The organism is Chloroflexota bacterium (genome assembly GCA_026708035.1).
GTDB lineage: Bacteria > Chloroflexota > UBA11872 > UBA11872 > UBA11872 > JAJECS01.
In genome coordinates, this window is the sequence record JAPOVQ010000006.1 from 1 (window position 1) to 57,671 (window position 57,671).

Annotated in this window: 52 protein-coding genes, 2 tRNA genes and 1 CRISPR repeat array (1 of these 55 running past the window's edge); of the genes, 36 read left to right on the forward strand and 18 right to left on the reverse strand. The window is 64.1% G+C overall.

Annotated elements, in window-relative coordinates; all coding sequences use genetic code 11:
* From OXG33_01730 to cas1e, 9 genes are all read left to right on the forward strand, one after another.
* Nucleotides 1-236 (forward strand): hypothetical protein (locus tag OXG33_01730; GenBank protein ID MCY4112645.1); only part of this gene is annotated, 236 nt, incomplete at its 5' end.
* A gap of 976 nt (nt 237-1,212) precedes the next feature.
* On the forward strand, nt 1,213-2,571 hold the full coding sequence (locus tag OXG33_01735; GenBank protein ID MCY4112646.1) for an XRE family transcriptional regulator: 1,359 nt from the start codon (nt 1,213-1,215) through the stop codon (nt 2,569-2,571).
* 291 nt (nt 2,572-2,862) lie between these two features.
* Complete coding sequence (gene cas3 / locus OXG33_01740) at nt 2,863-5,652, forward strand: CRISPR-associated helicase Cas3' (GenBank protein ID MCY4112647.1); 2,790 nt, start codon at nt 2,863-2,865, stop codon at nt 5,650-5,652.
* Nucleotides 5,643-7,226, forward strand: coding sequence for a type I-E CRISPR-associated protein Cse1/CasA (gene casA, locus OXG33_01745; GenBank protein ID MCY4112648.1), 1,584 nt, complete (start codon nt 5,643-5,645; stop codon nt 7,224-7,226). Before cas3 ends, casA begins: the two co-directional genes overlap by 10 nt.
* Nucleotides 7,227-7,298: 72 nt before the next feature.
* On the forward strand, nt 7,299-7,760 hold the full coding sequence (gene casB / locus OXG33_01750; GenBank protein ID MCY4112649.1) for a type I-E CRISPR-associated protein Cse2/CasB: 462 nt from the start codon (nt 7,299-7,301) through the stop codon (nt 7,758-7,760).
* Between the two features lie 74 nt (nt 7,761-7,834).
* A complete protein-coding gene (gene cas7e, locus OXG33_01755; GenBank protein ID MCY4112650.1) occupies nt 7,835-9,010 on the forward strand; it encodes a type I-E CRISPR-associated protein Cas7/Cse4/CasC in 1,176 nt (391 codons plus the stop codon).
* 2 nt (nt 9,011-9,012) lie between these two features.
* Complete coding sequence (gene cas5e, locus OXG33_01760) at nt 9,013-9,774, forward strand: type I-E CRISPR-associated protein Cas5/CasD (protein MCY4112651.1); 762 nt, start codon at nt 9,013-9,015, stop codon at nt 9,772-9,774.
* Entirely contained in the window at nt 9,749-10,453 is a 705-nt protein-coding gene (gene cas6e, locus OXG33_01765; GenBank protein ID MCY4112652.1) for a type I-E CRISPR-associated protein Cas6/Cse3/CasE, read from the forward strand. Before cas5e ends, cas6e begins: the two co-directional genes overlap by 26 nt.
* Nucleotides 10,450-11,439 (forward strand): type I-E CRISPR-associated endonuclease Cas1e, encoded by a 990-nt coding sequence (gene cas1e, locus OXG33_01770; GenBank protein ID MCY4112653.1) that lies wholly within the window; start codon nt 10,450-10,452, stop codon nt 11,437-11,439. The genes cas6e and cas1e overlap by 4 nt, the downstream gene beginning before the upstream one ends.
* 194 nt (nt 11,440-11,633) lie before the next feature.
* Nucleotides 11,634-13,022: a CRISPR direct-repeat array (repeat unit 29 nt; unit sequence GTGATCCCCACGCGCGTGGGGGTGAACCG).
* Between the two features lie 436 nt (nt 13,023-13,458).
* Here the strand turns inward: cas1e and OXG33_01775 are convergent.
* The 3 genes from OXG33_01775 to OXG33_01785 all read right to left on the reverse strand — a co-directional run bounded on the left by OXG33_01775 (nt 13,459) and on the right by OXG33_01785 (nt 16,346).
* Complete coding sequence (locus OXG33_01775; GenBank protein MCY4112654.1) at nt 13,459-14,406, reverse strand: diacylglycerol kinase family lipid kinase; 948 nt, start codon at nt 14,404-14,406, stop codon at nt 13,459-13,461.
* Between the two features lie 186 nt (nt 14,407-14,592).
* Nucleotides 14,593-14,669, reverse strand: a tRNA-Arg gene (locus OXG33_01780).
* 66 nt (nt 14,670-14,735) lie between these two features.
* Nucleotides 14,736-16,346: a M23 family metallopeptidase gene (locus OXG33_01785; GenBank protein ID MCY4112655.1), complete on the reverse strand. Its 1,611-nt coding sequence runs from the start codon at nt 16,344-16,346 to the stop codon at nt 14,736-14,738.
* Nucleotides 16,347-16,477: 131 nt separating this feature from the next.
* Between OXG33_01785 and OXG33_01790 the strand changes: the two genes are divergently transcribed.
* The 7 genes from OXG33_01790 (at nt 16,478) to OXG33_01820 (ending at nt 23,117) form a co-directional block, all read left to right on the forward strand.
* Nucleotides 16,478-17,485, forward strand: a complete 1,008-nt coding sequence (locus tag OXG33_01790) for a YihY/virulence factor BrkB family protein (protein MCY4112656.1) — start codon at nt 16,478-16,480, stop codon at nt 17,483-17,485.
* Nucleotides 17,486-17,563: 78 nt separating this feature from the next.
* Entirely contained in the window at nt 17,564-18,709 is a 1,146-nt protein-coding gene (locus OXG33_01795; protein MCY4112657.1) for a glycosyltransferase family 1 protein, read from the forward strand.
* Between the two features lie 56 nt (nt 18,710-18,765).
* Nucleotides 18,766-20,178: a sugar transferase gene (locus tag OXG33_01800; protein ID MCY4112658.1), complete on the forward strand. Its 1,413-nt coding sequence runs from the start codon at nt 18,766-18,768 to the stop codon at nt 20,176-20,178.
* A 28-nt stretch (nt 20,179-20,206) separates the two neighbouring features.
* Nucleotides 20,207-21,316: a glycosyltransferase gene (locus OXG33_01805; protein MCY4112659.1), complete on the forward strand. Its 1,110-nt coding sequence runs from the start codon at nt 20,207-20,209 to the stop codon at nt 21,314-21,316.
* Nucleotides 21,317-21,988: a hypothetical protein gene (locus OXG33_01810; protein MCY4112660.1), complete on the forward strand. Its 672-nt coding sequence runs from the start codon at nt 21,317-21,319 to the stop codon at nt 21,986-21,988. It begins immediately after the preceding gene.
* An 11-nt stretch (nt 21,989-21,999) separates the two neighbouring features.
* On the forward strand, nt 22,000-22,587 hold the full coding sequence (locus tag OXG33_01815) for a hypothetical protein (protein MCY4112661.1): 588 nt from the start codon (nt 22,000-22,002) through the stop codon (nt 22,585-22,587).
* Nucleotides 22,587-23,117 (forward strand): hypothetical protein, encoded by a 531-nt coding sequence (locus OXG33_01820; GenBank protein MCY4112662.1) that lies wholly within the window; start codon nt 22,587-22,589, stop codon nt 23,115-23,117. Before OXG33_01815 ends, OXG33_01820 begins: the two co-directional genes overlap by 1 nt.
* Here OXG33_01820 and OXG33_01825 read toward each other — a convergent pair.
* Both OXG33_01825 and OXG33_01830 read right to left on the reverse strand, forming a co-directional pair.
* Nucleotides 23,114-24,130 (reverse strand): aldo/keto reductase, encoded by a 1,017-nt coding sequence (locus OXG33_01825; protein MCY4112663.1) that lies wholly within the window; start codon nt 24,128-24,130, stop codon nt 23,114-23,116. The genes OXG33_01820 and OXG33_01825 overlap by 4 nt on opposite strands.
* Before the next feature lie 8 nt (nt 24,131-24,138).
* Nucleotides 24,139-25,155 (reverse strand): aldo/keto reductase, encoded by a 1,017-nt coding sequence (locus tag OXG33_01830; GenBank protein MCY4112664.1) that lies wholly within the window; start codon nt 25,153-25,155, stop codon nt 24,139-24,141.
* A gap of 137 nt (nt 25,156-25,292) precedes the next feature.
* On the opposite strand from OXG33_01830, the gene rplU reads away from it, so the two are divergent.
* From rplU to OXG33_01875, 9 genes are all read left to right on the forward strand, one after another.
* The gene (rplU, locus tag OXG33_01835) at nt 25,293-25,622 is read left to right on the forward strand and encodes a 50S ribosomal protein L21 (protein MCY4112665.1); all 330 of its coding nucleotides are present in this window, start codon (nt 25,293-25,295) and stop codon (nt 25,620-25,622) included.
* A 20-nt stretch (nt 25,623-25,642) separates the two neighbouring features.
* Nucleotides 25,643-25,897 carry a 50S ribosomal protein L27 gene (gene rpmA / locus OXG33_01840; protein MCY4112666.1) on the forward strand — a complete coding sequence of 85 codons (255 nt, stop codon included), beginning with the start codon at nt 25,643-25,645 and terminating at the stop codon, nt 25,895-25,897.
* 12 nt (nt 25,898-25,909) lie between these two features.
* Nucleotides 25,910-25,982: transfer RNA gene (locus OXG33_01845), tRNA-Ala, on the forward strand.
* A gap of 108 nt (nt 25,983-26,090) precedes the next feature.
* Nucleotides 26,091-26,318 carry a DUF6364 family protein gene (locus OXG33_01850; GenBank protein ID MCY4112667.1) on the forward strand — a complete coding sequence of 76 codons (228 nt, stop codon included), beginning with the start codon at nt 26,091-26,093 and terminating at the stop codon, nt 26,316-26,318.
* Nucleotides 26,315-26,722, forward strand: a complete 408-nt coding sequence (locus OXG33_01855) for a PIN domain-containing protein (protein ID MCY4112668.1) — start codon at nt 26,315-26,317, stop codon at nt 26,720-26,722. The genes OXG33_01850 and OXG33_01855 overlap by 4 nt, the downstream gene beginning before the upstream one ends.
* Before the next feature lie 267 nt (nt 26,723-26,989).
* On the forward strand, nt 26,990-27,979 hold the full coding sequence (locus OXG33_01860) for a phosphoribosylaminoimidazolesuccinocarboxamide synthase (protein ID MCY4112669.1): 990 nt from the start codon (nt 26,990-26,992) through the stop codon (nt 27,977-27,979).
* Nucleotides 27,980-28,008: 29 nt separating this feature from the next.
* Complete coding sequence (locus OXG33_01865) at nt 28,009-28,653, forward strand: HAD-IA family hydrolase (protein ID MCY4112670.1); 645 nt, start codon at nt 28,009-28,011, stop codon at nt 28,651-28,653.
* A gap of 291 nt (nt 28,654-28,944) precedes the next feature.
* Nucleotides 28,945-29,661, forward strand: a complete 717-nt coding sequence (locus tag OXG33_01870; GenBank protein ID MCY4112671.1) for a hypothetical protein — start codon at nt 28,945-28,947, stop codon at nt 29,659-29,661.
* A 228-nt stretch (nt 29,662-29,889) separates the two neighbouring features.
* Nucleotides 29,890-31,257 carry an NAD(P)/FAD-dependent oxidoreductase gene (locus OXG33_01875; GenBank protein ID MCY4112672.1) on the forward strand — a complete coding sequence of 456 codons (1,368 nt, stop codon included), beginning with the start codon at nt 29,890-29,892 and terminating at the stop codon, nt 31,255-31,257.
* A gap of 13 nt (nt 31,258-31,270) precedes the next feature.
* On the opposite strand, the gene OXG33_01880 is transcribed toward OXG33_01875, so the two are convergent.
* Together OXG33_01880 and OXG33_01885 are read right to left on the reverse strand one after the other, a co-directional pair.
* Nucleotides 31,271-31,984, reverse strand: a complete 714-nt coding sequence (locus tag OXG33_01880; GenBank protein ID MCY4112673.1) for a hypothetical protein — start codon at nt 31,982-31,984, stop codon at nt 31,271-31,273.
* A 165-nt stretch (nt 31,985-32,149) separates the two neighbouring features.
* Complete coding sequence (locus OXG33_01885; GenBank protein ID MCY4112674.1) at nt 32,150-32,752, reverse strand: hypothetical protein; 603 nt, start codon at nt 32,750-32,752, stop codon at nt 32,150-32,152.
* 879 nt (nt 32,753-33,631) lie between these two features.
* Here OXG33_01885 and OXG33_01890 point away from each other — a divergent pair.
* A complete protein-coding gene (locus tag OXG33_01890) occupies nt 33,632-33,913 on the forward strand; it encodes a type II toxin-antitoxin system Phd/YefM family antitoxin (GenBank protein MCY4112675.1) in 282 nt (93 codons plus the stop codon).
* On the forward strand, nt 33,871-34,308 hold the full coding sequence (locus OXG33_01895) for a type II toxin-antitoxin system VapC family toxin (protein MCY4112676.1): 438 nt from the start codon (nt 33,871-33,873) through the stop codon (nt 34,306-34,308). Before OXG33_01890 ends, OXG33_01895 begins: the two co-directional genes overlap by 43 nt.
* Before the next feature lie 256 nt (nt 34,309-34,564).
* Here the strand turns inward: OXG33_01895 and OXG33_01900 are convergent, their stop codons facing one another.
* The 4 genes from OXG33_01900 to katG all read right to left on the reverse strand — a co-directional run bounded on the left by OXG33_01900 (nt 34,565) and on the right by katG (nt 39,241).
* Nucleotides 34,565-35,587 carry a succinylglutamate desuccinylase/aspartoacylase family protein gene (locus tag OXG33_01900; protein MCY4112677.1) on the reverse strand — a complete coding sequence of 341 codons (1,023 nt, stop codon included), beginning with the start codon at nt 35,585-35,587 and terminating at the stop codon, nt 34,565-34,567.
* A 10-nt stretch (nt 35,588-35,597) separates the two neighbouring features.
* Complete coding sequence (gene rimK / locus OXG33_01905) at nt 35,598-36,497, reverse strand: 30S ribosomal protein S6--L-glutamate ligase (protein ID MCY4112678.1); 900 nt, start codon at nt 36,495-36,497, stop codon at nt 35,598-35,600.
* The gene (locus OXG33_01910; GenBank protein ID MCY4112679.1) at nt 36,494-36,949 is read right to left on the reverse strand and encodes a RimK/LysX family protein; all 456 of its coding nucleotides are present in this window, start codon (nt 36,947-36,949) and stop codon (nt 36,494-36,496) included. The genes rimK and OXG33_01910 overlap by 4 nt, the downstream gene beginning before the upstream one ends.
* Nucleotides 36,950-37,108: 159 nt before the next feature.
* Entirely contained in the window at nt 37,109-39,241 is a 2,133-nt protein-coding gene (gene katG / locus OXG33_01915) for a catalase/peroxidase HPI (GenBank protein MCY4112680.1), read from the reverse strand.
* A 240-nt stretch (nt 39,242-39,481) separates the two neighbouring features.
* On the opposite strand from katG, the gene OXG33_01920 reads away from it, so the two are divergent.
* On the forward strand, nt 39,482-39,961 hold the full coding sequence (locus OXG33_01920; GenBank protein ID MCY4112681.1) for a DUF1801 domain-containing protein: 480 nt from the start codon (nt 39,482-39,484) through the stop codon (nt 39,959-39,961).
* A gap of 55 nt (nt 39,962-40,016) precedes the next feature.
* On the opposite strand, the gene OXG33_01925 is transcribed toward OXG33_01920, so the two are convergent.
* On the reverse strand, nt 40,017-40,718 hold the full coding sequence (locus OXG33_01925; protein MCY4112682.1) for a class I SAM-dependent methyltransferase: 702 nt from the start codon (nt 40,716-40,718) through the stop codon (nt 40,017-40,019).
* A 23-nt stretch (nt 40,719-40,741) separates the two neighbouring features.
* On the opposite strand from OXG33_01925, the gene OXG33_01930 reads away from it, so the two are divergent.
* Nucleotides 40,742-41,614 carry an amidohydrolase family protein gene (locus OXG33_01930; GenBank protein ID MCY4112683.1) on the forward strand — a complete coding sequence of 291 codons (873 nt, stop codon included), beginning with the start codon at nt 40,742-40,744 and terminating at the stop codon, nt 41,612-41,614.
* 22 nt (nt 41,615-41,636) lie between these two features.
* On the opposite strand, the gene OXG33_01935 is transcribed toward OXG33_01930, so the two are convergent.
* The 5 genes from OXG33_01935 to OXG33_01955 all read right to left on the reverse strand — a co-directional run bounded on the left by OXG33_01935 (nt 41,637) and on the right by OXG33_01955 (nt 46,543).
* On the reverse strand, nt 41,637-42,776 hold the full coding sequence (locus OXG33_01935; GenBank protein MCY4112684.1) for a DUF1295 domain-containing protein: 1,140 nt from the start codon (nt 42,774-42,776) through the stop codon (nt 41,637-41,639).
* Between the two features lie 135 nt (nt 42,777-42,911).
* The gene (locus OXG33_01940; protein MCY4112685.1) at nt 42,912-44,051 is read right to left on the reverse strand and encodes a DUF1295 domain-containing protein; all 1,140 of its coding nucleotides are present in this window, start codon (nt 44,049-44,051) and stop codon (nt 42,912-42,914) included.
* Nucleotides 44,052-44,334: 283 nt separating this feature from the next.
* The gene (locus tag OXG33_01945; GenBank protein ID MCY4112686.1) at nt 44,335-44,757 is read right to left on the reverse strand and encodes a VOC family protein; all 423 of its coding nucleotides are present in this window, start codon (nt 44,755-44,757) and stop codon (nt 44,335-44,337) included.
* A gap of 103 nt (nt 44,758-44,860) precedes the next feature.
* Complete coding sequence (locus OXG33_01950; protein MCY4112687.1) at nt 44,861-46,051, reverse strand: SpoIIE family protein phosphatase; 1,191 nt, start codon at nt 46,049-46,051, stop codon at nt 44,861-44,863.
* A gap of 9 nt (nt 46,052-46,060) precedes the next feature.
* A complete protein-coding gene (locus tag OXG33_01955; GenBank protein MCY4112688.1) occupies nt 46,061-46,543 on the reverse strand; it encodes a response regulator in 483 nt (160 codons plus the stop codon).
* Nucleotides 46,544-46,871: 328 nt separating this feature from the next.
* Here OXG33_01955 and OXG33_01960 point away from each other — a divergent pair, with 328 nt between their 5' ends.
* On the forward strand, nt 46,872-48,914 hold the full coding sequence (locus tag OXG33_01960) for an ABC transporter substrate-binding protein (protein MCY4112689.1): 2,043 nt from the start codon (nt 46,872-46,874) through the stop codon (nt 48,912-48,914).
* A gap of 480 nt (nt 48,915-49,394) precedes the next feature.
* Here OXG33_01960 and OXG33_01965 read toward each other — a convergent pair whose 3' ends face one another.
* On the reverse strand, nt 49,395-50,546 hold the full coding sequence (locus OXG33_01965) for an FIST C-terminal domain-containing protein (GenBank protein MCY4112690.1): 1,152 nt from the start codon (nt 50,544-50,546) through the stop codon (nt 49,395-49,397).
* A gap of 208 nt (nt 50,547-50,754) precedes the next feature.
* Between OXG33_01965 and OXG33_01970 the strand changes: the two genes are divergently transcribed.
* From OXG33_01970 to OXG33_01995, 6 genes are all read left to right on the forward strand, one after another.
* Nucleotides 50,755-53,697, forward strand: coding sequence for a hypothetical protein (locus OXG33_01970; protein MCY4112691.1), 2,943 nt, complete (start codon nt 50,755-50,757; stop codon nt 53,695-53,697).
* Nucleotides 53,698-53,810: 113 nt separating this feature from the next.
* The gene (locus OXG33_01975; protein ID MCY4112692.1) at nt 53,811-54,563 is read left to right on the forward strand and encodes a DUF5131 family protein; all 753 of its coding nucleotides are present in this window, start codon (nt 53,811-53,813) and stop codon (nt 54,561-54,563) included.
* A gap of 56 nt (nt 54,564-54,619) precedes the next feature.
* Nucleotides 54,620-55,516: a three-Cys-motif partner protein TcmP gene (tcmP, locus tag OXG33_01980; GenBank protein ID MCY4112693.1), complete on the forward strand. Its 897-nt coding sequence runs from the start codon at nt 54,620-54,622 to the stop codon at nt 55,514-55,516.
* Between the two features lie 446 nt (nt 55,517-55,962).
* Nucleotides 55,963-56,385 carry a DUF5069 domain-containing protein gene (locus OXG33_01985; protein MCY4112694.1) on the forward strand — a complete coding sequence of 141 codons (423 nt, stop codon included), beginning with the start codon at nt 55,963-55,965 and terminating at the stop codon, nt 56,383-56,385.
* A gap of 238 nt (nt 56,386-56,623) precedes the next feature.
* Nucleotides 56,624-57,505 carry an NAD(P)-dependent oxidoreductase gene (locus OXG33_01990; GenBank protein ID MCY4112695.1) on the forward strand — a complete coding sequence of 294 codons (882 nt, stop codon included), beginning with the start codon at nt 56,624-56,626 and terminating at the stop codon, nt 57,503-57,505.
* 130 nt (nt 57,506-57,635) lie between these two features.
* A protein-coding gene (locus OXG33_01995) for a cupin domain-containing protein (GenBank protein ID MCY4112696.1) crosses the window boundary here: on the forward strand, nt 57,636-57,671 show its beginning. 357 nt of this gene lie beyond the right edge of the window; 36 of the gene's 393 nt are visible here — the first part of the coding sequence; it begins with the start codon at nt 57,636-57,638; its stop codon lies off the right edge, out of view.

The following is a 57,671-nucleotide window of genomic DNA, read 5'->3' on the forward strand; positions in this document are numbered from 1 at the left end:
ACGCCCCGGACACCCTAGGCGAGACGACCTACGACATCCATCTGAACGACAACGCCTACTGGCGGAATGTGCCAGCGAACGTGTGGAACTACCGGCTGGGCGGCTACCAGGTGCTGAAGAAGTGGTTGTCGTATCGGGAGCGGAAGGTGTTAGGGCGCGCGCTGAAGGTGGAGGAGGTGGGGTACTTCAGTGAGGTGGTGCGGCGGGTCGAGGCGATTCTGCTGGCGAAGAAGTAGCGCTCACTGGCAGAAGGCAGCGAGGCAGATTTTCGAAACAGGGAGCACTGTGGAAAACAGGTTGATGCAACGCAACACTATCGTACACTGTATGAATACTAATGGCAGGCTCAGATCCGGCCATATGCGAAAGGCTTGCCACACTACGAAAGGGGCTTGGTCGTCACTCTCCATAGGTCAATAGGCGGTGGGAGCCTGTGGGAGACCCAGATTTGGCGTTGGGAGCAAGGGCATCCGTGGACAGTGGTCCACCGCCCACACAGGACGGGCGCATCCGGCGCATCGCGCGCTTGCGGCGCTTTGGGCGTTGGAGTATTTTCCCGCAGCATTCTTGCGTGCCCCCAATGGGGTCGCCCTGGACGGCGCTACTCGGGAGGGCCTCAGATTCACGTTCGCGGTTCACGGCTTGCGCCAACCGCATCCCGCAGATTGGCACCAGTCGTCGCGTGACGTCCGCAGACGCTGAAGAAACCCTGTGCGACTTCCTGGAACGCTACCCTCCGCGCCCGTATCGACGCAGAGGCGCAGCCAACTATCCCGCTGCCGAACTGGCGACGGTGACGAATGCTGATGGTCTCCTGTACCTGAACGAGGTGCCGGCGCAGATGCCACAGGGGAGCCCACGGCGATCCCACACGGATGATGGCCAGAATTGTCATTTGTGGGTTATCGACGAGCGCGGACGGCCGTGCATATCGCAAGAGCCTCTGAGTCGGCTAGGCCCCGGCAAGCTTCATCACACAAACCTGACGGGTGGAGGCAAGGCGTCGATTGGGGGAGAAATCTGGTTCGGGACGCTGCCCTTCGTATACCTATCCGGCTCATCCGGTCGATATCCGCCTACGGGACGAGACCACCTAGGGGGTGCCGAACGCCTCTTTCGTGCTGTAGGCTTTGATGTGCACTCGCTGGGCTGGGATCCAGAGACCGACAGACCCCAGCGTGTCTGGCTCGAACGGTGATTGGCGGTAGGGGAGTGAACGAAGCCACCACGACGCTGTTCGTAAGAGGTAAGTACCAACTCGCCCGATACGAGCTGGGAAGTTCCGCGACGGGCCGTCGCCTGACTGAGCGTGAGGTTCTTGAGGCATACGGCCCCCGGGTATTTGCCGAGATTGATGACCAGTTGTCTGCCGTGCTGCTAGCGCGCGCCGGCGCAATCGAACATGCGATTCGCGAACAGCGCGATGCGTTGGGCGTGACACGCGCTGAGCTCGCACGCGCCGCGAATGTCGACCGTGAAATCATTGATCGAGCAGAGACTGACACCGAACAGCTCGAGTTGAGGGACCTTGAGCACTTGGCATTCGTACTTGGCCTCGATCCCGCCAAGCTGAGCATTGACGAGCGCGCGGGTTCGGATCCTGATTTGGGCGTCAGGCTGCGCGTCCTAGAGATCGAGCGCGTCGCAACTCCCACCAGTGCTCGGCTCAGCGCCCGGACCGTGTTGCGCTTCTCAGAAGCCGCTTCGATTATCAGGTCGCAGCTTCTGCTTCAGCGTTGGTTGGGAAAGCAAAGCGAGGCGGCGAGATTTGAGGCCTCGCCCAACTACGGTCCTCCGGCTTGGCGGGCGGGATATGCGCTTGCCGGACAGGCACGGGATCGGTTGGGGATCGGTCTTGAACCAATCGAGTCGATGCGGGACCTAGTCGAGGGCCGCCTTGGCATCCCGATCATTCAGGTTCCACTCCCACCGGAGATTGCGGGTGCCACAATCTCGTCGCAGGGTCAGCGAGGCATCGTGCTCAACGTGGATGGACGGAACGAGAATGTGTGGATTCGCCGAACGACGCTCGCGCATGAACTGGGGCATATCCTCTTTGATCCCGAAGAGCAACTTGCAAATGTCCGTGTCGACAGCTACGAGCAAATCGCGCGCGACGCCGAGCACGACAGCCAGTTGCCGGACTATGTGGAACAACGAGCCAACGCCTTTGCAGTTGAGTTCCTCGCTCCACGGGAAGCTGTGAGGCAACTCGTGCCGAGCCCTGCGCAAGTGAGCGCAGTAAGTGTTGAGCGGGTGATGTCGGACTTCGGAATTGGCAGAGCCGCAGCACGCTTCCACGTGGGGAACGCCTGGTGGGGAGAGGCCGAGTTACCTGTCGAGTCAGCTATTCAGACGACGCCTACAGATGACCAGAAAGCGGCCGAAAACTTTGCGCTGGACTACTTCCAACCGATTGTCACGCCTGAGCAGCGGCGTGGTCGCTTCGCCTTTCTGGCGGCGGAAGCGGTTGAAAAAAGGCTAATTACACACGATACGGCAGCTCAGTACCTTGCCTGCACAGAGAACGAAATCAGGGATGCCCTTCCTGTTTTACTCGACCTAGCGTAGTTGCCAATCTTGGTATTTCCCTTGCAAGGGATAATGGAGTCTTTGCCGCCGGCACTACAGCCTGACTCTGTTGGACAAGGTGGAATGTCTCAATCAATCTGAATAGAATCATACGGGCCGAGCGCTACGTGGCCGCGACGTAGGTCCGGCGCGAGGCGCTAACCACAGCCACCGTGAATGTTCGCAAACCCGACGCTGAATAAAACGGGCCGAAGCGCCCGCGATCACTCACAAGTATAAGCTCCAATGCAGACGTCTGAATGTCATCGATTGCTCTCCCTCTGGGCCAAGATGAGTCGGAACTACGATTCGCCTACCTATCACCCGCTGCTGTGTCACATGATCGACGTCTCAATGGTGGCGCGAGAAATGTGGACCTCTGCGCTCTCACCCGGGCAGCGGAGTGAGGCAGCAATAACCCTGGGATTCGGCAGTGATGATGAGGCTGCTGGGCGTTGGTTCGCGTTGTTTGCCGGACTCCATGACCTAGGCAAGGCCTCGCCATCGTTTCAGCTCCAGGTAGGACGCGTACGCAGCAAAGTTGCAGAACGTCTGTATAGTGTCGGACTACGGTGGGGACAGATTCCGATCAATCCGCCTCTGCACGGAACGATAACTGCTGCCACTCTGCCCAATATACTAGAAAACGAATTTGGCCTGAACGCGCAAGGATCCAAACGTATTGCGGTAGTTGTTGGCGGGCATCACGGTGTTCTACCTCGTACATCCGACATCAATAATGTCCGAAGTACTGCCCTAGGGACGCGTGAATGGGATGTTCTCAGGAGAGATATTGTCAAGTGGCTGGCTGAAGTCCTGGATGTTCCCCGTGACCGTATCCCTGGCGACATCAGCAATGCTACGGCGATGGCTCTGGCCGGATTCGTGAGCATCGCGGACTGGATAGGCTCCAACACCGATTACTTTGACTACGCTTGCCCATCTGACCTGAGCGCATACGCGCGCGGCGCGGCCGATATCGCTCGGCAAGCGCTCGACGATCTGGGCTGGGTCCACCAGCCGCGACCACGCGGCGTCCAGGAATTCAAGAAGCTATTCCCTCACATAGCGGTACCCAACGAGCTGCAACGGACGGTCGCATTGTGTGTGCGAGAGATCGATGCACCCGGTTTGGTCATCATCGAGTCGCCCATGGGCGAGGGTAAGACCGAAGCCTCGATGTATCTGGCCGACTATTGGGCTGAGTCCGCGGGCCGGCACGGGTGCTATTTCGCCTTGCCGACCCAGGCGACCAGCAATCAGATGTTTGGCAGGGTTCGGGATTTTCTGTACGGACAATATACCGGCGACCAGGTTCAGCTGCAGTTGCTCCATGGCCATGCCTCGCTGTCCGCGGAGTTCCAGGTGCTGCGTCGCAACCACCGGACCTTTACACCCACCGGGATTGACCAGGACGCCAATGCACGGGACACCAACGACGCTGGAGTGATTGCAGCAGAGTGGTTCACACACCGCAAACGCGGGCTGCTGGCACCGTTCGGCGTGGGCACCATCGACCAGGTGCTGCTGGCGGCGCTCCAGACCAAGCACGTCTTTGTCCGGCTGTTTGGCTTGGCGTGGAAGACCGTCATCGTGGATGAGGTCCACGCCTACGACGCCTATATGCTCACGCTGCTGGAGCGGTTGCTGGAATGGCTGGCGGCCCTCGGCTCGCCGGTGGTGCTACTCTCCGCGACCCTTCCTCGCAACCGGCGTGAGGCGCTGCTCGCGGCGTACCTGAAGGGCCTCGGCAATGAAGCTGGACCTGAAACGGCGGCGCTCCAGACGACATATCCGCGTATCTCCTGGGCGTCGGCCAGCTCACCTCGCGGGGCTCAGACGGTGCAGGCCTCGCGCGGCGCGAAGACGATCGCCTTGGAGTGGACAGATGGTGCCCTACCCGACCACGACGTCGCGTCGTTTCCCTTGGGTGAGCGCCTAAAACGCGCCTTGGCGCAGGGCGGATGCGCCGCCGTCATCTGCAACACCGTACGCCGTGCCCAGGATATCTACCTCGCCCTCAAGCCCTACTTCCCGAATATTGCCGACGATGGCTGTCCCGAGTTGGACCTGCTGCACGCCCGCTATCTCTTCGAGGACCGGGAGGCACGCGAGCAGCGCGCGCTTGCCCGTTTCGGTAAGCCAGACGGAACCGTGACAGATGCCACCGGCAAGGAGCGCGCGGTCCAGCGTCCGTCCAGCGCCGTCCTAGTGTCCACGCAGGTCATCGAGCAGAGTCTGGACCTGGACTTCGATCTGATGGTGTCGGACATGGCCCCCGCCGACTTGTTGCTCCAGCGCACCGGCCGGCTCCACCGGCACCAGCGTTCCCGCTCCCACGGCGTGGAGCATCCGCGTCTACTGGTTTGCCGCCCGGAGCCGAGCGACGGCGTGCCTCAGTTTGAGGCGGGCACGAAAGCCGTCTATGACCAACATGTGCTGCTGCGCTCTTGGCTAGCCCTTCGCGATCGCCAGACCATCCGCGTGCCCGACGACGTGGAGGAGATGATCGAGAACGTGTACGACGACCGTTCGCCTGTCGACTTGTCCGAGCGGCTTCGGGAAGAATGGCAAGACACACGGAACGATTTAGAGGAGGCAATTGAAAAGGAGCGCGAGGAGGCAAGAAACCGTTGGATCAAAGCTCCTGCATATAGCGGACAACTCTGGCGGCTGGCAGCAGATCCACATGAGGAGGATTCCCCAGACTTTCATCAGGCTTATCAGGCCCTGACGCGGCTTGCTCCTCCCAGCGCGTCGGTGGTCCTGCTTTTTGGGAGCCGGGACGCCGCATTTTGGGACGCAGACCACAGCGAATCCGTGGATATGGATGTCGTACCGGCGGGTGATTCGGTTGTACGCTTCCTAAGACGGTCAGTGTCAATTTCCGACAAGCGCGTGGTGTTTCAGCTCCTTGAACAATCACCGCCGGCAAACTGGCGCCGGATGGCGTTGCTAAGGAATCACCGAGCAGTCTTCCTGAATAGTGCTGGCGTTTCCGATGAAATCGGTTCCTATAGGATTGTGCTGGATGGTGAGACTGGCGCGAGGGTGGTAAGCACGAGCGAGGAATGCCTGTGACGGCGTCATTCAACCTGATAGATGAGCCTTGGGTTCCCTGCGCCATGCTCGACGGGTCGCGCCAAACCTTGGGTTTGCGCGACGTGCTGGCGCGCGCGCACGACATAGCCGAGATCAATGGGGAATCACCGCTGGTGATTGCCGCACTCCACCGGTTGCTTCTTGCAGTGCTCTACCGAAACTTTAGTGTGCAGTCGACAGAAGACTGGCGATCTCTTTGGGAGCGAGGAGAGTGGGACGCATGCCACCTTGATGCATATTTCGAGCAATGGCGCTGTCGCTTTGATCTGTTCGACGAAGATAAGCCCTTCTATCAAGTGTCCGGCCTCGATTGGGATAAGGGATCCTCTTCAGCTCGGCTATTATTTCACCAGGACAATAATGCCACGTTGTTCACGCACTTGTCTGCATCTGAACCGCCGAGACTTACACCAGCGGAATCTGTTCGTCTACTTATGGGATTCATGGCGTTTGATGTTGGTGGACTCAAGACATCTGAACGCGGTCGGCAATCGGCCAAGGCCGCGATGCTGAACAAGGGCGCGGTCGTGCTTGTTAAAGGCGAGACCTTGTTCAAGACTCTCATGCTGAATCTATGCCGGTATGATCCCGAAGATGGTGAGCCATGGGACTTTGACAGCGAGAACGATATTCCAGCGTGGGAGCGGAGTGAAGAGACCCGACCGGCCGACAGAAGGCCCGATGGTTACCTCGACCTGCTCACTTGGCAGAGCCGCCGCATTCGCCTCCAGCCGCAGTTGGATGAAGACGGAAGCACAATCGTTAAGAACGTTGTTATCATGAAGGGATTTCAGCCTTCTGAGGGCTACACCATTCGAGGTAAGGAGACAATGTTGGCCTTCCAGGAGAATCCAAGAGCCACGGGGAAGCAGGACCCGTGGCCTGCCGTGACCTTGAAGGAAGGCAGGGCGTTGTGGCGTGACAGTCTTGCGCTGTTTTATATGAGGAGTGTCAATTCAGATCGACCGCAAGTCCTTGACTGGCTGTCTGACCTGGTGAGCGAAGGCATCATTTCCCGATCCACGACAATTCCAGTAGATCTTCTTGGCCTTGGGAGCAACCGTGCAAAGATTGAATTCTGGCGGCATGAGCGGCTGCCGTTGCCTCTTGCGTACCTGGACAATAACGACCTGGTCGACAAGCTAGGGGACGCCCGGGACTTGGCGGAAGGCGTTGCCCGAGGCTTGAATTCAGTTCTCTGGACAATGGCTGTGAGGATTCTTGCAGCAAGCCAAGAGGGGAATCCTGAGCGGAACGCCGTGGAGAACTTTGTCAACTACCTTGGTGCGGAACGGGCCTACTGGCCGCGTCTGGAGGAGCCTTTCAAACAGCTCATGACGGATCTGCCCGCTGATCTTGACGCGGATGGCGATTATGGCGGCAGGCAGCTTCCCAAGTGGCGCGATAGGCTTCGTCGCACGCTTTGGGATGCTTTCCATGAGGCCACGCGCGGACTGGAGCGCTCGCCGCGCACGTTCAAGGCGGTGGCCGTCGCCGAGCGGCGGCTAGCGGCTAGAACGCGAGAGTACTTATCGGTGCAGGAAGAGGCCTGAGGCATGTCGCAGGGGTACGGATCGGTGCATGGCGGAAGGGATCGAGCATTTGTTGCCCGGTTGCAGCGCTTGGTGACGGAGGACGACCGCGGCGCGTTGGCCATGCTGCGGCGGGGGCTGCGCAGAGCGCCCGGCAACGAGCCGGCGATGCACAAATACGTGGTTCCCTGGCTCGGTGACGAGAAGGGGTGGCGAGAGGACGTGTTCTACTTGGTGGCGTCCATGTTCGCGTTCCATCCCACGAATTGGCCTGAGGATACCGAGGACAAGGACCCAAACCTCGGCGCGTCCTTTGCCCGGCTATCTCGGTCAGATGGAGGTTCGGTTGAAGCCGTCGAGCGCCGCTTCACCGTCTTGCTAAGCACCCACCAGGAAGACTTGCACGTCCAACTGCGCCATGCCGTCAGCTTGCTCAAGTCCAAAGATGTCCCCGTGGATTGGGTCCGACTGCTCAGCGACCTGCGCTGGTGGGGAAACGATGACCGAAGCGTGCAACGGCGCTGGGCCAAGGCCTTCTGGGGACAGACGCCCTAGCCGCAAACCGGGGAAGATGACGCCACCGGCGCGAACGCCGATGAGTCGCAAGTCCGGGAAAGGACGATACGCCCATGTTGGTTGAGCTTCACATCCTGCAGAACTTCGCGCCCGCCAATCTCAACCGTGACGACACCGGCATGCCCAAGGACTGCGAGTTCGGCGGCTACCGCCGCGCCCGTATCTCCAGCCAGTGCTTCAAGCGGGCGGTGAGGCAAGAATTCGATGCGGGCCTCATAGAGCCGCAATTCCTCGCCGTTCGCACGAAGCGGCTGGTCGGCGAGCTTGTCGAACGACTCCAGGCACAAGGGAAGGACGCGCAAGCGGCGCAAGACGTGGTCAAATCTGCCCTTGGTGGAGTAGAGCTCACCGTCAACGACGATGGCAAGACTCAATACCTGCTGTTCCTCGGCAGCCAAGAGATCAGCAACCTGACGGATCTGTGTGTTGCGCACTGGGATCAGCTTGTCAGCGCTGCCCCCGACGCGACACCGGATCAGGGAGGAACGACACGGCGGAGGGCAAAGAAAGTTGGCAAAGACGCAGTTCCCAAGGAAGTTCGCGATGCCGCTGACGCCATCCTTGACGGCGGCAAGGCCGCCGACCTAGCCCTCTTTGGCCGCATGTTGGCAGACCTACCGGACAAGAACACAGACGCCGCTTCCCAGGTGGCGCACGCCATCTCAACCAACCGCATCAGCATGGAGCTGGACTACTACACCGCCGTCGACGACCTCAAGCCCGAGGACACGGCGGGCGCTGACATGATCGGGGCTGTCGGCTTCAACTCCGGTTGCTTCTATCGCTATTCGAACGTCGACATGCGCCAGCTCACGTCCAATCTCCAGGGAGACGAGGAACTGGTGCGCCAGACCTTGGAAGCCTTCCTCCGCGCCTCGGTGAGCGCTGTGCCCACGGGCAAGCAGAACAGCATGGCCGCCCACAACCCGCCCTCCTTTGTCTTGGCCGTCGTGCGCAAGTCGTCGCTTTGGAACCTGGCCAACGCGTTCCTCAAACCGGTGAGGCCTCGCGAAGGCCAGGACCTCGCGGCTTGCTCCGTGGAGGCCCTGGACCGCTACTTGGGAAAGCTGTCCGCGATCTACGGCGACGATTCCATTGTTGGTGCCTGGGCCGTCTCGCTCGAAGACGACGGCGTTACCCACCTCAAGGACAGCCTGGTTCCCACCTTCGACGACTTGGTCTGCGGCGTTCTCGCCCACGCTGCGCCCGACGCCGGCAACGCGGGCTGAGCGTGGGCACGCTGCTGCTGCGTCTGGCGGGGCCAATGCAGTCTTGGGGCACGCAGAGCCGCTTCACGATGCGGGACACCGGCTTGGAGCCTTCCAAGAGCGGCGTCATCGGCCTGCTCGGCGCCGCTTTGGGACGGCCGCGACGTGAGCCGGTGGATGATCTCGCGGCCCTGCGCTTGGGAGTGCGCGTGGATTGGCCCGGTGTCATGCAAGTGGACTACCACACGGCGGGCGGGGGAACGCTTCCCGACGGCAGCCGCTACGGCGTACGCAAGGCCAGCGGCGCGGCCGGCGATACCGTGCTGTCTAACCGCTACTACCTGGCCGACGCCGACTTTCTGGTGGGGCTGGACGGCGAAGATGACGACCTGCTGCGCCGCCTGCACGCCGCCCTGCGTGAGCCTGTGTGGCAACTCTACCTGGGCCGCAAGGCGTTCGTGCCTGGCGTTCCGGTCTACGTTCCCGGCGGGCTTCGTGAGGGCGAGCGGCTGGAGCACGCGCTGACAAGCTACCCCTGGCCCAGGCTCGACATGGACGTCCCGCCGCGGAGGCGCCATCCCGATCAATTGCGCCTGACGGTTGAGGATCCGGAGGGACATGAGGTGCGGATGGACCAGCCCCACGGCGATTCGTTCCAGACGCGCCGCTTTCTGCCCCGCCGCGTGCGCAACTACTTTGTCGCATTGGGACCGGGCGATGGCGAAGTTCCAATACGCCAGGACGCCGAGGAGGATGTGGGTGTACCTGTCGCGGCTGGCGCTTGATCCGCGAGATCGTGGAGTTCGCCGCGATCTCGCGGATGTGTACCAGATGCATCGGACCATCATGTCCGCGTTCCCGCAGGTCGAGGAGCCGGGCCAGGCGCGGACGCGACTGGCCGTCTTGTATCGCGTGGACGCGGACAGGCGAACAGGACGAGTTGTCCTCTTGGTGCAGTCCAAATTGAAGCCTGACTGGGACTGCCTACCCGCGGGCTATCTCGCCGACGGCGTCGGCGAGTTGAGCAACCCGGCCACCAAGTCCGTGGCCGCGGCCTGGGCTGCACTGCGTGCGGGACAGACCCTGCGCTTCCGCCTGCGCGCCAATCCCACGAAGAAGATCGACACCAAGTCCGGGCCCGACGGACGCCGGCGCCATGGCCGGCGGGTGGACCTGCGCACCGAAGCGCAGCAAATCGACTGGTTGGCGCGGCGAGCCGAACGGGCGGGCTTTGGTCTCCTTCCCGTTCTCTCCGACAGTGACGTTCCAGCCGTGCGGGTCGGCGCTGGCGAGAAGCTGCTGGGCAAGGGTCGCCGGTTGACCCTGGTCGGCGTGCGCTTCGAGGGGCTGCTCCAGATCGAAGACCTGGACCGCTTTCGCCGTGCGCTTGAGGAAGGCATTGGACCGGGCAAGGCCTTTGGCTGCGGACTCATGTCCGTCGCTCCCTACCGGAGGCACGCATGAGACTCACGGACCTGCACGAGCTTCCCAAAGTCCGCGATAGCTGGAGTTATCTCTACGTCGAGCACGGTCGCATTGACCAGGACGCCAAGGCCATCGCTCTCCACGACGCCAACGGCAAGACGGCCATCCCCTGCGCCGCGTTAACCACGCTGATGTTGGGGCCCGGGACCTCCATCACGCACGCCGCCATCAAGACGCTGGCCGACTGCGGGTGTTTGGTGGTGTGGACCGGAGAAGAAGGCGTGCGGTTCTACGCCCAGGGACTCGGCGAGACTCGCTCGTCTCGTCGACTATTGACCCAAGCCAAGCTCTGGGCGGACCCCAAGAGCCGACTGCGCGTCGTCTTTCGGATGTATCAGATGCGGTTCGACGAGGCTCTGGACCCATCGACCACGCTGCGCCAGGTTCGCGGCAAGGAGGGTATTCGGGTGCGCGAGACCTACGCCAGACTCAGCCGCGAGACCGGCGTCGTCTGGAAGGGGCGTTCCTACCGGCGGGGTCGCTGGGGAGCGAGCGATCCCATCAATCGAGCGCTCTCGGCGGCCAATAGCTGTCTCTACGGCGTCTGTCACGCCGCCATCGTGTCGGCGGGATACTCTCCGGCTCTCGGGTTCATTCACACCGGCAAGATGCGCTCTTTCGTCTATGACGTTGCCGACCTGTACAAGACGGAGACTTCGATCCCGGCGGCATTCAACGCCGTGGCGGAAGGCGTTGCCGATCTTGAGGGCACGGTGCGCCGGCGCTGCCGCGATTACTTCCATGCGCGCAAGCTCATGTCTCGGATCGTGGCGGATATCGAGCGGGTGCTCGCCGTGCCAGTCGGTGAACCCCACACGCCCCTCGACTCGGACCTCGCGCTGCCTGGCGGTATCTGGGACCCGGAAGCCGGGGCGGTCGAGGGCGGCGTCAACTATGCCGAGCTGTTGGAGGGACAACATGACGGTCATGCTGCTGGAGCGAGTGTCGCCAAGTCTCCGCGGTGACTTGACGAAGTGGCTACTGGAACTGAAAGCCGGGGTCTTCGTCGGTCGCGTCTCGGCGATGGTCCGGGAACGCCTCTGGGCCAAGGCCTGCGCTTCGATGGGTGATGGCGGAGGCATGCTGGTCCACAGCGCCGACAACGAGCAGGGCTTCGCGTTGCAGTTCTGCGGGTCCCCAGGCCGAGTGGTGCGAGACTTCGAGGGTTTGCAGCTCGTGCTGGAACCGCGCTAACACCTTTGATGCCGTAGGAATGGCGCGTCGATTCCAGTGTGATCCCCACGCGCGTGGGGGTGAACCGCGCGTCCGGCACAAGCCGCTGCCCGCGGGCAACGTGATCCCCACGCGCGTGGGGGTGAACCGCGACGGTGGTCAACCTCCTGCCCGGCCCCACCCGTGATCCCCACGCGCGTGGGGGTGAACCGCGGACCGACGGTGGCGCGGAAGCGCCAGGTGAAGTGATCCCCACGCGCGTGGGGGTGAACCGGACGCCCGCATCACTGCTCATGCGGCCGCAACGTGATCCCCACGCGCGTGGGGGTGAACCGTGCGGCGCGACCAGTTCTACCTGGTCCTGGACGCGTGATCCCCACGCGCGTGGGGGTGAACCGGAAGTCCGTGTGGACGACCAGCGCAGCGGCGGCGTGATCCCCACGCGCGTGGGGGTGAACCGGACCTGGCGCACCGCGTACGTGATCGGGTTGGGTGATCCCCACGCGCGTGGGGGTGAACCTCCGACGCTGTAGGCGGCCCGCCGGCGGCGCGCGTGATCCCCACGCGCGTGGGGGTGAACCGATTTGTTGGGCCAGACTGCCAGCCAACGACACGTGATCCCCACGCGCGTGGGGGTGAACCGTAGCTGCGCCACGAATGCCCGCGCGTCATAGTGTGATCCCCACGCGCGTGGGGGTGAACCGCGTCCACGTTCCGCCATTATGCGGCGCAACTAGTGATCCCCACGCGCGTGGGGGTGAACCGATCTGCTGCATCAACGAGCCGGCGAGGGTCACGTGATCCCCACGCGCGTGGGGGTGAACCGTCTACCTCACGATGCCCAAGGGTCCAAATCTTGTGATCCCCACGCGCGTGGGGGTGAACCGGCAAAGGCCATCTACCGCGTGGGCTCGCGCATGTGATCCCCACGCGCGTGGGGGTGAACCGACAATCAACTTCGCACACGACGCGACACCTGCGTGATCCCCACGCGCGTGGGGGTGAACCGCGGGCGTCGTAGTTCGTGTCCAGGGTGACCAGGTGATCCCCACGCGCGTGGGGGTGAACCGACAGCGCTAGCAGCCTCGGTGGCGGCCATCACGTGATCCCCACGCGCGTGGGGGTGAACCGAGGAGAGACGTGAACCACTCGAAAATAGTCACGTGATCCCCACGCGCGTGGGGGTGAACCGTCGTTGCCGCTGACGCCGGTGATGATCAGCTCGTGATCCCCACGCGCGTGGGGGTGAACCGTAGTGGCTGTAGGTGCCCGGCATCAGCTGGTCGTGATCCCCACGCGCGTGGGGGTGAACCGTGGGCCAACCTGGCTGGCACGGCCCTGGCCATGTGATCCCCACGCGCGTGGGGGTGAACCGTTCCCTACAGGTTCAGAACGAACCTCAGCGTGAAGGTTCTTGATTTTGTCCAGCTTGGTAGGCCCGACTGGACCCGATGTGGATCGGTTCAAACCTGTGAGCGGGGATCGTTCGTCCGATGGCGTGGAACCTCGTCCGACCACAGTCGATCCAAAACTAACGCAAAACCCCGGGGGATCTCCGCCGGCTCGCTTCCAGAAGATCGGCGCTCTGCGAGCGCCTCAGCACTGGTCTGCCATCGCCAGCGCAGCGCTGGGAGACTAGCGCGGGAAGGGGGAATCTGAGACTTCCCGGCCTCGAGTTTCGCTCGCTGCGCTTTCACCCACATTCGGCCCCACGCCCACCCCCTGCCGAGGAATGCCCCCTCGGCTGGGACCGACCGCGGCGTCGCGGGCATGCGCTTGGCCGACCCGACGTGCGATGGGCCGTACGCCGGCTAGCGGTCGGGCCGCATCACGCGCAGGGCCTGAGGCACGACCGTGATCGTGACCGGCGGGCGCGCAACGAATTCGCCGTCGGCCCAGACCCCCACGTTCCGGTCAGCCGCCAGCTGCACCTGCCGGACCCGGTGATAGGCCACCGCGGGATGCCCCACGTGCGAGCCGGCGAGTGCGCGCGGCAGCATTCGCAGGACCTCCCACTTGGGCAGGCGCCGAACCAGACAGAGATCCAGGCAACCGTCGTCCGGTCGCGCGTCCGGCGCGATCCGTATCCGCCCGCCATAGCGGCTCGTGTTGCCCACGGCCGCCAAGAGGAGTTGCCCGCGAAAACTGCCGAAGTCGCCCCGCACCGTGGCGTCGGGCCAGGCGTAGGTCCGAAGTGTGACGGCTGCGCCGTAGAGATACGCGCCTGACGCGCCCAGGATGGCTGGCGCCCGCCCATCCGCCACAAACTCCGCGACCTCGCTGTCGAATCCAAATGTCGCGACCGTGATGAAATACGCACCCCTCCGTGCCTCGCCCACCGCATCGCGGCCCAACACATGGCCCAGGTCCAGCGTCCGGGTCTGGTGGTGCAGGAGGCCCCTGATCGCCGCGTCCGGCCTTGCCGGCAGGCCCAGCGCGTGTGCCAGATCGTTGCAGCGACCGGCGGGCAGGATGCCCAACTCGAGCTCCTGCCGACGCCACGCGGGCACCGCCATGATGCCGTTCACGACCTCGTGCACGGTCCCGTCGCCGCCAGACGCCACAATCCGCGTCGAGCCCGCCTCGACGGCTTCCTGGGCGAGCCTCGCGGCCGCTCCCGGCGCGTCGGTGGCGCGCACTTTGGCCTCCGCGCCCTGCGCGTCCAACCTGGACGATAGACTCATCGCCCGCGCCAGGGCACGGCCGCGGCCAGCGCGCCCGTTCGCAACGATCGTCCAGCGATCCTGCGACCGATGCATCGTTTAGCGCCGCCGATCGTTCCGCCGCATGGCGACCTTGCCGGCCCAGCTCTGACTCGGCGCTCGCGTGTGGGACGTCAGGGCGATGTCACCCCACGGTCGGTCCTGGCGCGCCATCTTTCCCCGAGCGCACGGTCGTCGCAACCCGCCGATCAGCCGCACGCTGATTGCTCCTGAGTGGGAGGGTGGCACGCCCGGAGGGATTCGAACCCCCGACCCCTGGTTCCGAAGACCAGTGCTCTAATCCGCTGAGCTACGGGCGCATGGCGGCGTGACGATTCTAGCGAGATGCGCGAGCGCGCCGGCGAACTCGGACTCTGGCCAGCGCGCTATCCGGCGACGGGTTCCTCGCCGACTCGGGCCGGGACATAGGATTCAGCGTCGCCCAGGATTTCGAACGGGCCTTCGACCCACCGGACGGGATCGACGGCGGCGCCCCCGACGTACATCTCCCAGTGGACGTGGGGACCGGTTGAGCGTCCGGTTGAGCCCACCAGGCCGACCGTGGCGCCGCGCTCGACCACCTGACCCAGCAGCACCGAAAAGTCGTGCAGGTGATAGAAGAGCGTAAACACGCCAAAGCCATGATCCAGAATGACCGTGTTGCCGCGGATCGTGAGCGGCCCGACAAAGGCGACGCGCCCCCGGTTGGGCGCCGGGATGGGAGCTCCGGTCGGCGCCGCGTAGTCGACGCCCTCGTGCACCGACATGAATGATCCCGGCTGCAGGGTGCGGCGCTCGCCATACGGCGAGGTGACCCGCCCCCTGCTCGGCGGCTGGAACGGCCCGGTCCACAGCGGTCCCCCACTCACGCGCTGGACGATGGTGTGGAGAAACTCGCGCTCTTCCTGCGCGACCGCCTCGTCGAGCAGGTCTTCGTGGCTTGCGGGTATGTGGAACTCCGCGGAGGGGTACTGGCGCTCAGCAAGCTCGACGGATATGTCGACCATGCGCTCGCCGACGCTCACCCGCAGGTCCTGCGGACCGGCCATGGCCGTGGAGGCAGTCCCAATCACGGCGTGCCAGGTGCCTTCTCGGCAGAGCAGCGGCGCGGCTTGCCCATTCCAGGTCACCGACACGCCGGCGGCCGCCGTGTGTACTTGAATGCCAATCGCATCGCCCGGCTGCGGCATCTCGGAGTCGATCGTCACCAAGTCGGCGTCGGCCGGCGGTGCGTGAGGGTCGAAGGGCGTGATTGCCGCCGCCGGAAACAGGCCGGCTTCCTTGGCCAAATCACCCGAATTGGCGAAGACGACCTGCCCGGCGCGAGCCCACGGCACGTCCACGAGCCACTGTTGCAGCACGGCTCGCTGCGTCCGCATTGCCACCATGCTGCCGAAGTCGCCGTAGGCGATGGGCAGCCCGAGCCGCGTGAGCCAGCTGGGCACGGCGAAGTAGGCGTCGCGAATGGCCGGATTCTGGTCCAGCAGGGCCAGGTGGTTTTCCATGATCTGGGAGAACGGCACGCCGGCATCCTCAGGCAGAGTGGCGTGCCGGGGGACTTGCCGGAACGATTCGAGCCAATCGTCGTGGCCCTCCCGATTCATGACGTCCATGGTGTTGGCCACGTTGACGCCATCTTTGGACGGGTCCCACTGCAGCACCATCTTCTGGAATGCCTGCACGAGAAAGCCGTGCAAAACGAAGCGGTGCGAGATCGGGTAGCCGACCACGTGGATGCCGCCGAGTTCCTGAAACGCCGTCCAGAACTTGGCGGCCTCGTCATCCCGCACGGGGTAGCCGCCGCCGGTGTCGCTGCCCGTCTGGGTAAAGAAGCGTCCGCCGTTGATCGGAAAGTCGGGCCCGAAACCGCAGGCGGTGCCGAATGGCACCTCTGGCACTTCCGCCGCCAGCGGCACAGGCAGCGCGGCCAGTGCCAGGGCGAGGATCAGGGCCACGGCCACACGGCGCATGGCGGACCGAGTGCGGGGGGATTTCACAGGCGATTAGCCTAGCATCGGAACGGCTGCGGCACCGGTGAACAAACGTCGGCGCACGCCCAGCGTGACGCGCCGCCGCACGCCCGCAACTCTGGCACTCTTGGTCGCAGATCATGGATGGCGACGCACCCGTGAAGCAGCGCGGTTTCCGACGACGGGTGGGCGGGCTGGCTCGGGCGGCGCGATCCCTGTCGCGGAGCATCGCGGACACGGCGCGCCGCGCCCAGGATCACGTCGGCGGAACCGCTGAGTCGATCACCCGCGCAACGATGGCGTGGATCGAAGCCACTCCCCAGCTCCGCGTGCTTTACCTGACGGCGGACCGGTTTGGCACCCAGCAGCTCCCCACGTTCGCCGCCGCCATCAGCTTTCAGACCTTTATCTCCCTGTTTCCGCTGATTGGCTTCATCACGGCCATCGCGGCGTTTCTGGTGGAGCCCGAAGTAATGGTGCAATTCGTCGCGGACCAATCCGGAGACCTGGCCCCCGGGGCGGAGGACTTCCTGGAAAGCACGCTGCCGTCGATGGCCGCCGTCCGCGAAAGCGTGGGCGTCATCTCGCTCATCGCGCTCCTGTGGACCGGCAGCAATCTGTTTGGCGCGCTGCGCCGCGGCCTCGACGCGGCAACGGGCGCGACCCGGCGGCGGACTTTTGTGCAGGGCCGAGCGCTGGATCTCGCCACGACGATGGCCACCGGCGGGTTGCTCGCCCTTTCCGTGACCGCCACGGCCGTACTGACGTTCTTGCAGCAATCTGAGCTACTTGGGGGCGACTCGCCATTCGCCTGGCTCGGGTGGTTGCTGCGCTGGCTTGGCGTGCTGCTCCCGATCCTTTTCGCCACCGGCGTGTTCGGGTTGATGTATCACCTGGTGCCGGCCGAGCGCCTGGCCTGGCGCCCGGCGCTGGCGGGCGGACTGGTAGGAGCCGTCGGCTTCGAGATTGGGAAGAACGCCTTCGTCTGGTACACGGCCAACTTCGGCTCGTTCAACGCGATTTACGGCCCGATTGCGACGGTTGTCTTGCTGCTGATCTGGATCTACTTCAGCAGCATGATCTTCCTGGCCGGCGCGGCATTCGGCTCGGCGGTGTCCGCCGCGATGGGTCCCGGCGAGCCCCCCGGACCTGGCGCCGCAGCTTAGGGCGCTGCCGAAACGTTACATCCGTCACCCGTGACACACACGCGTCACGGGCCCGGCGTTGTAGGGTAGTCACTCGGGATGGCTCACATCGCCCTCAACGCGCTGCCGGTATTCACCGAAGCCACATTCCGCAACGCCGGCGTGAGCCGCTTCAGCGCGCGCCTTATCGATGCCGTGCTCGAGGCCGACGCCACGCACCGATACTCGGTCTTCCTCAACGACAGCGTGGGCGAGCCGCCGTTTCGCACCGGGCCCGACGTCCGTCTGCGGCGCACACGGCTCCCAACGTCGCGCACCTGGGTGCGAATTCTCTGGGAGCACCTGGTGGCGCCGGGGCACCTCGCCCTGGCCGGCGCCGACATCGTGCACTCATTTCTGAATGTGACGCCGCTGGCCGCGCCGGGACGGCATGTGGTGGTGGTTCACGACCTGTCATTCCTGCGGGCGCCCGAGACACACCCGGCCCACCGGCGGTGGTATCTGCATGCCGCTACCCGGTTGTCCGCCCGGCGAGCGAGCGCCGTGCTGGCGGACTCCAAGTCGACGCGCCGCGATCTCATCGAGCTGTTCGGCGTGCCGCCGGACAAGATTTCGGTGGTCTACGCCGGTGTGGAACCGCAGTTCCATCCGCGCCCCGAGGCCGAGGTCGAGGCATTCTGCGCGGCGCACGGCGTGCGGCGGCCATTCGTCCTCAGCGTGGGGACCATCGAGCCCCGCAAGAACGTCGACGTGCTGATACGCGCGTTCGCCCGTTTGCGACGCGAGGGCCGTTACGCGGGCTCGCTGGTCATCGTTGGAGGACGTGGATGGATGGGCGTGAATGTGCCCGACCTCATCCAAACGGCACAGGTGGTCGATCACGCGCGATGGCTCGGTTACGTCGATCAATGGGAGCTTCCCTTTTGGTACAGTGCAGCCGACTTGCTGGTGTACCCCTCCAGTTATGAGGGGTTCGGCATGCCACCGCTTGAAGCCATGGCCAGCGGCACGCCTGTGATTACATCCAACCGGTCGTCGTTGCCCGAAGTCGTGGGAGACGCCGGGATCACTGTCGAGCCACGGGATGAAGCCGCCCTGATCGACGCCATGGCCCGAGTCCTGGAGTCACCCGAACGCCGCGAGGCCATGCGCTCGCGGGGCCTCGCCCAAGCCCAGCGATTCAGTTGGGAATCGGCAGCAGAGACATGTCTCAACGCGTATCAGAGCGTCCTGAAATCGCGCTAACCACACCGGCGCCCCCACCCCAGTCTGTGGGCCGCGCCCGCAGGACGCCGTGGCGCGTGCTCACCTCACCGTGGCTGACCGCCCTGGGCGATGTGGCCGTGCTGTTCGGCGCCTTCGTGTTCGCTTACGCCCTGCGCTACGTCTGGCGCCTGGGTCCGGAGCTCAACGAGTTTCAGTTCACGCCCATCGACGCCTATTGGGTCGTCGCCGGGCTCTTCATCCCCGTCACGGTGCTGAGCTTCTATGTGCTGGGGCGCTATTCGCGGCGGCGCAGCGTGTCCGTCCTGGACGAGCTGCCGCGGATTGCGGCGGGCGTGGTGATCGGCACCGCGGCGGTAGTCTTCGTGTTCTTCGTCTCTCGGCCGCTGTTTTTCTCGCGTCTGATGTTCATGTATCTCGGGGCGGCCGGCGCCGTGTGCACGCTGGTGTGGCTGGGATTGCGGCTGAGCCTGGTGCAGGTGGTGCGCCGGGCCGGCTTCGACAACCAGCGCATCCTGGTCGTGGGCAGCGGGGTGGTGGCCAAGTACCTGATGCAGCAATTGACCGCGTCGCCGGCCTCGGGCAACCGGGTGATCGGCTACCTGGAAGAGAGCGACGACCAGGCCAATGGCACGGGATTCGGCCGCTTTCAGCGGCTGGGCGACCTCAACGACCTGGAAGTGCTGATTCGAACCGAGACGATCGACGTGGTGTATATCGCGCTGTCCGGAACGACCCAGCACAACTTGCAGCCGCTCATCGAGCGCTGCCGGGTCCACGGCGTGCGGTTCCGGGCGGTGCCCGATCTGCTGGAAGCGCAGTTTGGCCGCATGGAGATCCACCCGTTGGCGGGAATCCCCCTGGTCACCCTGAGCGACAATGCCATCGTCGGCTTCAAATTCGTGCAAAAGCGCGCGCTGGACGTCGTGGTGAGCCTGCTCGGGCTTATTCTCAGCGCGCCGCTGTGTCTCGTGATCGCGATTGCCATTCGGGTGGATTCGCGCGGCCCCGTCCTGTTTCGCCAGACGCGCATCGGCAAAGACGGCGCCGAGTTCACCCTGTTCAAGTTCCGGTCGATGGTGGTGGACGCGGAGGCCCTGAAGCGTCAGATGATCGCCGGCGGCCCGCACCCCGCGCTCTTCAAGATACGCGACGACTCGCGGCGCACCCGGGTCGGACGCGTTCTGCGCCGCATGAGCTTCGACGAGCTGCCGCAGCTCTTCAACGTCCTCACCGGCAGCATGAGCCTGATCGGACCGCGGGCGCAGGTATCCGACGAGGTGGCCCAGTACGACGAGTGGGCGCGGCACCGCCTGCGTGTGCATCCCGGCCTCACCGGACTTTGGCAGGTCAGCGGACGCAGCGACCTCCCCTTCGAGGAAATGGTGATGCTCGACACGTACTACGTCGCCAACTGGTCGCTTGGCCTCGACCTGAAGATCCTGGTGAAGACAATTCCGGCCGTGCTGTCCGGACGCGGCGCATTCTGAGATCGCGCCGAGCCGCCGGAGTGCCGGAATGAGCGTCGCCCTCGTCCACGACTGGCTCAATCAGCAGGGCGGCGCCGAAGTGGTGCTGGAACAACTGCACGCGATGTATCCGGACGCCCCCGTCTACACGTCGTTCTATGCCCCGGACCTCGTGGACCCCGCCTTTCGCCGACTGGACGTTCGCACCAGCTGGCTGCAACGCCTGCCCGGCTGGCGCACGCGGCATCAAGCCTTTCTCGCGCTGTATCCGCTCGCGTTCCAGTCGATGCGGGTCCGAGACGCCGAAGTGGTGGTAAGCAACGTCAGCGCGTTTTGCAAGGGCGTCCAAACCCCGCCGGGAGCGGTCCACGTGTGCTACTGCCTCACGCCAACGCGATTCGTGTGGATGCCGGAGGCGTATCTGCTGCGCGAGGGCTATCCCGCCTGGCTGCCCCGCGCGCTGGCGCCGCTGCTCTGGTGGATGCGGCGGTGGGACCGCGCGGCGGCGCAGAACGTGACGCAGTTCGTCGCCATCTCGCAGGCCGTGGCCGAGCGCATCCGGCGCTTCTACGGACGCGAGGCCCTGGTGGTGCACCCGCCCGTGCATACGACGCGGTTTGCGCCCACGACGGAGGTGGACGACTACTTTCTCGTCGTGTCGCGGTTGATTCCCTATAAACGCATCGACCTGGCCGTGCGCGCGTGCACGGAGGCGTCGCTGCCGCTTCTGGTCGTGGGCGACGGCCGCGACCTACACTCCCTGCGTCGGATGGCCGGGCCGACCGTCACGTTTGCCGGCCGCGTGTCCGACGACGAGGTGCGACGGCACATGGCGCGCTGCCGCGCGTTCGTGTTCCCCGGTGAGGAGGATTTCGGCATCGCTCCGGTAGAGGCCCAGGCCGCCGGCCGCCCGGTGGTGGCATACGCCGCCGGCGGCGCGCTGGAGACCGTGCGCGACGGCGAGACCGGCGTGCTGTTTCCCGAACCGACCGTGCCCAGCCTGCGGCAGGCCCTGGAGCGCGTCACCGACATGACAATCGATTCCGCCCACCTCGTGCGGCATGCCGCGCAATTCGACGCCTCCGTGTTTCAGGCGAAGCTGCGACGGGCAATCGACTTCACCATCGAGCGGGCGCGCGCGCCCGAGGCGGCGGGCTAGGTGTCGTCGGCACGCTTCGCGCAAGTGGTGCGGCGATGGTGGGTATTCATCGCCGCCGTCACCGGCGCCACGATCGTCGCCGCCGTCCTGTGGCAACTCATCGGGCCGGTGGGGCTGCGCGCCGAGGCTGAGTTGGTCCTGACGCTGAACCTGCCGGAGGAAAGCCAGCGGCTGCAGTACGGCGCCGAAAGCAGCCGGGCGCAGGCGGCGGGAATCGTGATCGAGGACCTGGCGCGCCTCACGCGCGGCCGTGAGTTGCTGCGGCTGGCGCACGCGGAGGTGCTCGACGCCGGCCACACCATGGACTTTCGCACCATGTTCGAGACCATCGACGTCTACCCGCTCTCGCGCGGGCTGCGCATCGAGCTGGATTGGGGCGACGGACCGGCGGCGCAAGCGCTGATCGACAGCATCGTGATGCTGCTGATCGACAACCAGAATTCCTACTACCCCACCCTCGGTGAGATCGGCACGCTGCGGCTGATCGACAAGACCGACGAGCCCGAGCGTCCGCCGCGGGCGCTGGCGGCGCTGGACGTGGTGCTCAAGTCCGCGGTGGCGCTGATCCTGGCCGTTGCCGTGGCGCTCTTGGCGGATTGGCGGCTCAACCGGCTGCATGAGTCCGATGTGACCGACCTGATCGACGCGCCGGTGATCGGCCGCCTGCCGTGACCGGGCCGTTCATGCGCTGGCAATCACTCGTCATCGCGGGCGCGGCGGCGGCGGTGATCGCCGTGATCGTGAGCGCCATCGTGGTGGCTGTGGCCGAGCCCGTCTACCGCGCGTCGACCGACGTCTCGATCCGACCGCGGATCGCCGACCTGGGCGCCTCGGAAGCCGCGTCGCGCCTGATCCGCAACTACGCCGTCTGGGTCGACTCGGAGGACTACGCCGCGCGGCTAGGCCCGGAGGTCCGCGGCGGCCTGTCCGATGCCGAGATCGTCAAGCGCGTGCGGACGAACGGCGACTCCGACCGGCTGGTGGTGACGATCCAAGCCGAGGACGAGGACGCCGACCGCGCGGCGGCGGTGGTGAACGGGCTGGCGGATGCGCTGGTCGCCGAGGTGGCCACGCCGGCCCGCCTGAACGACCCGGAGAAGGGACTCGAGATTGCGGTCATCGATGCCGCGAAAGCGCCCGGCGCACCGACGTGGCCGCGGGGCGAGGTGGTGATCCCAGTCGCGGCCATCGTGGGCGCCGTGGTCGGCGCCGCCGTGGCCTGGCTGATCACACCGACGATGCCGCCCGCGCGAAACGAGGGCGACGCCTGATGGGCCAAAGCGGCGCCGGTAACGCGGAGATGCCCGGCATCGACGAGCTGCGCACCAACGTGCTCGTGGCCCTGGCCGACGCGCCGCATTCGCTGGTGGCCGTGACCAGCCCCCGCACCGATACGCGGCGGTTGGACGTGGCGGCGGCGCTGGCGGAATCGGTGGAGCAAACCGGACGTCGGGTGGCGCTGGTCGACGCGGACGTGTCCGAGCCGCGCGACGAATCGGCGGCGCCCTCGAGCACCGCAACCACAACCGCGCCGGCCGTCTCCGAGTCGAATCCGGCGCTGCTCGTGGCCGAGGCCTTTCGGGACCTGCTGGCCGACACCGCCGACGCCAATGACCTGGTGGTGGTGGCGTGTCCGCCGGTGCTCGACGTGGCCGAGACGCGCGCCGTAACCGCGGCGTGCACCGCCACCGTGCTCCTGGCCTCACAGCGGACCTCGCGCCGCGATTCCACGGTGCAGGCCGCCAGGGTGCTCCGCGAGGCCGGCGCGCGGCTGCTCGGCGTGGCGCTGCGCCGCTCCTAGGCGTTCCGGCGCAGCGGACCGAGATCGGCCGGCGGCAGCTCATCCGCCAGCATGCGCGCGTAGGCCGCGCGGGTGGCGGCGTCGGCTTCCTGCATGACGGCGGCGGGAATGTCGGCCTCGGCCGCGGCCACCGCCACGGCGACCTCGTCTGGATTGCGGAATCCCACGAGAGCCGTTGAGACGGTCTGATTCTCAATGACCCAGCGCAGCGCGAGCTGCGGCAGGTCCAGTCCGGCCTGCTGCGCCAGCGCTCGCACCTGGTCGACGACCTCCAGGTTCCGCGGCAGGTGATCGGCGCGAAACAGCGGCAGGCCGAAGGCATACCCGGTGCCCCGCCAATCCTCCTCGTCGAGCTTGGTGTCCGCCGTCAACTGCCCGGCCAGGACGCCGTGCGCGAGCGAGCCGTAGGCCATCACGCCCACGCCGTGCTCCTCGCAGGCGGGAAATCTGCGCTCGGCGTGGCGCCGGTCGAGCATGTGATAACCGACCTGGTTGGCGACCATGGGCAGGACGGCTGCGGCTTCGACCATCTGCTCGGGCGTGTAGTTGGAGACGCCGACGAACCGGACCTTGCCCTCGTCGACCAGCTCCTGGGCGGCGCCCATGGTGTCGGCGATGGGCGTGTCGGGGTCCGGCCAGTGGTGCAGAAACACGTCGACATGGTCCATGCCGAGATTCCGCAGGCTGCGCTCGCAGCTGCGGCGAAGCGTCGCGGGCCGGGCGTCCAGCCGGTTGGCCTGCACGGATTCGTCGTGCTCGATGCCGAACTTGGTGACCACGATCGCTTCATCGCGTCGCCCCTGAAGGGCCGCGCCCAAAAGCACCTCGGAGTGCCCGAAGCCGTAGCCGGCGGCGGTGTCGAACAGATTGATGCCCTGATCGAGCGCGGCGTGGATCGTGGCCGTGGCCTCGTCGTCCATGGCCGCGCCGTAGAAGCGTCCACCCATGGGCCAGCCGCCGAATCCAACCACGCTCACGCGGAGCTCCGGCGTCCCCAGCTCGCGGTATTGCACGCCCGCTCCTAGGCCTCCCGTCGCAGCGGACCGACCTCGGCCGGCGGCTGCTCGTCGGCCCGCATGCGCTCGTAAGCCGCGCGGGTAACGTCCTCAGCCTCGTGCATGACGGCAGCAGGGACGTCCGCATCGGCCGCGGACACCGCCGCGGCGACTTCGTCCGGATTGCGGAATCCCACCAGCGCGGTCGAGACGGTCGGGTTTTCGATGACCCAGCGCAGCGCCAGCTGCGGCAGGTCCAGATCCGCCTGTTTCGCCAGCGCTCGCACCTGGTCCACGACCTCGAGATTCCGCGGTAGGTGATCGGCGTGAAAGATCGGCAGGCCGAAGGCATAGCCCGTGGCACGCCAGTCGTCGTCGTTGAGCTGGGTGTCGAGCGTGAACTGCCCGGCCAGGACGCCGTGCGCCAGCGAGCCGTAGGCCATCACCCCCACTCCGTGCTCCTCGCACGACGGGAAGATCCGCTCGGCGTGGCGCCGGTCGAGCATGTGATAACCGACCTGGTTGGCGACGATCGGCAGAACCGCCGACGCCTCGGCCATCTGTGCCGGCGTGTAGTTGGAGACGCCGATGAACCGCACCTTGCCCTCGTCGACCAGCTCCTTGGCGGCGCCCATGGTGTCGGCGATGGGCGTGTCGGGGTCCGGCCAGTGGTGCAGGAACACGTCGATGTGGTCTATGCCCAGGTGCCGCAGGCTGCTTTCGCAGCCCCGGCGCACCGCCGAAGGGCGCCCGTCGCGCCGGTAGGCGTGGACGGATTCGTCCCGGTCGATGCCGAACTTGGTGACCACGATCACCTCGTCGCGCCGCCCGCGCAGCGCCGCGCCCATCAGCGCCTCGGAGTGCCCCATGCCGTAGCCGGCGGCTGTGTCGAACAGGTTGATGCCCTGGTCGATCGCGGCATGAATGGTGGCCGTGGCCTCGGCGTCCATGTCCGCGCCGTAGAAGCGCCCGCCCATGGGCCAGCCGCCAAACCCGACCACGCTCACGCGAAGCTCCGGCGTTCCCATCTCGCGGTACCGCACGCCCACACCCTTTCGCCGACCCGATTCGTGCGAAGCATGCGCCCAGCACCGGCGCGGGTCAACCGCGGCTGATACCATGTGAGCGGTGCGCCGTGCCCGAAATCCGGCGCCCGCCCCACGCATCCACGAGGAGTCCTATGTCGTTCGCGGTGATCCGCTCGGGTGGCCAGCAGTTCCGCGTGCAGCCCGGCGACGTGATCGACGTGGAGCTGCGGGACGAGTCGTCCGGACCGGTGGCCTTCGAGGACGTGCTGCTGATCAATGACGACGACGGCCGGCACGTGGGCACGCCCACGCTGGACGGCGCGACCGTCCGCGGCACGGCGTTGGGCGAGGTCAAGGGGCGCAAGGTGCGGATCTTCACCTACCACGCCAAGAAGCGACACCGGCGGCGCATGGGCCACCGGCAACGCTACACGCGGGTTCGCATCGACGGCATCGACCGGTCGGCGGCGAGCGACGAGTAGACAGAGAGGCAGAGAGACTCATGGCACATAAGAAAGGCCTCGGCAGCAGCCGCAACGGCCGCGACAGCAACCCCAAGATGCTGGGCGTCAAGCGCTCGGACGGCGAATTCGTGCGTCCCGGCGAGATCATCGTGCGGCAGCGCGGCACCAAGCTGCTGCCCGGACCCAACATCGGCGTCGGCCGCGATCACACGCTCTTCTCGCTGATCGAAGGCCACGTCGTCTTCGAGCGCATGCGCGGGCGCACCCGCGTGCGCGTGGCGGACGCGGCCTAAACTACAGCCTCAGGGCCGATAGCTCAGTCGGAAGAGCGCCGCACTCGCATTGCGGAGGTCGTGGGTTCGAGTCCCATTCGGTCCACCCTCGATGGCGTGCATTCCAAGTGGTCATGGACCGCTGGAGTCCCACAGCCGTTATACGTATACTTGACTTAGAGCACCGTATACGTGCATTAGGCGCCGATTCCCGATGAAGCAAAAGCTCACCATCACGGTAGACGCCGAGCTGCTCCCAGCGGCCAAACGGTATGCCCGCTCCCGCGGCGTGTCCCTCTCGTCGCTGGTCGAGCAATCGCTCCGGGAAATGGCCGGCGGGAACATGCAGTCGTTCTCCACGCGTTGGCGAGGCAAGTTTCGGGCAGCGGAGCGTCAAGATGACCCGCGCTACGACGCATTGGCCAAGAAGTTCCTCCAATGATTCTCCTCGACACCGACGTGCTCATCGACGTCGCGCTGGACAGGACTCCACACTCGGACCCGGCTTCCGAACTTCTGGATCGGATCGAGCATGGCGCGGAGGCCGCCTACATCGCGTGGCACTCCGCGTCGAATTTCTACTACATCGTCTCGCCGGTGCTCGGAGGCACAAGCACCCGCGAGTTCATTGCCGAACTAACCCGCTTTGTATCGGTGGCTACCACCGACACGGAGAGTGTCCGGTATGCCACGGCGCTGCCAATGGCCGATTTCGAGGACGCCATCCAGGTAGCCGCCGCCCGTGCTTGCGGGGCTCGCCATATCGTCACGAGGAATGTCAGGGACTACCAACGCTCCCCCATCCGTGCAATCAGCCCGCAGGAGTCGCTCAGTGAATTGTTCTGATGCTCGGCGAGTCAGCCCCGAGAAGGTCACGTGAACAGCCTCAGGCCCGACGGCTCGGTCGGAAGAGCGCCGCACTCGCATTGCGGAAGTCGTGGCTGCGAGTCCCATTCGGTCCACCATCACGACTTGAATAAGCCATTTCAAGAAGCCGACATTTGGCAAATTTCAAGCTCCTCCTACGGGACGGGAGACATCCGTCAGGCCGGTAGTATATTGGGCAATCGGGCCATCTCGTATAGGCGCTTGATCTCGCGGAGGCAACAGTAGATGGAGAATGACATTTACACCCCAGAGGGCTATACGGATCGAATACGACAAGAGCTCGGAAACTGTCTCACTGAGACGAATCTTTCTCATGGTGAGAAGTTTATAGGCAAAGTACGGGATCGATACGATCTTGGAGACCGTTTGGCCCTCATCACCACCGACCGTCAGAGTGCCTTCGACCGGGTGCTCGCCGCTATCCCTTTCAAAGGGCAGGTCCTCAACCTGACGAGCGCATGGTGGTTCGAACAGACCCGACATATCGTGCCAAATCACGTGCTATCCGTCCCCGATCCAAACGTCACGATTGCCAAGCAATGCATCGTCTTCCCGATTGAGTTCGTGGTGCGTGGATACATCACCGGAACCACGAGCACCGCCCTCTGGACGGTCTACCAGAGTGGTCAGCGTGAATACTGCGGCATCGATCTGCCCCGCGGCCTGGTGAAAAACGAAAAACTCCCGACGAACTACCTCACACCGACCACCAAGTCGGAGGATCACGACCGTCCGATCAGCCCCGACGAGATCGTATCCGAAAACTGGATGACGGCCGCCGATTGGGAACAATGCAGCCACATCGCGCAGCAACTTTTCGCATTCGGTCAAGCCAAGGCAGCCGAGCATGGCCTGATTCTCGTGGATACAAAATATGAGATGGGCCGTGACGAGAACGGCGAGATCCTTCTGATCGACGAGATCCACACCCCCGACTCGAGTCGCTACTGGATCGCCGACTCGTATCAACAGCGCATGCGCGAGGGCCGGGAACCCGACAACGTCGACAAGGAATTCCTCCGGCTCTGGTTCACGGAGAACTGCAACCCCTACGAGGATGAGGTCCTCCCACCGGCGCCGGACGACCTTGTCATCGAACTCTCACGACGCTACATCTACCTCTACGAGAAGATCACCGGTCGCTCTTTCGAGTTTCCAGGGGCGGACCAACCCATCGAGTCGCGTTTGGCAAGCAACCTTCAAGGAAACACATGAAGGTGTACGCCGGGCGATAGCGACCACCGGTGAAGAAATTCATTCTCTTTGACCATGATGGGGTTCTGGTGGATACCGAATTCTGGTATTTCAAAGCCGGAGAGCGCGCCCTCGCCGACATCGGGTTCACCATGGATCGAGACCAATACCTCCGAGACATGATCCAGGGAAATGCCACCTGGGCCCAAGCCGTCGCGGCAGGTATTGATGAACAGACCATCGGCAGGCAGCGCGAGATCCGCAATGCCTACAATCAGGAATATCTTCGAACCGAAGACATTGAGATCGAGGGTGTCCTAGAAACGCTGGACGTACTTGCCGATGAGTACAGGATGGGCATAATCACCACCTCCAAACCGGATGATTTCGCCTTGATTCACAAACGTCGCTCCATCCTGGACTATATGGACTTCTATTTGGCCAGGGATGACTACGAGAGAGCCAAACCACATCCCGAACCCTATCTGAAAGGACTCGAACGCTTTGGCGCCACTGCTACTGAAGCGGTGGTCGTTGAAGACTCGTCGAGAGGCTTAGCGTCGGCAATAGCGGCGGGAATTGACTGCATCGTGGTTGCGAACGAGTTCACTGCATCTCACGACTTGTCCCAAGCAACTGCCAAGGTCGCTACGTTTAGAGAATTACCAACTGCCATAAAAGGATTAGCGAGCTAGCCAGGCGCTATCGCGGCCGCGCCTGACGCCTGCGCGATAGAGGGCGGGTGGCGAGACGGGAGCAGTGCATATGAGCACGAGGCGGGTCGTCATCGTCGGTGGAGGCTTCGCCGGGCTCAGCGCCGATACAGGCGGCGGGTGTCCCCGCGCCCCGCCGCAGACCTGGCGCGGATGCCTCCTCGGGAAAGTATGAGTACACTGGATCGCGGATTGTTTCCTTAGCGCTCGTCGAACTACATCGCTTGGACATCCGTGAGGCGACGCGAATAGAGATTGTCGGAGGAGTTATTCGTGGCAACCAAATACGCAGGCTTCGCTTTGATGGCCGGAATGATCCTGATCATGTTGTCCACCATGCTCCTGCCGGGCAACGTGCTCGTTGGCGCCGTGGACCAGACCGATTTCGTGGCAGCCCGGGACGCATTGGGCGACTCGCCGATCCTGGCGCACTGGATGACGTTCCTGACCATAGTTTCACTGTTGCTCATGTCCTTCGGACTATTCGGCCTCTATCCCGCGGCAAGCCGGCAGGCTGGGCTTGCCGGCAGGCTGCTGCAGTTCGGCATATTCATTTCAGTCATTGAGTGGACCATACTCATCATCGTCGCCGGCATGAGGCACTTCGTCATCCACCTGATGCAACGCAGTGACCTGACCGCCAACGAGATTCTGACTGCGGCGGAATTTCAGGCCGTGGCTCTGGCCGTGCATACCAACATGACGGGAATCGGGTTGGCGTTATATGCGTTGTTCCCAATGGCAACCATCCTCTTGGGCATCGGGCTGTCCAAACGGTTCAACTCGATGAACATTTACAAAGCGTCCAGCTACGTTATGGTGGCTGGTGGAGTGTTGGGACTCCTCATCTTCCTGATTGCTATGAATGCTCCGGACTTTGGCCTCTTGACCATGCTTATGATTAACAACTCCGTCCTCTACGTGCTTTCACTTGCCCTGATAGTCATCGGGTACGGCATGTACCGGGAACGGCAAGAACTCGTGCCGTGATCCCTCTCGCCGCGCCACCATTCGAGGCCCTGCCGACGGGGACGCGGCGTACACGCCCTGCAGCTCCAGCCCCTACCGGAGAACTCGCAAATCGGTATCCCTTGTCCCATCAACGTACACGTTAGACAGAATCGGCCTTTAGCTTGGGGGCCGGCGGAGAAGGGGCTTGCGCCCCCGAGGCTGACGCCCGCACGATAGACGGCGGGTGGCGAGACGGGAGCCGCGCATATGAGCACGGGGCGGGTCGTCATCGTTGGCGGGGGCTTCGCGGGGCTCAGCGCCGCCTACACGCTGATGCAGCGGGGCGTCACGCCCCTGCTGCTCGAGGCGCAGGACCACGTGGGCGGACGCGGCAGCGGCGAGCGGGTGGATGGGTTCTCCCTGGACATGGGCGCCTTCGTCTTCACGTCCACCTACGACACCGCCTTCCGCCTGTGCGAGGAGCTGGGCCTGCCGCTGGCGCCGTCGCAGATGAAATTCGGCCACCACCGCAACGGGCGGTGGGTGACCACGACGCCGGACCAATCGCTCTGGAACTTCATCCGTCACCTGCGGACGGCCGTCACCATGGGCTTCCTCTCACCCGCGGGCATGCGGGCCGGCTTCAGGGTGATGCGGGAGATCCGTCGGCAGGCTCCGCACATGAGTTTCGCCAGCGACAGTCCCATCGCCGATATCGACGACGACGAGTCCTTCGGCGAATACATGAAGCGGCTCAACGTGCCCGAGAACCTGCAGCTGACGCTCCGAGCGCCCCTCGATATGATCCTGGGCGATCCGGAACCCGCGGGACAGGCGCTGATGCGGGCGTACATCGGAGAAACGATGCTGCACGACGGTAGGGTCTCCATGCCCGAGCGCGGCATCGGCTCTCTGAGCCGGGCGCTTGCCGACACCTGCGCCGATGCGATTCAGGTATCGACCCCCGTCAGGAAAATCGTCGTCGCGAACGGGGCGGCCGCCGGCGTGGTCACGGACGGCGAGACGATCGAGGCGGACGCGGTCATTTGCGCCGTCCCCGGCACGAAGGTTGCGGACCTGGTTCTCGAGCTGCCGGAAGCAACTCGCCGCGCCCTCGGCACGATTAGCTACTCAACCGGTTGCCGCGTGGTGATCGGCCTCGACCATTCCCCGCTCCCTCCGGGCTGGCACGGCGCGCTCTTCCCGGAGGACGACGACACGCCGCTGCTGCTGAACAGGTCGGCCTTCCTGCCCGCCTGCGCGCCGCCGGGGAAGAGCATTCTCGACCTGATGATCGGGCGCGACCGCGCCAAGGAACTCATCCCGCTCGACGACGAGGAGATCAAGCGCGAGATGCTGGGCGCCGCGCGCCGGAACGCGCCGCCGGGCTCCGCGCTCCCCGGCGACGACGAGGGGCTGTTCCACCGCGTCTACCGCTGGGAAGAGGCGCTGTGCATGGGGACGCCCGGCATGCTGGCCGCGGTGGCGCAGATCCCGGAGCAGCTTGCCGGGCGCATCGACAACCTGGTCCTGGCGGGTGACTACATGGGCGTGCCGTCGGTCAACGGCGCGCTTTCCAGCGGCCAGAGCGCCGCAATCGAGGTCGCGGATCGCTTAGCGTCTCGCACCAGCTAGGCCGGACGTCCGCTTACGGTTGGCTCGCCCCGTCGTCGGTCGATCGTGCGAGTCCCCAGCCCAGCAGACCCATGTAGACGAGTCCGGCGACGGACATCAGGGCAAACACGGGCGCGAGCGCCAGCTCCAAGGCGTTTGAATGCCAGGCGGAGATGAACACCACCAGCGAGGCCACGGCCAGCACTGCCACGATGGGGTGCAGGACCGGGGGCAGACGCATGGGTTCCGGCCGGGCAGCCAGGCCCAGCGCGAAGATCGCCGTCCCGACCGAGCCGGCGACGCCGGAAGTGAAGTGGAAGCCCCACACCAACCGCTGCATGGCCAGCGCCGAATCGAGCCACTCCTGCGACTTCGCCGCCTCGCTCTCCAGTGCGGCCAGTCCCATGCCGACGATCATGTAGTCAAGGCCCCGCATGACCATCTGCAGGATCGCGGCGATGACCATCCCCAGCAGGCCGAGCCGCGCCACGGGGCCGGCATACCGCCGCAGGGTCAGGAGTCCATGCAGCATCAGCAGAGCGCCGCAAATGATCACCACCGGCACGGTGTAAGACAGCGTCGCGTTGCGCGCCATCGCCAGCGTGAGGTCGCTGAGGCTCGTGCTGGGCACCGTGTCCACCACCCCACGGCCCGGCGAGAGCGCATAGCCCACCCCCACCAACACCATCCCCAGCAGCAACGACCAGCCGCCGAGTTGCTTGTCAGTCAAACGCTTGAGGTATTTCACGTTATCTATTCGCAGCGAACGAGCGAGCCTTACCTATGGTCATACTGCATCGCCCACCGAGGCAAGGCGCTGAACAGATTCCTCCCATGCGCGCTGTATCTTGCGCTAGGTACCGGAGCCTGATTCAGGTGGCGTCCACAGTCCGGGATCGGCTTTGATCAAGCTCTACACTACAGTCTCCGCTTGGAGGCTGCCCATCGCGACCAACGCCCATTGCCTGTAAAGGTCTGTCGCAAGCACATGGACAGCTCCGACGGCGTCGGCGACATCATGCACATTCGGGTCAGGTGCAGGCCTTGAGGACGGGTCCATCCGGCGATGTGGGTTGGCGAGCCACATCGTAAGGTCGGGAAGTCGGCTGTACTCCTTGACGAATCGCTCGCGGTGCTGACGAATCTGTTGGGAGTCGTTGGTCTTCGTCCCGCCGGGATAGCCCTTGACCTCGACCGTTGCTTCCCAGTCGTCGACTCCTTCACGTGTGAGCCGAAGGTCTTCACGCTTGGGCTCGCCGTGCGACAACGTTGCGTCCATGTCGCGGACCTTGAATCCGAATTCCGCAAGCACTTGATGAGCCGCGTCAACCAACTCAGTACCGTCGGCCCAAAGGATTCGTCGGATCCCTTGATCGGCTCTCTCTCCTTCAGCGGTTAACTCCGCCTCACGCTGATCTCGTTCTTTGGTCAGGCGCTCAATCTCACATTCAATCTGTGAAATCTGATCTGCGAGCGACTGTTCCTCTGGGGTGTACCAATCCGCAGGCTGGCTCAAGCGGGGTGGCGCGTATGGCACTCGGGTCGGATCTGATACATGGATCTCGCAGAGAAAGGCCCTGAACCATGCCGCGAGATTGGCGGCTTTGGGGAGCAGGAGTGCAATGGGCGTTGACGCCTCATCTTCGGCCGAGTCGGATCGGGGCGGAAGGACGATTCGCAAAGCGACTGGATGGCCCGATGTCGTCTCAATCAGCGCGGCCCGGTCTCTTCGCGAAGTGTCAATGATGGTTGGCGGTCTCGCGGCTCGGCCCAGCACCTTGGATAGTTCGTCAGCTAGCGCCGCATACGGCTTCGGGATGTGGGGAGTAGTCGTCAGCTCCCGCTCTGTGTTTTCGTAATTGGTCTTTGCATAGTGCTGAATCCGCGTCCCGAATGGGGGCGAGAATTGGTCCGACCAATAGAGGCTTGTGGGCCCGACCACCATGATATTGACTCTCTTGTCAACATGAACGCGATAGCTATGGAGATCGCCCGAAACGACTATGTCCGTCTCCGTCCAATCGTAGCCGGCTAGGAACTCGTCAAGCGACTCCGCTGCCCTTAGTGTTCCGCAGAGCGGTGCAATTGACGCCACCTCAGTCTCGTTGAGGCCGATTGCGGCAACTCTCGGTCGCTTAGGAATCAGCATGCACCTTCCCTGTGCCTTGGCTGCCAAAGCCCACCCGGGCCTTGCAGGGCACCAACGATCGTGGCGAGTCTCCTCAGATTATGACTCTCAGCCTGATTCAGGAGGCCGAAGAGATGGTGCGCCTTTGCGGCGAACACATTCGACGGGTCGTCCTCGGATCTCAGATATTGCGCCAACTCCGGAAAATATGACCATGGTCATGACCATGGTAGGATAGTGCTCGCCTATCCAGTCGAGAAGAGGGCGATGACGACGGAAGCCCCTAGGAAGCCCGGGCCGCGGACGATCATGGCGTCCGAGTTCAAGGCCAAGTGCCTCAAGCTCATGGACGAGGTGGCGGAGAGCGGCGAGGAGATCGTCATCACCAAGAACGGCCGCCCGGTGTCGCGGCTGACGCCCTACCGGGAGCGGCCAACGAGCTGGTTTGGCCGAGATCGGGACATCATTCAGATTCACGGCGACATCACCGAACCGATCGACGTTGAATGGGAGGCCCAGTCCGACCCGGACCGCGTGCTGAATCCGTGATCCTGCTCGACACACAGGTCCTGCTCTGGTCACGGTTCGGAGACGCCCGTTTTGGTCGGCGAGCCCGCAGCCAGATCGAACGAGCCTTGCGTGAAGGCAACATCGCGGTGTCGGCAATCTCGTTCTGGGAAGTGGCCATGCTGCACGACAAGGGCAGACTCACGCTGCTGCGCAGCGTGGCCTCGTGGCGTCAGGCGCTGCTCGATGAGGGGCTCGTCGAGATTCCGATGGACGGCGAGATCGGAATCCGCGCGGCGACGCTCCCGGACTTTCACGCCGACCCAGCCGACCGCTTGATCGTGGCTACCGCGTTGGAGGGGCATCGACTGGTGACCGCCGACCAGCGGATCCTCGATTGGCCGGGGCACGTGAGCCGGCTGGACGCTACGCAGTAGACGTCGTCGCGGCCGAGATGTTCGCCCAGCGGATATCCCGCTTGGGGCAGCCTTTGGACTTTGGGGGATGGGCGAGTTTGAAACCCGCCCCTACGTGAGGCATCCGGCGCAGCTTTGGACTCGACCGGACTGGATTCCGGCTTCCGCCGGAATGACGAAGGGGCGGCGCAAGGGTCGCCTTTCGTAGACCGTTGAATTCGGGAGGACGGGCGGTTTGCGAACCGCCCCTACTCGTGGGGGAATGAGCCCCCATCGGTCACTCGAACAGGTGGTGGAAGGGCTTGGACGCTTTCTCTTGCTCGGTTTCTCCCGTGAAGCCGATATGGAAGAGCGCGTCGCCTTCGTGGGCGAGGGGGAGGTTCGTGCGGCCGACGATCACGCCGTCCATGGGCGACTTGATTTCGGTTTCCGACTCGCCCAGCGGATCGGAAACGATGGCCAGCAGCTCGCCGTCCACGACCTCCGCACCGATTGGCTGTCTCATCCTGACCACGCCGCTGGCCGGCGCCCTCACCCAGCTGCTGTCGCGCAGGATCACGGGGGCTTTCGATTCACTGCCCCGCTTTTGCGTGGGCAACATGCCCAGATGCTCCATGACCCCGATCACGCCCCATAGGCCGGTGCGTATCGCCGTTTCATCGAAGCGGAGCGCTTCGCCGGCCTCGTAGACGATGACGGGAACGTCGCGCTTGTCGGCGGCCTCGCGCAGGCTTCCGTCCCTGGAGGCGGAGTTCACGACCAGCGGGGCGCCAAAGGCGCGCGCCATGGGCTCGGCCGCGGGATTGTCCAGATCGACGCGGATTTGCGGAACGTTCTCCCGGTGCACGGCGCCGGTGTGGAGATCGATGCCATGCGTGGCGTTCGAGAGGATCTGGTCGACGAACATCTCGGCGAGGCGGGCAGCCAGCGAGCCCTTGGCGGACCCCGGGAAGGAGCGGTTGAGGTCGCGCCGGTCGGGAAGGTATCGGCTGAGATTCAGAAAGCCGGGCACGTTCACGATTGGAACGGCGATCAGCGCTCCCTTGAGGCGCCGCAAGGCGGCCAGCTTGATGATACGCCGGATGATCTCGACCCCGTTGAGCTCGTCGCCGTGTATGGCGGCCGAGACGAACAGCACCGGCCCATCCTCGGCGCCGTTGATGACGTGCACCGGCATCGCCAGGGGGACGTGAATCGACAGATCGGCGATCGGCAGGTCCACCTGGGTCCGATACCCAGGGGCGACGTCTACATCGCCAATGCTGATGGGATCGGATGACCCACTGGCGGGGGTGTTCATCACTGGGTCTCTACCCCACCGTCTCGATAGGCGCGGGTTTGGCGTGCGATTCCAGGAAGGCGATGATCTGATCGGCGATATCGGTCCCGGTCGCCTCTTCGATTCCCTTCAGACCTGGGGTTGAGTTCACTTCGATGAGCACCGGCCCGCGACTGGATCGGAGCATGTCCACGCCGGCCACGTTGAGTCCCAATGCCCGACAGGCGCGCAGTGCGACCGATCCTTCTTCGGGCGTGATTTCCAGCTTCTCCGCAGTGCCGCCACGATGCAGGTTGGATCGAAACTCGCCGGGTCCGCTCTGGCGCTTCATGGCGCCAACCACGCGGTCGCCGATGACGAACGCCCGAATGTCCGCCCCTCCCGCTTCCTTCACATATTCCTGAACCAGGATGTTGATATTGGCCTTACGGAACGCCTCGAACGTGCTCTTGGCCGACGGCATGGTTTCGCCAAGCACCACGCCCAAGCCCTGGGTCCCTTCCACCAGCTTGATGACGACGGGTGGGCCGCCGACCATGCGGATCAGGTCCTCGGCTCGCCGCGCGGAGTTTGCGAATCCGGTGACCGGCAACCCAATCCCGAGTTGAGACATGATCTGGAGCGCCCAGAGCTTGTCTCGGGCGCGACCGATGGCCTCGGACTCGTTGAGCGACCATACGCCCATCGTCTCGAACTGGCGCAACACCGCCAGACCGTAAAAGGTGATCGAGGCGCCGATGCGGGGAATCACGGCGTCATAGCCGGAAAGGACGGCGCCTCGGTACAGCACTTGCGGTCGCTCGGATGTGATGTTGGCGTAGCACTGGGTCGTATTGATGATGTCGATGCGGTGCCCCTTGGCCTCGGCGGCTTCCACGAGGCGCTTATGGCTATAGAGGCCAGGATTGCGCGCCAGCATTGCGATTCTCACGAGTCCACCCCTCCACCCTCGAGGCCGCCTCGATCCTTCAATGGACCGTCGACAGCTTTTCTTGGCTTCCTGCCTGCGCGGTATGAGGCGTGAGGATCGACAATCACGCGGTCCCGCATGGCCTCGCGGCCGATGATCATCGGAAAGCCCATGGCGTCGCGATTGGCCAGGCTCAATTCGATCGGCCAACTGCCGGAGCCTATCTGAAGGCTCGTACTGATGATGTACCGGCGCTCGCGGGATCCGCTCGAGTTCGTGACCCATCGGCGATCGCTGACGGGCGCCTCGCAGACCACGGACGTGACCTTGTCACGCTGCATGGGATGGACGCGAAACCGTATCCACTGCCGACCTTCGACCGTGCGAAGACTGAGGTCCCACGCGTGCAAGGCGGAGGTCTTCGCGCCGGTATCGAGCTTGGCCTTGATGGCGGCAATGCCGAGGCCCGGCAAGGATGCCCACTCCCGCCATCCGAGTATTCGTCGGTTCTTACCGCCGGAAGCCATTGAACGCTTAGCGCGAGCCAATCGCCCTTAGTTCGCTGCTTCTAACTCTACCCACAGCGGCATGGCTGGCGATCGGGCGCCCGCCGTGCGGGCCGCCCGCCGAGATTAGGCGAGGTCGTAGCGGTCCAGATTCATAACCTTGTTCCAGGCGCTCACGAAGTCGCGCACGAAGGTCTCCTGCGCGTCGTCGCAGGCGTGGACCTCGGCGAGCGCTCGAAGCTCGGAGTTTGAACCGAAGACCAGGTCCACTCGCGTGCCGGTCCACTTGAGCTCGCCGGTCTGGCCATCGCGTCCTTCGAACACGCCGTCAGACTCGGAGGCCTCGGTCCACTCGGTGCTCATGTCGAGCAGGTTGACGAAGAAGTCGGTGGTCAACGCGCCGGGTCGATCGGTGAGGACTCCGTGCTGGGATTGCCCGGTGTTCGCATCCAGGGCGCGCAAGCCGCCGACGAGCACCGTCATCTCGGGAGCCGTCAGCGTGAGCATGTAGGCCCGCTCGACCAGCAGGTCCTCCGGGGCGCCGTCCTGCCCCGCCTGGAGGTAGTTGCGGAAACCGTCCGCGGTGGGTTCGAGCACGGCGAACGACTCCTCGTCGGTCCACTCCTGCGACGCGTCCGTGCGCCCCGGCGCAAACGGGACTGCCACGTCATGACCGGCGCTTCGGGCCGCCTGCTCAACACCCGCGCATCCGGCCAAGACGATCAGGTCGGCCAGGGAAACCCTGGCACCGCCGTTCTGCGAGCCGTTGAACTCGGCCTGGATCTGCTCCAGCGCTCCCAGCGCTTGGCTGAGGCCGGCTGGATCGTTCACTTCCCAATCCCTCTGCGGCGCAAGCCGGATGCGCGCCCCGTTCGCTCCGCCGCGCTTGTCGGTGCCGCGGAACGACGCGGCCGACGCCCACGCCGTCGAGACCAGCTGGGAAACGGGCAGGCCCGAGGCGAGGATCTTTGCCTTGAGTTCGGCGACTTCCGGCTCCCCGATCAACTCGTGATTGACGGCGGGAACCGGGTCCTGCCACAACAGCGGCTCGGTGGGAACCAGCGGCCCGAGATAACGGGCGCGGGGCCCCATGTCGCGGTGAATCAGCTTGAACCACGCCCTGGCGAAGGCGTCCTCGAACTCCTCGAAGTTCTCGAGGAAGCGCTTCGCGATCGGCCCGTACACCGGGTCCTCCCGCAGCGAGAGATCCGTCGTCAGCATCATGGGGGCGTGCTTCTTGGCGGGATCGTGCGCATCGGGCACGGTGGCCACCGACGCGGCATTCGTGGGTTCGTATTGCGATTTGCCGGCGGGGCTGTTCGTCAGTTCCCACTCGTGGTTGTGCAGGTTCTCGAAGAAGTTGTTGTCCCACTTCACGGGGTCGTTGGTCCACGCGCCTTCCAGGCCGCTGGTGAACGTATCGCCGGCCTTGCCGCTGCCGTAGCTGTTCTTCCAACCGAACCCTTGCTCCTCCAGCGAGGCTCCCTCGGGCTCCGGTCCGACATGACTCTCAGAGGCGGCGCCGTGCGCCTTGCCAAAGGTGTGCCCGCCGGCGATCAGCGCAACGGTTTCCTCATCGTTCATCGCCATGCGCTTGAACGTGTTGCGGATGTAGTTGGCCGCCGCGAGCGGATCGGGGTTGCCGTTCGGCCCTTCCGGATTCACGTAGATGAGTCCCATGTGGTCGGCGCCGTAGGGTCCCTCGATTTCGCCGTCGTCGCTGTGGCGCTCGTCGGCAAGCCACGTCTCCTCAGACCCCCAGTCGGTCTCGTCGGCCTCCCAGACGTCCTCGCGGCCGAAGGCGAAGCCAAAGGTCTTGAACCCCATGGACTCCAGCGCGCAGTTGCCGGCGAAGATGATGAGGTCGGCCCAGGAGAGCCGCCGGCCGTACTTCTGCTTGATCGGCCAGAGCAGGCGGCGCGCCTTGTCGAGGCTGGCGTTGTCCGGCCAGCTGTTGAGCGGCGCGAAGCGCTGGTGGCCCGAGCCGCCGCCGCCGCGGCCGTCGCTGATGCGATAAGTGCCCGCGGCATGCCACGTCATGCGAATGAAAAGCGGACCATAGTGGCCATAGTCGGCCGGCCACCAATCCTGCGATGTCATCATAACTTGTTCGACATCTTGCTTCAGCTCATCGACGTCAATAGTCTTAACCGCATTGGCATAGTTGAAGTCTTTGTCCATCGGATCAGATAGCGGAGAGTTATGCCGCAGAACCTTCAGGTTCAACTGATCCGGCCACCAGTATTGATTGGAAGTCATCGTTGGTCCGTCCTTTGAAGTCTTCGGCGACTGGCGCGGACTTTCAGAAATCGTGGCCCGCCCCGATATCATAGCCGCAATCGCCGCCCCGCCGCAGCCGTGTCCGACCTACGCGGGAGGCGAGCCGGTGACCTGATGAGGCGTTCGCGAGTCCGAGTCCCATTCGGCCCACGGAGGTTCGACTCTCAGAGCCGATCGGAGCCAGACTCGCCGAGCGCAGCGCGGAAGGGGGCAAGCGCAATGGCGGGCAGCAGGTCCAGGAGGGCATCGAGCGGGACAACGAAACCCGCCGCCGAGGGAGGCGACGGGAGGGTGGTTCTACTTTCGGGCGGCAACCCCCAAATCGCCAAGGCCGACGGCGATGCGCCCGTGCAGGCCTACATCGCCGCGATGCCGGGCTGGAAGAGCGACGTCGGGCGCCGCCTGGACGAGCTGATCGTGCGCACCGTGCCCAACGTGCGCAAGGCCGTGAGGTGGAACTCGCCCTGGTACGGCATCGAGGGGCAGGGATGGTTCCTGAGCACCCACGTCTTCAGCCGCTACGTGAAGGTGACATTCCTCAACGGTGCGTCGCTGCAACCAGAGCCACCCGGCTCGGGCAAGGACCCCGACGCGCGCTGGCTGGACGTCTACGAAGACGGGTTTGACGAGGCGCAGATGACGGAGTGGGTGCGGCAGTCGGCCGCGTTGCCCGGCTGGGACGGGTTCGACACGCTGTGAGGTCGGATTCGTCGTCGTTCACGAGACCCGGTTTGGGAGTCCCTGAGCAACCTCATCAATGCCGTTGCGCAAGGACCAAGGGGTGGTCCTCAATGGTCCCCAGGTCCGTCTCGTCGCAGCCGCACGCCGTCGAAGACGTCTCAAGCACCACGAACCCGGAATCAGCCAGGGTCCCGAGGTATTCGCGGAGGCCGAAGTTGCTCCAGTACATCGTCACTCCATGGAAGTCGTCTTCGGTGTATCCCGGCTCGCTCTGGTGGCTCAAGGTGCACAGCAGGTATCCGCCCGGCCTGAGCCAACGGTGAAACCGCTGAAACAGAGCCGGCTGCACCTCTCGCGGAAGGTGGAAGATGGAGTACAGGGCGACGATCGCGTCGAAGCTGGACGGCTTAAAGCTGATCGACATGACGTCGGCGCACATAAACTCGCCGGTTGGAACGTGGCGCCGTGCGAGACGGACCATTTCGCGCGAGACATCCACTCCGGTGACGCGGTGACAGTCCGCCAGCGATTCGGCAATCGGGACGCCGGCCCCACAGCCCACGTCGAGCACCGCGCTGCCGTCGTCCAGTCGATCCAAGAGTCCCCGAATCTCGGCTGCCGCCTGGACTTTTCGCGACTCGTGATAGGCCTGCGCGCAGGCGTCATATCCTCGTGTCACCAGCGCTCGGTAGTCGGTTGCTGGATTGTTCGCCGGGATCACGGCGTCACGTCCCTCGACGCCGCCGGTGTCGATGCTGCGGCAGTGCCGAGACATCGCAAGAGGTAGGAGGCTCGCTCATGGACAAGCTGGCATTCGTTGATACGCACGTTCACTACTACGACCTACAGCATCCGGAGCTGGTGTACGAGCACTGGCAGCCGGGGGTTCCGCACCCGACGATGGGGTGGAGGTTGCAAAAGCTCGCCGAGCGGAGCTACCTGGCCGAGGATTATATCGCCGAGACTCGGAACGCGAACGTTACCAAGTCGGTGCACGTGCAGGCGGCCATCGGCAGCCCGGATCCGGTAACCGAGACGGAGTGGCTGCAGGAGGCAGCGGACCGCACGGGGTTTCCGCACGGGATCGTGGCCCATGCGGACCTGCGGGACCCGGGCGTGCGGGCCGTGCTGGAGCGTCACGCCGAGTCGCCCAACATGCGGGGAATCCGAGACTTTTCCTGCGGTGACTACCTGGTGGAGCCGGACTTCCACCGGGGCTTCGCGCTGCTGGAGACGTTCAGCCTGGTGTCGAGCCTGTCGGTTCAATGGCATGAGATGGAGAAGGTGCGGGACCTGGCGCACAAGTTTCCGAACATCACGATCGTGGTGGATCACACGGGATGGCCGGAGGAGCGGACGAATGAGTATTTCGCGAACTGGAAACGCGGGGTGGCCACCGCGGCCAGTTGCGACAACATCCGCTGGAAGATCTCGGGCCTTGGCATGGGCGACAACGACTGGACGGTCGACAGCATCCGGCCGTTCGTGCTGACGTCCATCGAGACTTTCGGCGTCGAGCGCTGCTTCTTTGGGACGAACTGGCCGGTGGACTGGCTATGGAGTACGTACGACGAGTTGATCGACGCCTACACCGAGATCATCGCGGATTTCAGCCGGGAGGAGCAGGCCCGGCTCTTTTCCGGGACTGCCGAGGAGGTCTACCGCATCTAAGGGTGGCCGACGTAACGCCGGATCAGTAGACCCACGGGCAGATCCGGTACTTAACTCGCGCCTTGTATTCCGCCCACTTCTCCTCACCGTACTTCTCGACGCAATGCTCCTCGTCGTCCCGTTGACGCCAGGTGAAGAGGGAGACGATGAAGATGAAGTACGTCCAGGCCCAGGGATTCCCGAAGTGACCAAACGACAGGGCGATGGCGGTGCAAATGATGCCCTCGCCCATGTAGTTGAAGTGGCGGGCCGCGCCCCAGAATCCGCTGCAGAGAATCTTTCGGTCGCCGGCCTGGATGTATTCGGGCTCGATGATTCCCAGGAACTTCCGGTCTGGCCAGCGCTTGAAGGTGTACTTCTGCCAGTTGCCCCCGCGCGTGATGGTCCAGCCGAAGAAGAGCATCAAGCCTAATCCGATCAGCCACACGTATGTCCAAGGCTCCGAAAACCCTGGGTGTGGATAGGCTGCCATTCCCCACAGCGGGAGAATGTACAGCCAGCCATAGATGATTAGCCCGCCCCAGATCAGCTTGAACCCCAGCTTTTCGTGAATCAGATCATACGTGTAGAGCTGAACGCGCTCGAAGATAAAGTAGTCCATGATGTAGAGCCCGAAAAACCCCGCATACAGAAACACGCCGGGATTGACGTTATCTCCGAATTGTTGGACGTGCCAAGCGGCGCCTGACAGGGCGTTGAGCGTCAGCATGGTCCCGCCGACAACGTACAGATACATCTTGAGGTCGAATCGTTCGTTGAAAAGCGAGTGCTCCAGGGATCGCCCAGTCCAGAAGGCGTGGAACGGATTCTTGATCTCACCTTGCAGCTGGCTCAGCATGGCCACGAGCGCGATGAGCGCCGAAACTACGGTTCCTCCAGCCACCGCGTACACCGCGGACCGGTAGAACCAGTCACGCGGCATTCCGGTGACTTCGGTCGCCCACACGGCTATCGCGACGGCGAATACCAGGAGGCCGTTGAGTCGATAGTTGCGCGGTTCACCGGTCTCCGGGTTGATGACATAGCCGGGAACCCGCCGGGCGGGCAGGACGATCTGCGCCACGAAAAACACGGCGAAGATAATCAGCGGGGTGAAAAACCCCCAAAGGGCTTCCGCGCCGGAGAGCTCGAATAGGTGCTCGATTCCAAGCCATTCAATCATGGGCGAATCCCCCGGCTCCTAATCGTGCGGTGATTATGGGCACCAGACAGAGGTCGGTCAATCACGCACCGGGAACTGAAACACAGTCGAATCCAGGCGCGTGAAGTGGATCGACGCCGATAGCCGGCCGACGGTTCAGTAGAGCCAGGGGCAGATGCGGTACTTCACGCGGGCCTGGTACTCGGCCCACTTCTCCGGCCCGTACTTCTCGGCGCAGTAGTGATCGTCCTCGCGCTGGCGCACAACGAACAGCGCAACGATCCAGATGAAGCAGGTCCAGGCCCACAGATTCGTGAAGTGACCGAACGCCAGCGCGATGGCCGCCGACACGAACCATTCGCCCATATAGTTCATGTGGCGGGCCCTTCCCCAGAATCCGCTCACCAGGATCTTGCGGTCACCGGCCTGGATGTATTCCGGTTCGATGAGTCCGAGGAACTTGCGGTCGGGCCACCGTTTGAAGATGTATTTCTGCATGTTGGCGCCACGGGAGATAGCCCATCCGGCCAGGAACACCACGGCGGTGCCGATGAGCCAACCATATGTTGCTGCCGTCGAAAACCCAGGCGACGGCTGCGCGGCCATCCCCCACCACGGGAGGATGTAGAGCCAGCCGTAGACCATCAAACCGCCCCAGAACATCTTGAAGCCAAGCTTTTCATATATCACGTCGAAGGTGTAAAGCTGAACTCGCTCGAAGATGAAGTAGTCCACGACGTAGAAGGTATATATTGCCGCGCACAGGAACACTCCAGGATTGAAGTTCTCCCCAAAGTGCTCGACGTTCCACGCGGCTCCGGACAGGGCATTGAGTGAGAACATGGTCCCGCCGACGACGTAAAAGTACATCTTGAGATCAATGCGTTCCTTCAGAAACGACAGCTCCTGGATTCGCCCAAGCCAGAAGGCTGCAATCGGGTTCCTGGTTTCGTCTTGCGGCTGGGTAAATACCGCGATCAACGTGAATACAGTGACCGTAACCGTGCCGCCGGCAAACGCAAAGATCGCCGACCGATAGAACCAGTCACGCGGCATTCCGGTGACTTCGGTCGCCCACACGACCACGGCGACTACGTACACCAACAGTCCGTTGAGCCGATAGCTGCGAGGCTCGCCGGTCTGGGGATCGACGACGTACCCGGGCACGCGGCGACCCGGCAAGATGAGCTGAACGGCGAAGAATATCGCGAATATTATCAGCGGGGTAAAGAATCCGAGGATCGCTTCGGGTGGGGAAAGCTCGAACAGGTGTTCGATCCCAAGCCACTCGATCATGACCGGATACCCCTTCCGCCAGTGGCGTGGCGAGGATACGTCACCCGCGTGGGCTCCGCCCATCCGGTGCTAATGGGAGCCTCGCGCCTGGAGACCTTTGAACTAAGAGGTAGGGGCGGGTCTCAGACCCGCCCGACGCCGAGCCTCCGGCACGCCTCCAGGTTCGACCGGACTGGATTCCGGCCTCCGCCGGAATGACGGAGGGGTTGCGCAAGGGTCCCGATCTGCAGGAGGCGGGCTCGGACGCGCGTGCGGGCCGACGCTGAGGCGATCGACGGTCCAGCTAGCCCTGCGGCTCCTCGCAGTTAAACATCCAGTTGACGCCGAATCTGTCGATGCAGGCGCCGAAGTAGGCGCCCCAGAACATGTCCTGGAGCGGCATCGTGACGGTGCCGCCGTCCGAGAGCTTCGCGAACAATGCGTCGGTCTCTTCCCGGCTCTGCGCGGCGTAGGAAATCGAAACATTGCTGTCAGCTGGCGCTGGTTGACCGAACGTGGTTGGCACGTCGCTGCCCATCAGCACGCTCGTTCCGACGGGAAGCGAGGCGTGCATGATGTTGTTCCGCTCGTCGTCGGGAATCTGCATATCGGCGGGACCGTCGCCAAACGTCTGCAGGACGAGGTAATCGCCGCCAAAGGCCGCCCGGTAGAACTCGAACGCCTCGCGGCAGTTGCCGTTGAAGTGCAGATATGTGCTCAGGCTCATGGTGGCCTCCTCAAGGCTTGCCCGCGCAAGCTACCAAAGCGGCAGCGGCGCTGCCGGATTTTGGGGCCCAAGCGTCGGCGCCCCACCGGCGACGCGCTCGAGCCTAGGAGCCGTCCTCGGCGCGCCGGAGCACCAGGCAGGTGATGTCGTCGGACTGCGGCGTATCGCCCACGAATTCCCGCACCGCCTCGAACAGCGCGTGCGTGGCCTGCTCGGAGTCGGTGGGCGGATTCGCCTCGAAGACTTGCTGAATGCGGTCGACGCCAAACTGCTCACCGTCGCCGTTCATGGCTTCGGTGACGCCGTCCGTATAGAGCACGATGGCGTCGCCGGGTTCGAGCTGGACGGTCTGGCTTGGGAAGTTGATGTCCGGTGCCACGCCAAGCGCAACCCCGCCGGTCAGCGACAGGAGCTCCGCTCCGCCGCCCGCTCGAACCAGCACCGGCGCGTCGTGCCCGCCGTTGGAGTAGGTCAGCGTGCCGGCCGCCGGATCGTAGATGGAGTACAGCACCGTCACGAACATCATGGTTTCGTTTTCTTCGTAGAGCAGCTCATTCACTTCGCGCAGGGCCTCGCCCGGGTCCCCGAGGCCGATTGCCGCGCCCTTGAGCAGGGTGCGGCTGGACATCATGAACAGGGCGGCCGGAACGCCCTTGTCGGAGACATCGGCAATGGCCAATCCAACCTTGCGATCTTCCAGGCGAATCACGTCGTAGAAGTCGCCGCCGACGTTTCGCGCCGGCTCCATGTTGGCGAAGACCTGGTATTCCTCACTCTTGGGAAACGTCTTGGGCAGGATCGACTGCTGGGTGCTGCTCGCCACTTCGAGCTCGTTTTGCAGGGCGACCAGCGCGTCGCGCGAGGAAAGCGCGGATCGCCACTCTTCCAGGTGGCGCAGCGCCCGCTCCATGGTGATCTGCAGATCTTCGAAGTCGAGCGGCTTGGTGACGAAATCGAACGCCCCCCGGTTCATCGCCGTGCGAATGTTCTGCATATCGCCGTAGGCCGAGACGACGATGCATCTGACATCGATATCGGTGACATTCGGTATCTGATCGAGCAGCGTGAGCCCGTCCATGCGCGGCATGTTGATGTCCGTGATGACCATATCGATATCGGGATTCGCGTCGAGTTTTTCAAGCGCCTCGATGCCATCTTGAGCGAATTCGAAGCTATGCGTGCCTCGGCGAATCCGGCGCCGCATGCGCTGCATGATCAGCGGTTCCAGGTCCGGCTCATCGTCGACGACGAGAATGTTGTAGGGCCGATTCATCGCGCTAGTGTCGACAGTCATGTCACCATCTCAGTTCGCCGCTCCATGGTCTGGGTCCGGCCGAGGGTCGGTTTCGACTTGCGCCGTAACTAGAGCGTCGCGCGACGAGAGGGCCATCCGCCAAGCGTCGAGATGGTGCCGCGTGCGCTCGATGGTCTCCTGCAGGTCGTCGAAGTCGATCGGCTTCGTGATGAAATCGAACGCGCCCCGTCGCATCGCCGTGCGGATGTTCTTCATGTCGCCATACGCCGAAAGGATGACGGCGCGGACAGAGGGATCGACTCTCGGTATCTGCTCCAGCAGCGTCAGGCCATCCATGAGCGGCATGTTGATATCGGAGATGACGATATCGATGTCCTGGTCGTTTTGCAGCATGTCAAGCGCATCGACGCCGTTGTTGGCGAAGACAAAACTGTAGTCTCCAGCCCGAATCTTGCGCCGCATGCGCTGCAGCACCAGCGGCTCGAGATCAGCCTCGTCGTCGACCATGAGGATCTTGTAGGGTCGTCCCATCGTCGGTCCTCCCGCTTCGCCATCCTCGCCGTTCGTTGAACTACGACAACCGCCCCGCACTCAGAAGCAGGCGAATCCACGCAATCTCACCCAGGAGCGCCGCCACTGTAGCGAATTCGGCTGGTCCATTGGCCGCTGCTGGTATCCGGCGGCGTATCCGCTGTCCAAGCACACCTCTCACGCCTCGCATCCTCCCGAACCCGTGCATCCGGTCCCAGATTGCAGTCACCGATGGACAGTCGCCGCGATAAGCTGCGAACCTGTGTCAACGATGGCTGAGGGGGTGGCCGACCGGTGGCCCGTCGGCCCCAACACCGGGAGAGGCATCATGCGAAACAGGCTGATGGCAGTCCTCGTGGTCGGGCTCCTGATGGCGCTCGCCGCACCGGTGGGAGCCACCCAGGACTGCAAGTTCGTCCTCGGGTTCGCCAGCCTCAAATCGCTGATCGACGCCGCCGAGGGACCAGACGTCGTCGGCGACTGTGTGGAAAACGAGGGCTTCAACCCAGAAATAGGCGAGGCGCACCAGCGCACCACCGGCGGGCTGATGGTGTGGCGCAAGGCCGACAACTGGACCGGATTCAGCGACGGGCAGCGCATCTGGATTCACGGGCCTGAGGGTCTGCAATCCCGCCTCGACACCGAGCTGCTCGACTGGGAACGCATCGCCCAACTCCGCCTGAATGCCTCCAGTTTCGAGTACGCCGTCGGCCAACCCGGCGGATCGTTGAATGTTGCGACCATTTCGGAGCCGCTCACCTTCAACCTGGCCCTCGCCAACGACGCCTCGTCGTCGGGCATCTTGGGCTACTTGTACGACGGCCTCACGGAGACTTCCTGGCTCACGGACGAGGTCGAGCCGTCGCTGGCGGAGTCGTGGGAACACTCGGAGGACGGCCTGACCTGGACCTTCCACCTCCGCCGAGACGTCACCTGGCACGACGGGCAACCCTTCACCGCCCACGATGTCGACTTCACCTTCAACCGGCTCATCTACAACGACGACATCGCCGCCAGCGGCCGCGCGTCGTTCCACTTCCGAGTCTTTGACGACGAGTCCGGCACCTGGCAAGAGTCGCCGATGACGGTGACGGCACTGGACGACTACACGGTCCAGTGCGTGCTGCCGGTTCCGTTCGCCACCTTCCTACGCTCCATGGGAACCGCAATCTACCCCAAGCACATCCTCGAGCCACACGTGGACAACGGCACGTTCGCCGAGGTGTGGGCTATCGACACCGACCCGGCCGAGATCATCGGCACCGGGCCCTTCACCATCGCCAGCTACGTCCCGGGCGAGGAGATTGTGCTGCGGCGCAACCCGAGCTACTGGCTCAGGGACGCCGCCGGAAACACCCTGCCGTACCTGGAGACGATCGAGTACACGATCGTCGAGGACCTCGAATCGGAGCTCGCCAGGTTCCTGGCGGGCGAGGCCGACATTCACGGCGTGCTGGGCGAAGAGTTCGCCGACCTGGAGCCGCTGCAGGCGGACGGCAACTTCACCATCCACCGGCGCGGACCGGCGTTCGGCACCACCTTCCTGGGATTCAACATGAACCCCGGAACCAACCCCGACACCGGCGCGCCACTTCTCGCGTCGGAGAAGCTGAAGTGGTTCCAGAACGTGCAATTCCGCCAGGCCGTCGCCCACAGCATCGACAAGGACGCGATCATCGAGGGCGTGCTGCACGGGCTGGGCTATCCGCAGTGGTCGTCCGTCAGCCCCGCGGCCGGCGACTTCCACAATCCCGACGTGCGCCGCTATCCCTACGACATTGCTCGGGCCAATCGGATTCTGGACGACCTTGGGTGGGTGGACACCGACGGCGACGGCATTCGCGAGGACGACGCCGGCAACCCGATCTCGTTCACGCTGGTGACCAACACCGGCAACACCGTGCGCAGCAGCGCCGGCGAGATCATCCACCAGGGCATGACGGCGATTGGCCTTCAGGTGGACTATCAGCTGATCGATTTCGGCGTGCTCGTCGGCCAACTGGTGAGCACCTATGACTGGGAAGCCATGATCATCGGCTTCACCGGCGGGTCCGACCCGCACAGCGGCATCGGCTTCTGGCACACGAGCGAGGCGCTGCATCTCTGGTATCCGAACCAACCGGAGCCCGCGACGGCGTGGGAAGCGGAGATCGATGAGCTGTACATCAAGGCCAGCCAGGAGTTGGATCGCGACCAGCGCGTGGCCTACTACCACCGCGCGCAGGCCATCGCCGCGAAGAACGTGCCGGTGATCTACACGACGCTCTCGGAACGGCTGACCGCGGTGCGCAACGTCTTCGGCAACACCACGCCCACGCTGTATGGGCTGTGGGATATCCGCTATCTCTACCGCACGGACCTGATGGGCTAGAGCGCGAGCCGCTAGAAGGCAGGGGCGGATTCGAATCCCGGCCCTACGCGACTCGCCCGTGTAGGGGCGCTAGAGCCGGCGAGCATGGGAGGTCGGTGTAGGGGCATCCCTTGTGGGCGCCCTTGCCCGATGGCCATTCGCGGGCCCCGTCCGGCTCCCTCTCCCCGCGGGAGAGGGTCGGGGTGAGGGGTCCGCGGCCGCGGGCCTGAATCCGCGTAGGGGCGTCCCTAGTGGGCGCCCGAGTCCGGCATCCGTGAACGGGCCCCGTCCGGCGCCCTCTCCCCGCGGGAGAGGGTCGGGGTGAGGGGTCCGCGGCCGCGGGCCTGAATCCGCGTAGGGGCGTCCCTAGTGGGCGCCCGAGTCCGGCATCCGTGAACGGGCCCCGTCCGGCGCCCTCTCCCCGCGGGAGAGGGTCGGGGTGAGGGGTCCGCGGCCGCGGGCCTGAATCCGCGTAGGGGCGTCCCTAGTGGGCGCCCCCGGTCAGCCCGCCTTCGGTCGAAAGATCGCCAGGCTAGCGGTGAACCCGTGCACGAAGTTGGCCCCGCCGATCGGCCCCAGCTCCCCACCGCAGAAGAAGCCGCTCACCGGCACCTCGTTGCCAAGCGCCTGCCGCACCAGCGAGATGTCCCCATCGGGCCGGCCATACATCCGCGCGCCGCGTCCGTTGCAGGTGAACAGCAGCGCGCCGGCGGCCTCGGGCTCGAACGCCTGCGGCGTCAGCAGCAGCTCCAGGTCTTCCTGGGCCGTCGCCGCGTCGCGCACGTGAAACTGCACCGTGTCCCGCTCGCTCACGATGCCCGTCACGGCCAGCGCGCCGGACCCGGCGTCGGCGCCCATCAGACCGCGAATGAGAAACCCGCCCCGGCCCCAATCGTCGGCGTCGGGCGAGATTGCGTGGCCCAGCATCACCCCCACGCGCATCAGCTCCTGGTCTTTCTCCGCGGCCTCGGCAAATACCTGCCGCAGCGCATCCATCGGCGACTGCCCGTCGAGCGCGGTGATGATGTTGCCCTTCGCGCCGGTGACCGTGCGCGGCGAGCCGACGGGCCGGCATCCCTGTGAGACCACGATGCTCACGTCCACCGCGCCCCGCAGCGCCACGGCGACGGCGCCCCGGTCGGAAATGCTCTCGTTGTAGGCCATGCGATTGCCGCCGGCCGCGCGTCCCCAACTGGCGATACCGCCGATGAGCGGCACGCCGGGCGCAAGCTCGTTCATGCCCTCGACGAGCTGTTCCGTGTGCACCGAGAAGGGGTCCACCAGCGCCACCACCGCCGCCGCGCCTCGCAGCTGCGCCGAGGCCGCCTCGCCGTCTTGCAGTAATGCCGCGAGGTCCGGCAGCGGATCGATCTGGACACCCGGCAACGAGCCCACCAGCAGCGCCGTGGCCGGCTCGTCCTCGATCTCACGCCCGGCGGCCACCACGCTCTCGGCGGTGCACGCCAGGAAGTGCCGCGCCGGCAGCGCCTCGCGCACCGCCTCGATGACGGGGCCGATTTCGGTGTTGTCCGGCGGCCGCACAAACGCCACGGCCAGGTCCAGCGCCCCGTCCGCGCCCGGCACCTGGTCCCGCAGGTCCGCCGCGATGGCCTCGGGCGCATGCTCCAACGACGCCGCCGACCAGAACTTCATCGGACGCTCGTCGCGCGCGTGTCGCAGGCACTCATACCTGAATCTACACCGTAAGCGTGGATTGGTTCAGTCGATGCAGCGGCCCAACCCTCAGCCTCTCGCCATGTCCGGGTAGGGGCAGCCCTCGTGGCTGCCCGGGCCAATGCCCCTATGTACGCGTGGGCGTACTACCCTCTTGCGGATCGCCAAGCATGGAAACCGCCAGGGCATGACCACCGCCTCCGGCAGCACGCGCACGCACGAGAGCGTCATCAACGAGAACCTGGCGCGACTCTTGCGGGAGCGCCTCGGCATGTCGACAGCCGCCGAGGTCATGCACGGCCGCGTGCGACCGGACATCGTCGTGCGCAGGCCCGAAGGCCCGGTCGTGCTCGAAATCGAGTTGGAACCGGCGGCCACGGTGGACGCCGATGCGCTATCTCGCCTGGGCTTGGAGATCGACGGCCAGACCGTGCAGATCGCCTTCGCCGTCACCGTCCCGGCGCGATTGCGCGCCATCGATCAGAAACACCTCTTCGAGCGCATGGCGAGCGCGACCTTCACCTGGCGCGAATGGCGGCTAGACGGAACTTCGGGACCACAGCTCAGCGGCGGTGTCACTGACCATGGCAACGCGGCGGCGCGGGCTGCCCCACCGGCTGGCAATCTGGAGCAAGCGGTCGATGCCCTAGACAAAGGGGTCCGCCGAGCAGGATCCCGGCTCTATAGCTCACCCGGCACGCTGGCCCGAGTGGCCACCATCTTCAACGCGCCGCCGAGCGACGAGGCGGCCCACATGGCCGCGCTGGTCGTCACCAACGCAATGGTGTTCCAGGAGCGGCTAGCCAGTGCTGACGCAGCCATTCAACCGACCAACGCCTCTCGCCACAACGGCATCTTCTCGCGCTTGCGACTGCTCGGCGTATGGGACGCGATCCTCGACATCGACTATTACCCCATCTTCAAACTGGCTCGTGACGTAGTGGCGGAGCTATCGGATGTCGAGGCGGCCAGTGTGTTGGACGAATGCGCACGTACAGCCGCACGGCTGCTGAGTATGGAAACTGTCGGTCGCCATGATTTGGCCGGGCGCATCTTTAACCGCCTGGTCACCGATCGCAAGCTGCTGGCCGCCTTCTACACCAGCATCCCCGCCGCCAATCTGCTCGCAGGCTTGGCGCTGGAGCCAAACTGCTGGCGCCAGGTGAACTGGAGCGATCCCGCCAACCTGCGTCAACTGCGCGTGGTCGACCCGTCGTGTGGCACTGGCACCCTGCTCATGGCGGCCTACCAGCAGATCGTCCAGGACCATTCGGCATCAAACGATGACCTTAGTGGGGCACTGGATGACCCAGCGCTGCATCAAGCGCTAGTGGAGCAGACATTGTTTGGTGCCGACGTCGTGCAGGCCGCCATTCATCTGACTGCCGCCACGCTGGCTGCGATGTCGCCGTCGGTGGGCTTCACTCAGATGCAGCTTTACAGCCTGCGCATGGGCATGCGGCAGGGAGCGTTTGTGTTCGATGCCACGGAGCAACTCTTCGCGGCGGCTGGCGTCGAGCCAGATTCAGCACCCTTTGTGGGCCGAATCGCAATCCGCCTAGGGTCGTTGGATTGGCTGAAGGGGCCCGCTCTCCAGTCGTCGTACCAGGAGGCACACGAGCAGATCGGTGCTACTGGCAGCGCAATTCGAGAGGTCCCGATCCCGCAGGCCGACCTCGTCATCAGCAACCCGCCGTACACCCGGCGAGGCAGCGATGGCGGCAAGGGCGAGGCATTGGCTCGAGTGATGGCGCTGCCGGAAGACGATGATGAAGCAAGGAAAGCCGTGGCCAAGCGCACCTCAGAGCTGCTGAACGGTACACCGGCCAACCTGACGGCGGGTCACGGCGCCTCGTTCACCGTGCTGGCCGACCGGCTGGTGGTTCCCGGCGGCCGTGTCGCCTTGGTGCTGCCGGTGACCGCGCTCGCCGGCGAGTCTTGGCGGGACGTGCGCCAGATGCTCGCCTCCCGCTACGAGATCGAATTTGTGGTTTCCTCCCACGACCCCGAACTCCGCTCCATGTCCTACGACACCGAAATTGCGGAGGCGCTGCTAATTGCGAGGCGGCTCGGTGAGGACGAGTCGCCGTCCAGGCGTGGTTGCTTCGTCAACCTCTGGCGGGCGGCCTACCGCGAAGCCGACGCGTTGGCGCTGGTCACCGCCATCAATGCCACCGCCGCGGCACCCCTGCACCGCTCCGATGGGCCGCCCATAGGCGGCATTCCCTTGTTCGTCGGCGGTGAGCAGTGGGGCGAATTGCTGGACGGCCCGGTGGCCGCCGGAGCCTGGAAACCCGCCCGCTGGCGGCAGGGCCAGACCGGCCAGTTTGCCGCCGCCCTGGAACGCGGCGAGCTATGGACTGACGACGGATCGCGGGTAGTGGCGCAGCTTCCAATCGCGTCCATGCAAGACGTCTGCAAAGTGGGTCCGCAGCATCGGCGAATTCGTGGCTCCCTGGGCGTGTTCGACGGCTACCACGGCTGGGATGAACAAGCGCAGTTCCCCGCGCTCTGGGCACACTCGCAGAAAGTGCATCAGGGACTGGTCGCGGAGCCAAATGCGCGGTTGTATCCCCAGGCCGGCCGCGACCACGGGCCGATCTGGTCGGGGGCTGGCATGCTCCAGATCACACCGACGATTCGCTATAACTCCCAGCGCATCATGGCAACGCGCACGATCGTGCGGGCGCTAGGTGTGAATACTTGGTTTAGTCTGCAAGTCCACGAGGACAACCCCGCCCAGAGGACCAGGCAAGAAATCGTCCTGGCCCTCTGGTGCAATTCCACGTTCGGCATGCTTCTTCAGGCCAATCACGCCAATAGCGTCCAGTACGGCAGGGGCATAGGAAACAAGGGCATGCTGGAGACTCTCGCCACACTTGACGTGCGCGGCCTTCAGCCCTGGCAACTCGACGAAGCTCAAGCCATCTGGCGCGACTTTCGGGGCCGGACTTTCGAGTCCTTCCACCAATGCGCCGTCGACCCCGCACGCATCGACCTCGACCAACGCCTCATCACCGACCTGCTCGGCCTCGACGACGAGGCCCTCGCCATCATTGCCCGGCTACGCACGCTCCTCGCCAGCGATCCGTCCATTCACGGGGCGAAGAAACCAGAGTTGCCAACCTAGACCTGATTGCGCCGGGTACTGCCAAACCCTGAAGCATCCGTCCAAGTCGCTCTACAATCGGCACGAGCTCACCGGCCGACTACGCGTGAGTGACTCGGCAAGGAGAGACCGACATGGCCGACTCAACCATTGAGTGGACCGACGCAACTTGGAACCCAGTTGCTGGCTGCACGGTTGTATCACCGGGCTGCACCAACTGTTACGCAATGCGCATGGCGGCACGCCTGGACCTGATGGGCCAGACCAAGTATCAGGGTCTCACGCGCCAAAGTGGCAGACGCCAAGTCTGGAACGGATCCGTACGATGCGACGAGGCGAGCCTTGAGATTCCCCTCCGATGGCGTAAGCCGCGCCTTGTATTTGTCAACTCGATGAGCGACCTCTTTCACGACGACGTACCTGATCATTTTATCCATAAGGTGTGGAACACCATGGCACAAGCCAAGCAGCATACATTTCAGATTCTAACTAAACGTCCCACTCGAATGCGGCAATTCACCAGCGCTGTCGATGTCCTACCAAATGTTTGGCTGGGTACAAGCGTGGAGACTTCAAAGTACCTGTGGCGACTCGCCGAACTTCGCGCCACGCGTGCAGCGATTCGCTTCGCCTCATTTGAGCCACTACTCGGCCCCATCGCGCATGTCAACCTTGCCGGTATCCATTGGGCGATTGTTGGCGGCGAAAGCGGACCTAGAGCCCGACCCATCGAGGACCATTGGATCTCGCTGATTCACCGACAATGCAAGAAGCAGCACGTCGCCTTCTTCTTCAAGCAATGGGGCGGAACCAACAAGAAGCGCACGGGGCGCGAATTTGCAGGTCGTACGTGGGATGAAATGCCCGTTGCCTCGATGAGCCTATAAGCTTGGTCCACTGAGACTATAAGCTTAGTCCACTTGTCCATCAATTTGATGCTCCAGTGAATAGCCCTTCCAACAATCCCTCTGATTGTCAGACTGAAATGTTTGACATTTCAGACATAGCAGCCAATCAGCATTCGCAGCCGACGTTCACAAGACTAGAACAGGCGCTATGGACCGAGCAAAAGGCCAAACTCATCAGTAGTTATTTGCGCCTATTTGTTCTCATCACTAGGCATGGAGTATATATCGATGGTTTTGCCGGTCCACAGTATCCCGATCAGCCCGATCGCTGGGCGGCAAATCTAGTTCTTGAGAGCGATCCAAAGTGGATGCGAAGCTTTTTTCTTTGCGACAAGAATGCAATGCAGGCAAGAGCCCTTAATGAATTGCGCGACTCACAACCATACGTCAGAGGAAGGACTATCAACGTCGAGCATGAAGACTTCAACCTCTATGTTGACAGGGTTCTCGGAACAGGTGTGATCGGGGAGAGAACAGCTACATTCTGCCTGCTTGATCAAAGAACGTTCGAATGTAATTGGGAGACTGTAAAGAAGATCGCCGGTCATAAATCACAAATGAAGATCGAGATATTCTATTTCGTTCCAACTGGATGGCTTGCCAGATCAATAAGTGGTCTTAGAAATCCGGAGACTATAATGGCGCGTTGGTGGGGCAACGAGAATTGGCATCATCTTCAAAGCTTGAGCGCTGACGAGATCGCAGAGGAGTTCTGTCAACGCTTCCTTCATGAGCTCGGTTATAGACATGCCTATAGATGGCCAATATTTCAAGAATATGCCAGCAAGCGCGTAATGTACTATATGGTACATGCGACTGATCACAATGCCGCTTCAGGGCTGATGCATCGAGCGTACAGAGAAGTGACAAAGAGGCCCGGGCCTACGGATCATCCTGGTGCAGGTCAGCTTAGTTTTGAACTTGATAAATAGCACCAAGCTCGACTGCGGGCTTGACCTCAAATGGGTCCCCGGTATGGACATTGGCGGTGCGGAGCATGTGCAGGAGGGCTTTGTTAGACGCTCTGAAATACCGATCGGGAGACAGGTAACGCAATTCACGGCTATCGCCGTGTGCGCCGATGCACCGGCCTGGGCAGGAAGCTCGGAGTCCCGGGATTTCCGGCTGTTCGGGAAGGCGAGACGCGAATCGGGGGATTGACGGCAAGAGACAGGGGAGCTGAACAGTGGGTACTTCCGTCGTGGTCGACGCGCTCAGCACGACTACGGAGGCATCTGACCGCAAAAGAGGGAGGGCTGTCGACGACCGATGCGGCCCCGATGCTTCACGTCCGGAATGGTTTGTTGGTATCGTCTAGACACCGTTTGAGGCTGCCGGGGGCGACCGGAGGAGCGAGCAGATGGCGAAGATGATTCCGATGATTGGATCAAGCGAAGCCGGACCGCTGGGGGCGATCCACCTGCCAAGGCTGTGGCTCAAAGTGACGCTGTCGGCCGCCGACGCGCTCAACGACGAATACGACGCCTGCGGCGCCGGGTTCGACCAGATGGTGCTGGACGGCCTGGGCGTGGACCGCGACGCGGCGGTGGACTTCATTTCGAGCAGCCGGCCGACGTACCCGCAGTTCGAGCAGTGGGTCGTCGACCAGAACGGCGGCAGCATCGACCAGTCGGTGATCGACGCCTCGAACGCGGCGATCGCGGGCTACGAGCACGGCGACGACATCGTGGCGGCGATTTCCGAGGGCGCGGGGACCAACGCGGACCACGCCATCAAGGACGCCGTGACGCTGAACGCGCTCGAGGACTGGAGCGACTTCCACGCTTCGCTGTCGGGGTAGCGTCCAGACAGCGAGTAGTGGGTCGCTTTGGTCCGAATAGCGCGAGATCGATTTCCCCCTCACCCTAACCCTCTCCCTCGGCGGGGAGAGGGGATCGGACGAGCGGCGAGGGCCGGAAAGCGGTCTGCCGTTTCGCAATTCAACCCACTATGAACCAGCTATGGAAGACGGGGTGCGGGCAGTCCTTTGCGGCTTGTCCGTACCCCGCATCACTTAAGGGGGTCTAGCGATGGCGGACATGGCGCAGCGGATTGGATTTGTGGGCGTGGGGCGCATGGGCGCCAACATGGCGCGCCACCTGAACGACGAGGGCTATACGGTTTCCGCCGTATACGACGCCCACCGCGGGCTGGCTGAGTCGCTGGCCGGTGAGCTTGGGTGCGATGCCCCGGACACGCTTGCCGGCGTGACGGCGGCCGCCGACGTCATCATCACCGTGGTCACCGACGACGCCTCCATGGGAGAGATCTTCAGCGAGAGCGGCGACAGCCTGCTCACCGGCGCCGAGGGCCGCGTGTTTGTCAACTGCGCCACCATCACGCCGCAGGTCCACGTGGACGTGGAAGCGCTGGCGGAAGGCGCTGGGGCGAGCAGCCTGGAAGCCTGCATGGCCAGCAGCATCACGCAGGCGCGTGACGGCACCCTCTATCTGATGTGTGGCGGGCGCGAAGCCGTCTACCAGCAGGTCGAGCCGCTGCTGGAGACCCTGAGCATCTCGCGGCGCTACATCGGGCCGGCGGGGACGGCGGCGCAGGTGAAGGCGCTGGTCAACATGGTGATGAACATCAACACCGCCGGACTGGCCGAGGGCTTGGGCCTTGGGTCGGCGCTGGGACTGGACCTGGATGTGCTCCAAGAGGTGTTCTCGCAGACCGGGGCCAACTCGCGGGTGCTCGAAACCGACGGCGAGGACATGGTCATCCGCGACCACGAAACCTACTTCTCGTCGTCGCACGCGGCCAAGGACTCGGGCATTGCCCTGTCGCTGGCCGACGACGCCGGTCTGGACCTGCCGCTGGCGAAGGCCACGAAAGCGCAGTACGACAAGATGATCGCCGTGGGCAAGGGTGAGCTGGACAAGTCGGGCGTCGCGGAGCTGACGTTCCCCGGGCGGAACTGAAGTCGTGGGTCATATTGCTTCCGCGGCATGTGGCCGACGGAAGTGCTCCTGGATCTCACCCTCACCCTAACCCTCTCCCATCGAGGGAGAGGGGACCGGACGCCGTGAGGGTTCGTAGGAGGACTGCCTCGTGCCCATCGTGCGCATTGCCGACCAGCCCGCGGCC

Coding starts and splice junctions, on each gene's coding strand:
- cas3 (MCY4112647.1), top strand. CDS start 2,863: ATGAGTCGGAACTACGATTCGCCTACCTATCACCCGCTGCTGTGTCAC.
- casA (MCY4112648.1), top strand. CDS start 5,643: ATGCCTGTGACGGCGTCATTCAACCTGATAGATGAGCCTTGGGTTCCC.
- cas7e (MCY4112650.1), top strand. CDS start 7,835: ATGTTGGTTGAGCTTCACATCCTGCAGAACTTCGCGCCCGCCAATCTC.
- cas1e (MCY4112653.1), top strand. CDS start 10,450: ATGAGACTCACGGACCTGCACGAGCTTCCCAAAGTCCGCGATAGCTGG.
- OXG33_01775 (MCY4112654.1), bottom strand. CDS start 14,406: ATGCATCGGTCGCAGGATCGCTGGACGATCGTTGCGAACGGGCGCGCT.
- OXG33_01795 (MCY4112657.1), top strand. CDS start 17,564: ATGGCTCACATCGCCCTCAACGCGCTGCCGGTATTCACCGAAGCCACA.
- OXG33_01805 (MCY4112659.1), top strand. CDS start 20,207: ATGAGCGTCGCCCTCGTCCACGACTGGCTCAATCAGCAGGGCGGCGCC.
- OXG33_01815 (MCY4112661.1), top strand. CDS start 22,000: ATGCGCTGGCAATCACTCGTCATCGCGGGCGCGGCGGCGGCGGTGATC.
- OXG33_01820 (MCY4112662.1), top strand. CDS start 22,587: ATGGGCCAAAGCGGCGCCGGTAACGCGGAGATGCCCGGCATCGACGAG.
- rplU (MCY4112665.1), top strand. CDS start 25,293: ATGTCGTTCGCGGTGATCCGCTCGGGTGGCCAGCAGTTCCGCGTGCAG.
- rpmA (MCY4112666.1), top strand. CDS start 25,643: ATGGCACATAAGAAAGGCCTCGGCAGCAGCCGCAACGGCCGCGACAGC.
- OXG33_01850 (MCY4112667.1), top strand. CDS start 26,091: ATGAAGCAAAAGCTCACCATCACGGTAGACGCCGAGCTGCTCCCAGCG.
- OXG33_01855 (MCY4112668.1), top strand. CDS start 26,315: ATGATTCTCCTCGACACCGACGTGCTCATCGACGTCGCGCTGGACAGG.
- OXG33_01860 (MCY4112669.1), top strand. CDS start 26,990: ATGGAGAATGACATTTACACCCCAGAGGGCTATACGGATCGAATACGA.
- OXG33_01875 (MCY4112672.1), top strand. CDS start 29,890: ATGAGCACGGGGCGGGTCGTCATCGTTGGCGGGGGCTTCGCGGGGCTC.
- OXG33_01890 (MCY4112675.1), top strand. CDS start 33,632: ATGACGACGGAAGCCCCTAGGAAGCCCGGGCCGCGGACGATCATGGCG.
- OXG33_01895 (MCY4112676.1), top strand. CDS start 33,871: ATGGGAGGCCCAGTCCGACCCGGACCGCGTGCTGAATCCGTGATCCTG.
- OXG33_01900 (MCY4112677.1), bottom strand. CDS start 35,587: ATGAACACCCCCGCCAGTGGGTCATCCGATCCCATCAGCATTGGCGAT.
- katG (MCY4112680.1), bottom strand. CDS start 39,241: ATGACTTCCAATCAATACTGGTGGCCGGATCAGTTGAACCTGAAGGTT.
- OXG33_01920 (MCY4112681.1), top strand. CDS start 39,482: ATGGCGGGCAGCAGGTCCAGGAGGGCATCGAGCGGGACAACGAAACCC.
- OXG33_01925 (MCY4112682.1), bottom strand. CDS start 40,718: ATGTCTCGGCACTGCCGCAGCATCGACACCGGCGGCGTCGAGGGACGT.
- OXG33_01930 (MCY4112683.1), top strand. CDS start 40,742: ATGGACAAGCTGGCATTCGTTGATACGCACGTTCACTACTACGACCTA.
- OXG33_01935 (MCY4112684.1), bottom strand. CDS start 42,776: ATGATTGAATGGCTTGGAATCGAGCACCTATTCGAGCTCTCCGGCGCG.
- OXG33_01940 (MCY4112685.1), bottom strand. CDS start 44,051: ATGATCGAGTGGCTTGGGATCGAACACCTGTTCGAGCTTTCCCCACCC.
- OXG33_01945 (MCY4112686.1), bottom strand. CDS start 44,757: ATGAGCCTGAGCACATATCTGCACTTCAACGGCAACTGCCGCGAGGCG.
- OXG33_01950 (MCY4112687.1), bottom strand. CDS start 46,051: ATGACTGTCGACACTAGCGCGATGAATCGGCCCTACAACATTCTCGTC.
- OXG33_01955 (MCY4112688.1), bottom strand. CDS start 46,543: ATGGGACGACCCTACAAGATCCTCATGGTCGACGACGAGGCTGATCTC.
- OXG33_01960 (MCY4112689.1), top strand. CDS start 46,872: ATGCGAAACAGGCTGATGGCAGTCCTCGTGGTCGGGCTCCTGATGGCG.
- OXG33_01965 (MCY4112690.1), bottom strand. CDS start 50,546: ATGAAGTTCTGGTCGGCGGCGTCGTTGGAGCATGCGCCCGAGGCCATC.
- OXG33_01970 (MCY4112691.1), top strand. CDS start 50,755: ATGACCACCGCCTCCGGCAGCACGCGCACGCACGAGAGCGTCATCAAC.
- OXG33_01975 (MCY4112692.1), top strand. CDS start 53,811: ATGGCCGACTCAACCATTGAGTGGACCGACGCAACTTGGAACCCAGTT.
- OXG33_01985 (MCY4112694.1), top strand. CDS start 55,963: ATGATTGGATCAAGCGAAGCCGGACCGCTGGGGGCGATCCACCTGCCA.
- OXG33_01990 (MCY4112695.1), top strand. CDS start 56,624: ATGGCGCAGCGGATTGGATTTGTGGGCGTGGGGCGCATGGGCGCCAAC.